We start from the raw sequence: 57,370 nt of genomic DNA on the forward strand, positions 1-57,370 counted from the left end.
GATCATGGCGCTGGTGGAGCGCTCCGCGCTCTCGATCAGCGGTTTAATCATCGAGGCCTCAGGCAGGTTCCTCCAGTATTTTCGCGGCATCTCGGTCTGCATCGCTTTCACCTTCAGCCGGGCCGGATTGAAGATCGAGGCGTAATAGCGCCGCCAGGTCTCCTCGAGCCGGTCCTCGCCCGGCGCTTCGGATTTTGCAACTCCAGGCGTGATCGTAATTTCGTGGCCATCCCAATGCGCGCAAACATCCGGGGTGAGAATCGACCACGGCATGTCGGCAAAGCGACTGGCGAAGAAGGGAGCCGCGAGCTCGACGATATGATGCTCCGGCTCGAACCAGGCCACGAAGTAGCTCTTCTGCTCGCGGCCGACTTCGCGGAAGCGGACGAAGGCATGCATCTTGTGCTCGTCGCGATGCACCGCACGGGCCATCGCGCTGACCGCGGCGACGTCGGGATCGGTTGCGGCATTGAGCAGCCCGTGATGGCTGCGCAGCCGCCACAACAGGCGATAGAGCAGGGCGAAGCGCTCGGGATTGCGGTGCAGGATCGCGGCCTTTGCCAGCTCGACGAATTTGGCTGACACGTTGAAGGTGCCCTCGGCCGCTTCAGGCAAATTGTCCTCCGCCGCGAATAATTCCGGCTCTCCGCCACGCACCGTCCACGTCACGTCAGCGGGCTTCACCTCGTTCTGTGCGAGCCGCCGCGCCGCTTTGCGCCAGCCATCGAAATCAGTCTCGCTGTCGAGGGTGATGGTGTGCATGTTGGTGTGCATGAGAGGTTAGTGTAATCAGAACCCGAACCCGAGCTGCGTCGCCTTCGGCTTGAAGCGTTCCACCAATCCAGCCTCGTCGAGCAGGCGCGCCGATGGGCGATGATCACTGAGAACGATAAACGGCAGCGCCTTGTTCCTGGGGATATGCAGCCGCGTCAGATCCGCGATGCGGATCGAACTGACACGGCGGGTTGCGATGATGCGCTCGATCGCCTTGCGACCGAAGCCAGGCACGCGCAAGAGCTCCTCGCGGCTCGCCCGGTTCACATCGAGCGGGAAGCGGTCGCGGTGGCGCAGCGCCCAGGCGAGCTTCGGGTCGATGTCGAGCGGCAGCATGCCGCTCCCATGTCCCTCGACGATCTCGCCGACGTCGAAACCGTAGAACCGCATCAGCCAGTCGGCCTGGTAGAGCCGGTGCTCGCGGACGAGCGGTGGCGCAATCAGCGGCAGGGCGCGGCTCGCGTCGGGGATCGGGCTGAAGGCGGAGTAGTAGACGCGCTTGAGCCTGTATGCGCCATAGAGATTGGCGCTGGTGGCAAGGATCGTCCTGTCGTTGGCACTATCGGCGCCGACGATCATTTGTGTGCTCTGGCCCGCCGGCGCGAAGCGTGGAGGCTTTGTCTTCGTTGCTGCCTTCTCTTGCGCCTCGTCCAGCTTCAGCCGCAACCGGCCCATGGTGCGGCGGATCGCGCGCGCGTCCTTCTCCGGCGCCAGTCTGGCGAGGCTGTTCTCCTCGGGCATCTCGATGTTGATGGAGAGGCGGTCGGCATATTTGCCGGCCTCCGCGATCAGCGCGTCGTCGGCCTCCGGAATGGTCTTGAGATGGATGTAGCCGCGGAAGTGATGCTCCTCGCGCAGCTTGCGGGCGACTGAAACCACCTGCTCCATGGTGTAATCCGCGCTGCGGATAATGCCGGAGGAGAGAAAGAGGCCTTCGATGTAATTGCGTCGGTAGAAATCGAGTGTCAGCTTCACCACCTCGTCGATGGTGAAACGGGCGCGCGGCACGTTCGAGGAGGCGCGGTTGACGCAATAGAGGCAATCGTAATTGCAGGCATTGGTCAGCAGCACCTTCAACAGCGAGATGCAGCGGCCGTCCGGCGCGTAGGAATGGCAGATGCCCATGCCGGGGGCGGTCGAGCCGAGGCCCTTGCCGTCGCGGGAATCCCGCTGCTCGGTGCCCGAGGAGGCGCAGGAGGCGTCGTATTTCGCGGCGTCCGCCAGGATCGCCAGCTTGCGTTGCACGTCCATCCCTGAATCTCCTTGATTCTGCTGATGAATCGGAAAAATCGTCAATCCGATTGACTCCTCCGGCCCGGTTAGCTTTATATTAGAACATATCATGAACAAATGAGCCAGTATCTGGTTCTCTGTTCAGCACCAGTGACGGCTTCAAATCTCTCTTGGAAGGAGCGGCGCATATGAACGGCGCACGCACGAATACGCTTGCGTCCTTGCGCGGCAGCATCGCGCGCATCGAGGCGCCATCCGAAGCGAACATGCCGAACCGCGTCGCGCTTGGACATGCGAGTGCGGATGCGATGCTGCGCGGCGGGCTTGCGGCGGCAGCCCTGCATGAGGTGTTTGCCGGCGGACATCAGGGCGGCGCGGCGACCGGCTTCATCGCCGGGCTCGCCGGGCTTCTGTCGCCGCGCCGGCCGCTGGTCTGGGTGCGGCAGGATTTTTCCGATCTCGAATCCGGTGCGCTGTCGATGAACGGGCTTGCCGAGCTTGGCCTCGATCCGCGCTTGCTCGTCACGGTGCGCGCTGCCGATGTCGAGGCCGCGTTGCGCACGACGGCGGATGCGCTCGCCTGCGATGCGCTGGGCGCGGTGGTGCTCGAGGTCTGGGGCAATGTGCGTCAGCTCGATCTCGTCGCCAGCCGCAAATTGACCCTGGCCGCGCAAGCCTCCGGCGTCACCGCATTGCTGCTGCGGATCGCGGCGACGCCGATCCCCTCGACCGCCGAGACGCGCTGGATCGTGCGCGCGGCGCATTCGCCGCCGGGCCCGGCCGCAGGCGGCTGGGGCGCGCCGCGGTTCGACGCCGAACTCGTGCGCAATCGTCATGGCCCGGTCGGGCGATGGATCATGGAATGGAAATCTGATGAGTGCCTTTTCTCTGAACCGTCGGCGTATCCTCAGCCTGTGGCTGCCGCGCCTGCCCATCGACCGCACCCAGCGCAGGGTGGCGCAGAGCGCCGTCTCGCCGGGTAGGAATGAAAAAGCGGCGCAAACGATGGCGGCGCAGGAAATCCCCAGCGTCGTCGTCGCAAAACAGCACAACGCCATCCTGCTTCACGCCATCGACGAGGCCGCCGTCGGCGCCGGGCTGTCGATCGGCCTGCCGCTCGCCAATGCCCGCGCCATCTGTCCGGAGCTCGTGGTCTACGACGCCGATCCCGCCGCCGACATCAAGACGCTGAACGACATCGCCGATTGGTGCGACCGCTTCACGCCGCTGGTGGCGCTCGATCCGCCTTACGGCCTGTTCCTCGACATCACCGGCTGCGCGCATCTGTTCGGCGGCGAACGGGCGCTGCTGCAAATCGTGACGAACGCGTTGAGCCGCCGCGGTTTTGCCGTCAGCGCCGCGATCGCCGGCACTTCGATCGCAGCGCGCACGCTGACACGCCACGCCTCGGGGAAGATCGTCGCCGATGGCGAGGAGGCGCATGCGATCGGTCCGCTGCCGGTCGCTGCTCTCGGCGCCGATGCCGCGATCACCAGCGGCCTGCGCCGCGCGGGCTTGAAAACCATCGGCGATGTCGCCGCACGCGCGCATCACGAGATCACGGCGCGGTTCGGCGCTGATTTCACGACGCTGCTCTCGCATGCGCTGGGGCAGGGCGATGCGCCGATCAGCCCGCGCAAGCCGCTGCCCGATTACATCGTGGAGAAGCGTTTCCCCGAACCGGTTTCAACCGACACCGTGATCGCGATGACGCTGCAGCATCTGGCCCGGATGCTGGTTGCGACGATGGACAGGCAGGGCAAGGGCGCGCGGCAGCTTGAAGCAAGCTTCTTCCGCACTGACGGTGCGGTGCGCAGCATCGCCGTCGACACCGGACGTCCAGTGACGAAGCCGGAAATGATCGACCGCCTGTTCCGCGAGCGGCTCGACAGCCTGAACGATCCGCTCGATCCCGGCTTCGGCTTCGATCTCATCCGCCTCGCCGCCGGCCGCACCGAGATCGTGGTGCAGCAGCAGCGCGATCTCGATGCCACCGTGCACGACAATGACGAATTGTCCGCGCTGATCGATCGCATCGCCGCCCGCATCGGTGGAAAGCGCGTCGTCGTGCATTTGCCGCTGGAGAGCCACATCCCCGAACGATCAGCGCTCGCAGTTCCGGCGCAGCATCATCTAGCCGCGGCGGCGCAGGCTTCCTGGCCGGAGCGTGTCGCGGGCGAGCCGCCGCTGCGCCCTTTGCGGCTGTTCGACCGGCCGGAGCCGATCAAGGTGCCGTTCGCAACCGTGCCCGACGGTGCACCGCATCAGTTCACCTGGCGGCGCGCTTTGCATGCCGTGGTGCGGGTCGAAGGCCCCGAGCGCATCGCCATGGAATGGTGGAAGCAGGACGGCAAATCGCTGACGCGCGACTACTTCCGCGTCGAGGACGCCGAGGGCCAGCGCTTCTGGATTTTTCGCGATGGCCTCTATGAAAACGAGCTGAGAGACGAGGCGGGCGAGCCAGTATCAGCCAATTGGTATGTGCACGGACTGTTCGCATGAGCGCATCGGGAGTTCGTCCAGCGCCTGACTATGCCGAGATCGGCATCACCAGCAATTTCTCGTTCCTGCGCGGCGGTTCCGATCCGCGCGCCTATGTGCATGAGGCGAGCGGCCTCAAAATCCCGGTGATCGGGATCGCCGATCACAACACGCTGGCCGGTGTGGTGCGCGCCTACAAGGAACTCGAAAACGACAAGGTCAAGCACAAGCCAAAACTCCTGATCGGAGCCCGCATCGTCTTCATCGACGGCACGCCCGACATTCTGGTCTATCCGCGCGATCGCGCCGCCTACGGCCGGCTGTGCCAGTTGCTCACCCGCGGCAAGCGCGGCGACGACATTGTGCGGATCGAGAAGGGCGAATGCCATCTGAGGCTTTCAGATCTGCTCGACTTCGCGGAGGGCCAGCTTCTGGTGCTGACGCTGCCGCATCGCTTCGACGCGGTGAAAGCGCTCGACCTGCTCGCAAGACTGCAGGCAAGCCGCGCTGATGGCGTCTGGCTCGCCGCAAGCCTGCTCTATCGCGGCGATGACAGGCGCCGCCTCGCGCGGCTCCACGCGCTTGCCGCCAAGGCCGGCGTGCCGCTGCTCGCCACCAATGAGGTGCTCTATCATCATCCAGCGCGCCGCCCGCTGCAGGACGTGCTGACTTGCATCCGCGAGAAAACCACGATCGAGGCGATCGGCCGGAAACTCGAGGCCAATGCCGAGCGTCACCTCAAGCCCGCCCACGAAATGGCGCGGCTGTTCCGCGATCTCCCTGCGGCGATCGCGGAAACCATGCGCTTCGCCGGCCGGATTTCCTTCTCGCTGGATCAATTGAAATACCAGTATCCCGATGAGCCGGTGCCGCCGGGCAAGACCGCGCAGCAGCATCTGGAGGACCTGACCTGGGCCGGGGTCGACAAATATTTCGGCGGCAGGATCGACGCAAAACTCCGCGCCACCCTGAAGAAGGAGCTCGCGCTGATCGCCGAGCTGAAATACGCGCATTACTTCCTCACCGTGCACGACATCGTCCATTTCGCTCGCAGCCAGAACATCCTGTGCCAGGGGCGGGGATCGGCGGCGAATTCGGCCGTCTGCTATGTGCTCGGCATCACCTCGGTCGATCCGACCAAGGTCGATCTGCTGTTCGAGCGCTTCATCTCCAAGGAGCGGCTGGAGCCGCCCGATATCGACGTCGATTTCGAGCATTCACGCCGCGAGGAGGTGATGCAATATGTCTACCGCCGTTACGGCCGCCACCGTGCCGCCATCATCGCGACCGTCATCCACTACCGCCCGCGCAGCGCGATCCGCGATGTCGGCAAGGCGCTGGGGCTGACGGAGGATGTCACGGCTGCGCTCGCCGACACCGTGTGGGGAAGCTGGGGCAAGGGCCTCAACGACATGCAGGTGCGGCAGGCCGGGCTCGACCCGAAGAATGCAATGATCACGCTCGCGGTCGAACTCGCCACCGAGCTGATCGAGTTTCCCCGCCATTTGTCGCAGCATGTCGGCGGCTATGTGCTGACCCAGGACCGGCTCGACACCTATGTGCCGATCGGCAATGCGGCGATGGACGACCGCACCTTCATCGAATGGGACAAGGACGACGTCGATGCGCTCAACATGATGAAGGTCGACGTGCTGGCGCTGGGCATGCTGACCTGCATCCGCAAATGCTTCGACCTGATCGACGGCCACAAGGGTAAGCGCTGGGAGCTTGCCACCGTCCCGCAGGACGACCTAGAAGTTTACGACATGCTGTGCCGCGGTGAATCGCTCGGCGTGTTCCAGGTCGAGAGCCGCGCGCAGATGAACATGCTGCCGCGGCTGAAACCGCGGGAATTTTACGATCTCGTCATCGAGGTCGCGATCGTGCGCCCCGGGCCGATCCAGGGCGATATGGTGCATCCCTATCTGCGGCGTCGAAACAAGCAGGAGCAGGTAACTTATCCATCACCATCACCCGATCACGGCCCCGCGGATGAATTATATCGTGTGCTGCACAAGACGCTCGGCGTGCCGCTGTTCCAGGAACAGGCGATGCGGATCGCGATCGAGGCGGCAAAATTCACCTCGGAGGAAGCCAACGGCCTGCGCCGCTCGATGGCCACCTTCCGCAATGTCGGCACCATCGGCCAATACGAGACCAAGCTGATCGGCAACATGGTCGATCGCGGCTACGATCCGGAATTCGCCAAAAGCTGCTTCGAGCAGATCAAGGGCTTCGGCAGTTACGGCTTCCCGGAAAGCCATGCCGCGAGTTTTGCGCAGCTTGTCTACATCTCCTCATGGCTGAAGCATCATCATCCCGACGCGTTCTGCTGCGGCCTGCTCAACTCTCAGCCGATGGGCTTTTATGCGCCGGCGCAGATCGTCGGCGACGCCCGCAAGAACGGCGTCACGGTTCGCGAGGTCGACGTCTCCTTCAGCTTCGCGCAGAACACTTTGGAGGAAAAGGACGGGGACTATTGCGCGGTGCGGCTCGGCTTCCGCCAGATCGACGGCTTTCACTGGCTCGATGAGGATGAGGAGAGATTAAAGGCGGATCAAGCCGTGCGAAGGCGCATGCCAGCACCTCAAGCTCGGTCCACCTCTCCTCATGGGAGAGGTGTGGCACTGGCGATGCCGCGACTTGATGCTGCAGAATCACAAGACTGGGCCGACCGCATCGTCGCCGCGCGCAACCGCAGGCCCTTCACCTCGCTGGAGGAGTTCGCGCGCGACACCGCCTTGCCCAAGCGTGCGCTGATCCTGCTCGCCGATGCCGATGCGTTCCGCTCGCTCGGGCTCGATCGCCGCGAGGCGTTGTGGGCGGTGCGGCGGCTGCCCGACGACGTGCCGCTGCCGCTGTTCGAGGCGGCCATCGCGCGCGAGCAGCCGGATGAAAATGCAAAGCCGTTGCCGCTGATGCCGCGCCCCGAACAGGTGGTCGCCGACTACCAGACCATCCGCCTGTCGCTGAAGGGCCATCCGATGGAATTCCTGCGCGAGACGTTCACCAAAGAGCGCGTTGTTGCCTGCCACAAGATCAACCAAGGCAACGATCGCCGCCGCGTGCGCTGCGCCGGCGTGGTGCTGGTGCGCCAGCGCCCGGGCAGCGCAAAGGGCGTCGTGTTCATGACGCTGGAGGACGAGACCGGCATCGCCAACATCGTGGTGTGGCCGAAGGTGATGGAGCAATACCGGAAAGAAGTGATGGGCGCGCGGCTGATCCTGGTCGAGGGTTATATCCAGAGCAGCCCGGAAGGTGTCACGCATCTGGTCGCGCAGCGCATGATCGACCGCTCCCACGACCTGATCGGCCTCGCCAACGAGTCTCTCGCCCGCAAGCATCCGCTGCCGGTTGCCCCGGCGCTGATCGAGCCGCTCAACGACGACCGCCGCGACCACGTCGATACGCCAGCCCAGAAAATCCGCCACCCCCGCGACGTCCGCATCCTGCCGCCCTCACGCGACTTTCATTGAGGAAATCCCAAGAATCGTAGGGCGGATTAGCGCAGCGTAATCCGCCGCTCCTTCCAACCACGTGAATCCCAATGCCCAACTACCGTCGCGCATTCGTCCCTGGCGGCTGCTGGTTCTTTACCGTCAATTTGCTGAACCGGCGGCAAACCCTGCTCGTGGACCACATCGCCGCCCTACGCGAAGCGATCGCAACGACGCGCCAGAACTATTCATTCGCGATCGACGCATTTGTTGTTCTACCGGATCATCTGCATGCGATCTGGACTCTGCCGCCCGGCGATTCTGATTTTTCCACGCGCTGGCGACTGATCAAGAGCCGCTTTGCAAAAGCACTTCCAAAACGGGAGGCGCTCAGCGCCGCTCGTGTCGCTCGCGGCGAACGTGGAATCTGGCAGCGTCGGTTCTGGGAGCATCTGATCCGCGATGAGGTCGATTACGCGCGTCACGTCGAGTATTGCTACGTCAACCCATTAAAGCATCGGCTCGTCACCCGAGTACGCGAGTGGCCGCACTCTTCCTTTCACCGCGACGTGCGCGCGGGCTTGTTCCCCGAAGACTGGGGAGGCGACAGCGCAATGAGCGGTGATTTCGGCGAACGACAATGATCCCAGGATAATGGCGGATTACGCCTTCGGCTAATCCACCCTACACGGGAATCACAAGAATCGTAGGGCGGATTAGCCGAAGGCGTAATCCGCCGCTCCCTCCAACCACGTGAATGCCAATGCCGAGCACCGCCCTCAGCCCGGTCCCTTCTCTCTCCGGTACCGAAAATCGCAGTGGCTGGCACCCTGCATGATGGTCTGCGTGCGCGTCAGCTTGATGTCGCCGCCAAATCCGTCGGCGGTTGCGAAGTCGGCGGTGCAGACCAGCAGGAAGCCGAGCTCGGGTTCACCCAGTTCCTTGTAGAACTCGGCATAGCGGCATCGCGTTACGTCGAACTCAAAGGCATCCTGCGATTGCGCGATCACCTTGTATTCGAGCGCATCGTCGCGGGCATAGGTCGCGAACGCCGACGCCACGGACGTTCCGACGCTGGTCTCGTTCTTTGCCCGCCAGAATGTCTCGCCGTGGCCGCGGTAGACGTCGCCGAGCGCCTTGCGCACCAATGCGTTGGCGCGCGCTTCGCCGAGTTCGGCTTGCAGCGCCTTCACCAGCGGAACCAGCACCTGCGCCTGGATCTTGGCTTGCTCAATCACGGAAACGCTCATCCGAGCTCTCCCTCGTGTCGATAGTCTTCAAGTATAGCGTCCACGATCGCGACACCCAAGAACAGCCCCGGCGCGGCCGGAAGGGCGACGAAGAGGAAGACGTCAGCCATGCAAGAACTGCCTGTCGGGCAAATCACTCGAAAACCTGTCGAGTCCTCCGCGCAAAAATAATTCTGTTTTTCAGAAATGCAAATTGGTGTAATGATCCGCCCGTCTCACCCGGATGAGGGGCGCTTCGCGGTCGTCACGAGTGTTGGGTTGAGATGCGGTGGACGCTGCGGCACACGAGGCGAACGTGCCGGGGCGGACGGCGAAGTCGTGTGGTTCTGACGCCCCGATGCAGGTGTTAAGTTCGCGAGCAGCACACACTGCTCGCTGATGACGGTGACAACAAGCTGGTCTCACCGGGAAGAGCACGAGATAAGCCGTAAACCATCGCGCAGGGAAAGCCGGGTTGTTTCCGGTTACACCTGTGGTCCTACCCCCGGTGCTTTTTGTTGCACCGGGCCCATGGGTGCGATCGGCACCCGGCTTTCCCTGCGCCCTCTGTTCTCAGCGAGGGCCAACGACGATGCAAACCTCGGGCAAAACATGTCGCGAGAACACCACCGCACATCCTCACGCTGTTTGAAATGAACTCCATCCGCGTCATTGCGAGCCATCGGGCGCGCATTCGCGCGGCCCGGTGGCTCGCAATGACGCCTAAAAAAACAAAACTACTCCGGCGCAGCGCCCACCGGGGGCCCACCGGGCGGCCGATGCAGGAACGTGATCGTTGCATAGGCGCCGACCCACGAGCCGATGGCGGCGAAGGCGACGTACAACCAGTTTTCGGTGTAGCTGATCACGGCAAAGGACGAGAGCAGGTACCAGATACTGCTCCAGGTCGCCGCCGGCACGCGCTTGCGTGCGACTACGGCCGCGGTGAACATGACATAGACCGCGTCCGTTGCGGCGGTGGCCGCAAGAACGGCTCCCGCGGTGAGGGGATCGATGGCAGCCATTGCAACTCCTGTTCCGCTCAGGCAGAGCTTTCGGACACCAAGCATGACATGATTGGAAATACCGGGCATCGCTTTTCCGTCATCATGCTCGGGCAGAATAAAAACGACCGGGAGAGGAACGTGCATGCAGGGCGTCAGTGAAATCCTTGCTGATATCTGGACCTCGGTTGGCGGCGCGCCGTCCGCGCTTGATGCCGTGGCGCTGACTGGCGCGGAGCCGCAACTGCCATCGTCGTTTCGCGTCGCCGTAGCGGCGCAAGCCTCGATCGCCGCGTCCGGCCTCGCCGCGGCGGAAATCTGGCGGGTGCGCAGCGGCGAGCCGCAAGAGGTCGCGGTCGGCATGCGCCACGCCGTCATCGAGTGCCGGAGCGAACGCTATTTGCGGGTCGACGACAAGCCGCCGCCCCCCGCCTGGGACAAGATCGCAGGCGTGTATCGGACTCGCGATCGACGTTTCGTTCGCCTGCACACCAACTTCCCGCATCATCGCGACGCCGTCTGCGCAGTCCTCAACTGCAGGGCGGAGCGCGACGACGTGCAGGCCGCGTTGATGCAATGGGACGGCGAGGCGTTCGAGACAGCAGCCTATGCGAGCGGCGGAGTCGTGGCGCTGATGCGCTCGTATGATGAATGGTCGGCGACGCCGCATGCCAAGGAGCTGGCGAAGTTGCCGCTGATCTCGATCGACAAGATCGGCGAGGCCCCGCCGAGACCCTGGCCCGCCGGAGACCGGCCACTCGCGGGATTGCGCGTGCTCGACCTGTCGCGCGTGATCGCCGGTCCCGTTGCGGGCCGCACGCTCGCAGTCCACGGCGCCGACGTGCTCCTGATCTCAGGCCCCGATCTCCCCGCGATCCCCTGGCTCACCATCGACACCGGTCGCGGCAAGCGGACCAGCTTGATCGAGCTCAAGAGCGAGCAGGGCCAGAGCGTGTTGCGCGGTCTGTTGGCTCAGGCTGACATCTTTTCCCAGGGCTATCGGCCGCGCGCGATCGCGGGTCTCGGTTTCTCGCCGGAGGAGGCGGCCCGTATTAGTCCGGGGATCGTCTACGTGACGCTCTCGGCCTATGGTCATGCCGGTCCGTGGGCGGAGCGCCGCGGCTTCGACTCCCTTGTGCAGACTGCGACCGGCTTCAATCATGCCGAAGGGCAGGCGGCCGGCGTCGACGGTCCGAAGGAATTGCCCGCGCAGATGCTCGACCATGCCACCGGCTACTTGATGGCGTTCGGCGCCATGATGGCGAAGCTGCGGCAGGCGCGCGAGGGCGGCAGTTGGCATGTCCGCGTCTCGCTCGCGCAGACCGGGCGCTGGCTGTGGAATCTCGGCCGAATGGTCGATGGGTTGAGCACCGAGGATCTGAAGGCGGATGCGCTGATGCCTGTCATCGAGGAGGTCCCGTCGGGCTTTGGCCGGCTGCGCGCGGTCAGGCACGCGGCCGTGCTGTCAAAGACCCCGGCCTTCTGGGCAAGGCCGGCGATGCCGCTCGGAACCCATCCCCCGCAATGGCCCGGATAAGACGTTCAGCCGCTGTTCAGGCTCGCCAAACTTTAACCTAAGGGCCAGCCGAATAGCGATTTTTTGGTTGTTTGAGACGCCAATTCAGCACTATTAGCGCACCGCTGGGGCAGTCCCTCCGGAAACCGCCACGGATAGACCCCGGACCGTATGTTCAAAGAGTTTACCAAACGAATGCAGAGCCTTACCCGCAGGAAATTCGCGGTAGGCATCGCATTGCTGGCGCTGGCCGGTGCCGGCGTCTACGGCTTCACGCATCTGAGTGCGGCCAAGCAGACCCATTCGGAGGTGTCCAGCCAGTCGCGCAAAGGATTATCGCGCTACACCCCGACGGCGGCCGAATGGGCCAGCCTGAGCCTTCAGCCGGTGACCGAGCGTGCCTTCCGCGCCGAACTGGTTACCGAAGGCAAGATCGGCATCGATGAGGATCGGGCGACGCCGGTGTTTTCGCCCTATACCGGCCGCGTCACGCGCCTCCTGGTGCGGCCGGGCGACAAGGTGGAGAAGGGGCAGGCGCTGTTCGTGATCGAGGCCGCCGACACCGTGCAGGCGCAAAACGATTACATTGCGGCGATGACCGGCCTGAACAAGGCGCAGTCGGCGCTCGAGCTTGCGCAAATCCAGGAGAAGCGCGCCAAGGACCTTTCCGAAGGCAAGGCGATCCCGCTAAAGGACTATCAGCAGGCATCCGCAACACTGATCCAGGCGCAGAACGACGCGCGCTCTGCGCAGACGCTGCTGGAAGCCGCGCAGAACAAGTTGCGCATCCTCGGCTTCGGCGATGACGACGTCGCGACGCTCCGACAGAAGGGGCGCCTCAATCCGGAAACGACGGTGTTCGCGCCGATCGGTGGCACCGTGGTCCAACGCAAGGCCGGGCCCGGCCAGTATGTCTCGACCGGCGCCAGCGATCCGGTCTATGTCATCGGCGATCTCTCGACCGTCTGGCTGATCGCCTATGTCCGCGAGTCCGATGCAGCCAATGTCGCGGTCGGGCAGGAGGTCAGCTTCAGCGTGATGGCGCTGCCCGGCAAGGTGCTGCCCGCGCGGATCAACTATGTCGCCGCCGCGATCGATCCCGCCACGCGCCGCCTCCAGGTCCGCGCCACCATCGACAACAAGGATTATCGGCTGAAGCCGGAGATGTTCACAAATGTCACGCTGTATTCGCCGAGCGATCACGCGGCGGTCGGCGTGCCGAAGCAGGCGCTGATCTACGAAGGCGACCAAGTTCGCGTCTGGGTCGCCCGCGACGACAAGACGATCGAGCTGCGCGTGATCAAGCCCGGCCTTACCAATGGCGATCTCGTCGAGGTCGTCGGCAATCTGAAGCCGGGCGAGCAGATCGTGACAAAGGGAAGCCTCTTCATCGACCGCGCTGCATCCGGCACCTAGAGCATGATCCGGAAAAGTGGAAAGCGGTTTTCCGAAGAGATCATGCTCGATCAAACAAGCCCCGTCAGCCTGAAAGCTCCGATCTGAAATGGATCGTCTCGTCGCCTTTGCCGTCAATCGGCGCTATTTGATGGTGGCCATGTTCGTCGCCGTCATCATCGGCGGCATGATCGCTTTCAGGCATCTCAACATCGAGGCCTATCCCGACCCGACGCCGCCGATGGTCGACATCGTGACGCAAAGCCCTGGCCTCTCGGCGGAGGAGATCGAGCGCTACATCACGATCCCGATCGAGACCCAGGTCGCCGGCATCAAGAACCTCCGGACCATCCGCACCATTTCGCTGTACGGTCTGTCCGACGTGAAGCTGCAGTTCTCCTTCGACTACACCTACGACGAGGCGCTGCAGCAGGTGTTGAACCGCCTGTCGCAGCTCGCGCCGCTGCCGGGCAACGTGCAGCCGGGCATCTCGCCGCTCAGCCCGATCGGCGAAATCTTCCGCTACCGCCTCAAGGGTCCGCCGAACTACAGCGTGCTCGACCTCAAGACGCTGCAGGACTGGGTGCTGCAGCGGCGCTTCCGCGCGGTGCCCGGCGTGATCGACGTCACCGGCTGGGGCGGCAAGACAAAGACCTACGAGCTGCAGGTCGACTTCAACAAGCTGGTGGCCAACGGACTGACGCTGCCCCAGGTGCTGCAGGCGGTTTCCAACGCCAACATCAATGTGGGCGGCAACACCGTGAATATCGGCGCGCAGTCCGCCGTGGTGCGCGGTGTCGGTCTGATCCGTTCGATCGAGGACCTCAACAACACCATGGTGTCGCAGTCCGGTGGCAATCCGGTGCTGGTCAAGGACATCGCCACCGTCACCGTCGGCGAGAAGCCGCGGCTCGGCATTGCCGGTATCGACGACGACGACGACATCGTGCAAGGCATCGTGCTGATGCGCCGCGGCGAGCAGAGCTCGCCAACCATCGCGCGGGTCGAGCAACTCGTGAACTCGATCAACAACTCCTCGATCCTGCCGCCGGGGGTCAAGATCGAGCGTATCTACGACCGCAAGGACCTGATCGACCTCACCACCCACACCGTGCTGCACAACATGGTGGTCGGCATCCTCCTGATCGTGCTGCTGCAGTGGATCTTCCTCGGCGACCTCCGCAGCGCGCTGATCGTCGGCGCGACCATTCCCTTCGCGCTGTTCTTCGCCGTGATCATCCTGGTGCTGCGCGGCGAATCCGCCAACCTGCTGTCGGTCGGCGCGATCGACTTCGGCCTGATCGTCGATGCCACCGTGATCATGGTGGAGGCGATCTTCCGACGGCTGTCGGAGACCACGGCGCTGTCCGAGGCGGAGCAGAGCCACATCTCCGAGGACACGATGATGGGGATCAAGAGCCACGCGATCCTGTCCGCGGCGGCCGACGTCTCGCGCTCGATCTTCTTTGCCGCCGCGATCATCATCGCCGCGTTCCTGCCGCTGTTCACGCTGAGCGGCGTCGAGGGCAACATCTTCGGGCCGATGGCGCGCACCTATGCCTATGCGCTCGCCGGCGGCCTGCTCGCGACATTCACGGTCACGCCTGCGTTGAGCGCGATCATCCTGCCGGCCCATATCCAGGAGACCGAGACCTGGATCGTGAAACAACTCTACAAGGTCTACCTGCCGATTCTGAGCTGGGGGATGGCGAACCGCAAGCTTGTGATGGCCGGTGCCGCCGGCCTCGTGGTCATGACCGTGATCTCCGTGCGTTTTCTCGGCCTCGAATTCCTGCCCAAGCTGGAAGAGGGTAATCTCTGGATCCGCGCAACGCTGCCGCCGACGATCTCGCTGCAGGAAGGCAATGCCTATGTCAACGAGATGCGGCGGATCATCCGAAGCCGACCCGAAGTGGTGTCGGTGGTGTCGCAGCAGGGCCGTCCCGATGACGGCACCGACGCCGCCGGGCTGTTCAATGCCGAGTTTTTTGCGCCGCTGAAGCCGGCCAGCGAATGGCCCGGTACCCATGACAAGGACGAGCTGACTGCGCAATTGCTGGCACAATTGCAGGACAAGTTCCCCGGCGTTGAATTCAACTTCTCCCAATATCTGCAAGACAACGTCTCGGAGGCGGTATCGGGCGTCAAGGGCGAGAATTCGATCAAGCTCTACGGCAGCGACCTGCAGGCGCTGACGGATACGGCCAACAAGATCAAGTCCGTGCTGTCATCGGTGCAAGGCGTAACCGACCTCGCGGTGTTCACCTCGCTCGGCCAGCCGACCATCCAGATCGACATCGACCGTGCGCGGGCGGCGCGTTACGGCCTGTCGCCAGGCGACATCAACGCCACCATCAAGGTCGCGGTCGGCGGCGACAGCGCCGGCGACCTCTATGAGCCCGGCAGCGACCGGCATTTCCCCATCATCGTTCGCCTCGCGCCCGAGTACCGCAAGAGTGCCGAAGCAATCCACAACCTGCGGATCGGGGTCGCCGGCGCCAACGGCATCACGCAGATTCCCTTGAGCGAGGTTGCCTCGATCAAGCTGATCTCGGGTGCAGCCTATATCTACCGCGAGCAGCAGGAGCGCTATCTGCCGATCAAGTTCTCGGTGCGCGAGCGCGATCTCGGCAGCGCGATCCAGGAGGCACAGCAGAAGGTCGCGGAGCAGGTGCCGCTGCCGCCCGGCTCGCGCGTCGAGTGGGTCGGCGAATTCGGCAACCTGCAGGACGCGATCAAGCGGTTGTCGATCGTGGTGCCGATCAGCCTCGCGCTGATCGCGGTGCTGCTGTTCCTCAATTTCGGTTCGATGGTCGACACGCTGCTCGCCATGAGCGTGATCCCCATGGCGATCTTCGGCGGCGTGCTTGGGCTTCTGATCTCGGGCATTCCCTTCAGCGTATCGGCGGCGATCGGCTTCATCGCGCTGTTCGGCATCGCGGTGATGGACGGCATCATCATCCTGTCGCAGTTCAACCAGCTGATCGACGAGGGTTATGAACGGATGCGGGCGGTGATCCGCACCGGCGAACTGCAGCTTCGTCCGGTGCTGATGACCTGCGTCGTCGCCGGCGTCGGATTGCTGCCGGCGGCGATATCGGAAGGCATCGGCTCGCAGGTGCAGAAGCCGCTCGCCATCGTTGTCGTCACCGGCATGATGCTGGCGCCGCTGGTGATCCTGATCACGCTGCCGGTGCTGATCTCCTATTTCTCGCGCCGGCCGCGCGAGCGCTAGTCAATTAGCTGAAGCCATAGAGCCGTGCGGGGTTGTCGACCAGGATCACCTTGCGGACCGCGGCATCCGGCGCCCAGACGGCAAGCTGGTTGAGGAGGCGGCCGTCGTCGATCTGGAACAACGGCGTCACGTCGCTGGCCTTCTTGCCGGGTGGCGTCACCGAATCCGGATGCGGCCAGTCGGTGCCCCAGACGATGCGCTCGGCGTTCGCCGCGATCAGCGCCCTGGCAAGCGGCGCGGCGTCGGGATAGTCGGGGGCGAGCTTGGAGGCGCGGTAGGCGCCGGAGATCTTGACATAGGCCTTGCCGGATTTCACCAGCGCGAGCAGATCCGCAAACCCCGGCTGATCGACGCCGAGCGCCGCCTCGGCGCCGCCGAAATGGTCGAACACGACGGGGATCGGGGAGGCTGCGACAAGCTCCTTGATCGCGGAGATCATCGGGAGGCTGGTGAAGAGCTGGACATGCCAGCCGCGTGCCTTCATCCGCTCGACCGCAGCCGAGAAGCGTTGCCGGCCGACGTTGGGATCGTTGATGCCGCCGGTCGCGAGGTTAAGGCGGATGCCGCGGAAACCGGCCTTGTGCATCGTGTCGAGGTCGCTTTCGCTGGTCTTGTCATCGATCACCGCCACCCCGCGCGCCGTCGCGCCGCGGGCCGTCATGCCGTACAGTGTCGAGGAATTGTCCGGACCGTAGACGCTCGGCGTCACGATCACCACGCGCTCGATATGGAGCGCCTTGTGGAGAGCGGACATCTCCTCCGGCGAGGCCAGTTCCGGCGTGTAGACGCGGCCGGCGAAGAACGGGAATTTCTGGGGATCGCCATGGATATGGGTGTGACAGTCGCACGCGCCGGCCGGCACGTCGAAATTGACCGCCGTCGAGGGCTGCGCGGCCTTTGCGAATGTGGTGTTGCTGTTCATGGTTACTCCCGCGGCGATGGAGGCAAGCATCATACTGCGTCGCGTCAGCATTGAACGTCTCCCTGCATGTGCTGTTATTTATGCGCCTTGTCGGCGCCTCCGGCGTTGTTCGTCGCCGGCGGGCGGGAGGTTATCGGGGGACGGCGCGGGCGGGAAGGGCCAGCCGTTCGCGGCGGATCCGGTTCGTCGTCGGTGCCTATCGTCCGGACGGCGTCCGCAGCCCGTGCCAGGCATCGCGCACCTGCTGGTAATGGACCTCGGGCAGGTAGTCCGGCGTATTCAGGTTGAGCGTCTTGACGTCAAGGCGTCCGATGGCGCTGAGCAGCGTGTAGGAGGCGACCACCCGGTCGCGCTGCGCACCGATCAGCCGCGCCTTGGCGAGGATCAAGTCCTGCTGCGAGTTCAGCACGTCGACCGTAGTGCGCTGGCCGCCGGAGGCTTCCTTCTGCACTCCCTGCAGCGCCACGGTTGCCGCACGGACCTCGGACTCGGAGGCCGCGACCGCGATCTTGGCGCCCTCATTGGCGACCCACGCGCTGACCGCCGCGGTCTTGGCCTGGTTGCGGACCTGATCGAGCACGAGGCGGCTTTGCGCCGCGACCTCCTTGGCCTGCCTGGTCTGCGACGCTGCGCTCCCGCCGTCATAGATCGGTTGCGTGACCTGGCCGATCACCGAGGCTTGATCGGTCGCGAACGTGCTCAGCGTCGGGTCGGAGTCGCGGTTGCGACTGACGCTGCCCTGCACCGACACGCTCGGCATCAGGCTGCTTTCGGCGACGCGGATCGAGGTCGAGGCGACGTCGACATCGAAGCCTGCGGCCATCACGGCCGGATGCTCGCGGAATGCGAATGCGATCGCATCCTCGCGGCTGCGCGGCAGCAGCCGGTCAACGGTCTCGGGGGCGCGGAGCTGCGATGGCGGATTGCCGATCACCTGCGCATAACTGGCCTGGCTGATCGCGAGGTTGACCTCCGCGGCATTGAGATCCGCGAGGCCGCGATTGAGCCGGGCCTCGGCCTGCGCGGTGTCGGTCGGGGTGACGTCGCCGGCATTGAGGCGACGTTGCGTGATCGCCTGGGTTTCCTTCAGGAAGGCGACATTGGCACGCTGTGCCTCCACCAGCGTCTGGTTGGCCAGTACGTTCATGTAAGCGGTGACCGCATCGAGCAACACGCTTTGGCCAACATTACGCAACGCCTCGCGGCCGGATTGCACCTGCAACTCGGCCACACGCACGCTGTTGGCGGTCTTGAAGCCGTTAAACAGGGTCTGTGTCACCGTCAGGCCGATCTGCCAGGGCTTCAAGGTCGCGGTTTGGATGACATTGCCGGGCAATTGGTCGCGGACCGCCTGCAGGCCGGCCGAGAGACTCGCGGCGACCTGCGGCCGGTAGCCTGCCAGCGCCTGCGGCACATTCTCGTCGGTCGCGCGCTGACGTGCCCGTTCGGCATTGAGCTGCGGATTGGTCTGATAGGCCTTGGCCAGCGCGTCCGGAAGGTTCTCCGCGCGGACCTCGAACGCGGCCAGAGGCACACATGCCACCGCGACAAGGCAGATGCCCGACAAAAGCACGCGCCTTCCAACGTTGCCTACCCTCGCGGCACGCTCAACCATGTGATCCCGCAGACCAAACTCCGGCAGTCCACCCCCGCCGACGCCTTCGACACATCTACCTGTTTAGGGGGCCGTGCCGCCACAAGCAAACCGCCGCGCGACATCTGCACATTATTTCAGTTCTTGTCTGTTGCCGGTTCGTCACAGGCGATCATGAACGCCGCTTGAAGTATAAATTCAGGTCACCGGCCGCCGATTCCAGCGCCGGTTATCCACACCTGCCGGTCCATCGCCGATGCCGAAGATTTTCTCCGATCCCAGGGCGCTCGCGGAAGACATCATCCGTAACGTCGGGAGCGATCTCGTGGTCGGGTTGCCGCTCGGCTTGGGCAAGGCCAATCACGTCATCAACGCGCTCTATGCGCGGGCCGCTGCCGACCGCTCCATCAACCTCACATTGCTGTCCGCGCTGACGCTGGAGAAGCCGAAGCCGAAGAACCTGCTGGAGCGGCGCTTCATAAGCCCGGTCATCGATCGCCTGTTTGGCGATTATCCCGATCTCGCTTATACGGACGCGCTGCGGGCCGAAGCCTTGCCGCCCAACATCAAGGTGATCGAGTTCTTCTTTTTGGCGGGACGATGGTTGCACTCCCCGTCCGCGCAACAGCATTACATCTCGGCCAACTATACTCACGCGGTGTCTTACCTGCTGTCGCGCGGGCTCAATGTCGTGACCCAGCTCGTTGCCAAGCGCGTGACCGATGGCGTAACGCGCTACAGCCTGAGCTGCAACACCGACACGACACTTGAGGTCCTACGCGCGCGCAGCGAGGGGCGCGCATCGTTTAGTCTGATCGCCCAGGTCAATTCCGAGCTGCCCTTTATGCCGGGGGCCGGCGATCTTCCGGCGGATGAATTTGCCGCCGTACTCGACAGCCCCGACACCGATTTTCCGCTGTTTGCGCCGCCCTCCGAGCCGATCAGCGACACCAAATACGCAATCGGGCTGCACGCCGCGGGGCTGGTGCGCGACGGCGGCACGCTGCAGATCGGTATCGGCCAGATCGGTGACGCGCTGGCGCAGGGACTCATCCTGCGTCATCGTGACAACGCGCAGTTTCGCGACATCGTGAAGCGGCTTTCGCCCGGGACCACTCAACTCGCCTCGGTGGAAACTGCACCGTTCGAGAAAGGCCTCTACGGCGTCAGCGAAATGCTGTTCGAGGCATTTCTCGGCCTGATCGATGCCGGTATCCTCAAGCGCGAGGTCGACGGTGCGATCCTGCACGGTGCGTTCTTCCTTGGTCCGAAGTCGTTCTATCGCGCGCTGCGAGAGATGCCGCCCGAGCAACTCGCGCGGATCCAGATGATGCCGGTGTCCTTCACCAATGAAATCTTCGCTGACGCAGATGCCAAGCGCCGCGGTCGCGTCGACGCTCGTTTCGTCAACAATGCGATGATGGCGACGCTGTTGGGAGCTGCGATATCGGACGGTCTCGAGAACGGCCAGGTCGTGAGCGGCGTCGGCGGCCAATACAATTTTGTGGCGCAGGCATTCGCGCTTCAAGATGCGCGCTCGGTGCTCGCGTTGGAAGCAATCCACGCGGCCGGCAGAGCCGCGCGTTCGAACATCCGATGGAGCTATGGTCACGAAACCATTCCGCGGCACCTGCGCGATGTCTTCGTCACCGAATATGGTGTGGCCGACGTGCGCGGGAAATCCGACGCCGACGTCATCGCGGCGATGCTGCAGGTCTCGGATTCCCGCTTCCAAGACGAATTGATGGGGCAGGCCAAGGAGGCCGGGAAGCTGCCTCGGACTTTCGAGATTCCAGCCGCCCACCGCGAAAACTATCCCGAGCGCATCCGCGATGCGCTCGGGCCGGCGCGCGAGGCGGGGCTGTTGCCGTCATTTCCGTTCGGCAGTGATTTCACCGAGGTCGAGCAGCGACTGATTCCAGCCCTGCAATTGTTGCGGGAGGCGCAGCGCGCGCCGCTGCAACTTCCCGGTCTGCTGTGGCAGGGAATGACCCATCCGCCCGATGCCGCCGACCGCGAATGCCTGGCGCGCCTCGGTCTCGACAAGCCCACGTTCGTCGCCGAGCGCGTCTATCGCGCGCTCGTTAGCGCAGCGCTGGCGCGCAGCCGAGCCGTGCGTTAGCGGTTCTTGTTGACCGGCTTGCGCTTCTCAATGAAGGCGGCCATGCCCTCGGCGCGATCTTCCAGCGCGAAGGTCGAGTGGAACAGGTTGCGCTCGACATTCATGCCTTCCGACAGCGGCGTCTCGAAGGCGCGGTTGATCGCCTCCTTGGCCATTGCCGCGGCCGGACGCGACATCGAGGCGATCTTCTCGGCCACGGCGAGGGCCTCTTCCATCAGCCTGTCGGCGGGAACGATGCGGGACACGAGGCCCGAGCGTTCAGCTTCGGCGGCGTCCATCGTGCGACCGGTGAGGCACAGATCCATCGCCTTGGATTTGCCGATCGCCCGCGTCAAGCGTTGCGTGCCGCCGATCCCCGGAATGGTTCCAAGCGTAATCTCCGGCTGACCGAACTTGGCGGTGTCGGCGGCGATGATGATGTCGCACATCATCGCGAGTTCGCAACCGCCGCCGAGCGCATAGCCTGCGACCGCTGCGATTGTCGGCTTGCGGCACTTGGCGATCCGGTCGCCGCCGATCGACGCGAAGTCGCTGTTGAACATGTCGATGAAGCCCTTGGGCTGCATCTCCTTGATGTCGGCGCCGGCCGCAAAGGCCTTCTCGCTTCCGGTGATCAGCAGGCAGCCGATCTGGTCGTCGGCATCGAGATCATCGACCGCGGCGGCGATCTCGCGGAACACGCCGAACGACAACGCGTTCAGCATTTTCGGCCGGTTGAGCGTGATGAGGCCGACCGGTCCCTTGCTTTCGACAATGATGAATTCGAACGTAGCCATTGACGCACACCCCGTGCCTGATTTGGCGGGCAATGTGCCCGCTGGCGGGATGGGCTTCAAGTGGCCGAAAGGAGGTGTTGGACCACCGCGGCGACGGGCGGTTAGCCGCGCCTTAGCCCGCGAAAAATTACCCGGCTACGCCATGAGCATGCGCGCGGCGGAGGCCACGGTGAGCAGTGCGCCGAAGCCGATAAAAATCTTCCCGATCAATGACGTCCGGTCCAAGCTCGTGCTATCGCCGCTCGCCAGAACCATCGCCACGGTCTGCTGCTCGGCCGCAGGGGTTTGCGACGCCTGTTGCTCCGCCGATTGTGTCTCCTGCACGGCGCGATCGAGATCGTTCAACTGGTCGGCGGCGACCACGTTGCCGTCGGAGGCCGCGTCCGCGGACATCGCTGCGGTGCCGCCCGCTGCCGCATCAGCGGAAGTCAGTTGTGCGTTGGCGTTGGCGACAGAGGCCGGAATGGCGGCAGACGGCTTCTTGTTCGCATTGTCCTTGCCGGCGTCCTTGACGGCGGCTTTTGTGCTTTCGGGGGACTTGCGATGCGCGTCGCGCTTGCCCTGCCGAGAATTCTGGTCGACGGATTTGCCGTCCGTCGCACCGTCGGATTTCGATGCGGTGGTGTCCGAACCTGCTGCGCTCGCGGGCAACGGCCCGGCGAAACAGACGAAGAGCCCGGTCGCAATCATCAAGGCCACGCGCCCGCTGGCTTTGATTTTCATTTGATAATCTCCCCGTTTTCTCCCCATTTGCCCCGTTCGGGCTCGAAATGAGACCCCGCTGCGTGTCTACACCGGGGCGGAAAAAGGGAATCTTCGAGTCGCGCGCGGCGAAAACTGGGCAAATCTGGCCGTGGACCTGGTTGGTGGCCGGATCACTGTGCGTGTTCGCCCGATCGATGTTATGAGCCAAAGCTGGCGGAACCGGCCAAGACGATTCTCTGAAAGCCGGTCGCCGATGCTGTCGCACTGGCGGTCGATATCACGATTTCGTGATCCTCCGGTCACCGTAACAAATTGAAATGCCGACCGAACTGAACTCAGGAGCGTGCGTGCGCGAACGTGAGGACGAGTGGACCGGCCTGATGCGGTCGGCCATTTCAGGCGACGGTGCGGCGTACCATCGTCTACTCAAAGCCGTCACGCCGGTGCTCCGTGCGGTCGCGCGCCGCGGTCTGGCGCGGGCCGGACAGCCGGTCGATCAATCCGAGGATATCGTGCAGGATATTTTGCTGGCGGTGCACTTGAAGCGGCACACCTGGGATACGAACGCTCCATTCGCGCCGTGGCTGTTTGCGATTGCGCGCAACAAGGTGATCGATGCGCTGCGCCGCCGCGGCAAACGGATTTTCGTCAATATCGATGATTTCGCCGAGACGTTGCCGGGCGAGGTCGCTGAACCGACCGCGTCGGCGAGTGAGGTCGCGACCCAACTGCAGACCTTGCCCGCGCGCCAGCGCGACGTGCTGCAGTCGATCGCGGTCGATAGCGTCTCGATCAGGGACACGGCGGCAAAGCTTTCGATGAGCGAAGGCGCTGTGCGGGTGGCGCTACATCGCGGTCTGGCAAACCTGACGGCGAAACTGCGGGACAGATGAGCATGGATACCGATCAACTCATTAGAACGATCGCGGCGGACAATGCGTATCGCGGGCGGCCGGTCGGCCTCGCGCTGATGCTGGCGCTGCTCGCGGCGGCTCCGATCTCGCTGCTGATGTTCTTCACCGAGCTCGGCGTTCGTCCCGACGTGATGACCGCGATGGGCAATCCGTTCTTCTGCCTGAAATTCGCGGTGACGCTGGCGCTTGCGATCTCTGCCGCCGCGGTGAGTCTGTATCTGTCGCGGCCCGAATCTTCGCTGAGCAGCTTTGGCTGGTGGTTGCTGGTCCCGGCCGGTATCCTCGCCGCCGGGATCAGCGGCGAGATGATGATGCCGCAGCGCGTGCCGATGATGGTACGCCTAGTCGGTCAGAATTCGCGGGTGTGCATGTCCGCGATTCCCGCGATGGCTATGCCGCTGCTCGCGGCTGCGCTGTACGGTCTGCGACAGGGTGCACCGGCCCGCCCTGCAGTGGCCGGCGCGATCGCCGGCATGATGTCGGCTGGGTTGGCGGCGACGCTCTATGCATCGCACTGCACGGATGATTCGCCGCTGTTTGTCGCGACCTGGTACACGATCGCAACCACGCTTGTCGCTGCGATCGGTGCGTTCGCGGGAGCGCGGGTTCTGAGATACTGAAACGCGACCAGGTTGATCCCATCATTGCGCTTTAGACTGCGCCTTGGAAAGCGATGAGGTGAGGATGAATCATCATTCCGCTCCCAGCTTTTTTGGGAGGATGATCTCCGCGCAAACGCTACGCGTTTGTCGGGGGAAAAACCGATCGCGTTTCTAGGCCGCGGGCGCGGATTGTTGCATGCGATGGAAGCGCAGCACCTGCTGTGCGGTCGAGGGCCGCAGCCGCTCATAGGTCTCCTTGCAAGCCAGCAGGTCGGTCGGCTGGCCGCCTGAAATCTCGTCGCGCAGATCGATAATCGCCCGCACGGTCGACCATGAGAGGCCCGACACCTTGGCGAGGATCATCACGCCCTCGGCGCGGGTCTCGATCATCATGTTTTCGGCGATCGTGACGGAGACATTGGCTAGCGCGGCGAGCGAGGCATTGGTCTCGTCGAACTTGCCGGCCTCAGCAAACGAGGCGAGCTGGAATTCGTCGAGCCGGCCGTCCTCGTAGAGCGATCTGACAAGCGCATGCGCGATGGTGGTGTCGCGAGTGACGGCGCCGGGCGCCGATTGCGCGCGCCGCGTCGCTTCCTTCACCGCCGTCGGGATATCCTTCGCCTGCTGTGGGTTGGCGGCCTCGAGCCGCTGCCGCACGGTGTCGGAGGCCTTCGCCACCAGCTTGAGATAGAGATGTCGCGGTATGCTCGGACGCAGGCCGACGCAGGTTGATAGATCGTCGTCACCTTCCGCGCGGCTGACCAGACGGGTGTAGCCGCGTTCGGTGAATTCCGCGCCGGGATTGTTGACCGTGCTCTGGATCACCTCGTCATTGCCGCGCAGCACCAGCACGTCGGTAACGGCGCCGCTCAGCGCCTTCCGGGTCGAAATCGCCAGGAGGTGCGCCTGGCTCTTGCTGCGCGCGGTCTCGATCAGGGTGTCATCATCGAGTCGGGGCGACTGCGCCAGCACGGGGCCTGCCACCTCGATCAGGTCGTCGAATGCGAGCGTCCGGATCGTCCGCGGGGGAGCGGTGTCGATCGGGGCGAGGCGGTTGGCAAGCAATGCCTTGGCCGAGCTTTCGATATGGTCGAGCAAGCACTGAAAGACGTCGTCGAACAGCCCGATCTGCTCGCCCGAGTAGTCAACCGAGCCGTTGATGAAGAGGTCGGTGACACGACGCAGCGTCTCGACGCGGCGTGCGACGGTGCCGTGGGCGAGCGTGGTCTGCAGCTCGTCGAGCAGGCTTTCGGGGGCAGACGTTGACTTCGAACTCATGACTCTGTCCTGGAGTATCAACATGCTGGCCGGCGGCGGCTTCTCCAGCGCCGGTTGTGAAGAATAGGTGGGTTTAGGCACTCGCGATGCGGTTGCGTCCCCGTGCTTTGGCTGTGTAAAGAGCGCGGTCGGCGCGCGCGAGCAATGTATCGGAGCTCTCACCGGGACAGAGCGTCGTGACGCCCGCGGAGATCGTGACCTTCATGCCCGGCGAAAACGCGCTCCAGTCGAGGTCGGCGACGATCGCGCGCAGCCGCTCGAGCACGCCCATCGCGCGGTCCTCCGACAGGCCGGGCAGCACCAGCAGAAATTCCTCGCCGCCATAGCGGCCGAAGCGGTCGATGCTGCGGATGTTGGCAAACACGCTGATCGCAAAGGTCCGCAACGCCTCGTCGCCGGTTGGGTGGCCATAGACGTCGTTGATGCGCTTGAAGTGATCGAGGTCGATCAGCGCGATCGCGCAGTCGCTCCCGTTGCGAGTGCAGCGGGCGATCTCCTCGCCGAGCATGCGCATGATGCTGCGGCGGTTGACGGCGCCGGTCAATTCATCGAGCTCGGCGAACTCCTCGATGCGCTTGTAGGCTTCCTTCAGCTTCAACCCACTCTGATAGAGCGATTGCTGCATGGCGCTCGAGAACATTCCGAGGAACATGCAGCGTCCGATGGTCAGCGCGAACACCAGCATGGTGGCAAGACGATCGAGCTTCGTGCCGGTCGGCATCCCGATCGGCCGGTCGGACCAAAGGAACAATGCCGCCAGGCCCAGCACCATGGCGACCCAGACGATGGCGGTCTGGCGTGCCGAGGTGCGCAATGCGCCGAAGCCGAATACCACGAAGAGATTGCAGAGGAACAGCACGCCGACCTCCGGCGCGATGTAGGTGAACACGAGCAGGTTCACCATGCTGATGGCCGATTGCGGCATGACCAGATAATGGTCGCGGAAGCGCTCGTGGAAGCCGCGCTCCGAGAGCAGCACGTAGACCGCGACCAGAGTGAGACCAACGAGTGCATAGCCGGTCGCGACTGAAACCGATGTCGTGCCGGCATAGGCGTAGGTCAGCAGCACGACGGCATCGAGCACGTAGCAGAGGCCGATCATCGACTGGATCTGGCGCCGCTGTTTGGCCCGGCGCGCCAGACGGTCCGCCGTGAGTCTGGAACGCTCGCTTTCGCCTTCCAGAGCGCCCATGATCGGGCCGAGAAACGACGACGCAGCGCTGCCCATGATTTCGCCATTAATGGAATTCGGCAAAAATCTACGTGGGAAAGCCTTTAGGTTTGGTATCTTTTGGCGTCGAATCTGCTGCGTTAGCACCCGGCCATTGTCCTTGTTTCGCAAGGGAAATCCGCTCGTACAGGGTGCCGGAATCGGATCCCCGAGGCTGGTCCAATGGCCTCCTTGGCAAGCGGTGGTGGCTTGCCTGTGCTGCGTTGGTATTGTTGCCCCACGGTGCGATATCAGAGAAAGTATTGCAGTATTATGATACCATTTTTTCAATTTCATCCGAATCTTTGCAGGTCGGGCCCCCGAATGTGGTCCAGATCACACATGCGGTTGGCACAATGCCGTAATGTGAAGAATCTTGTCTCGCGCGTCGAACCGCGCGCCATCCCCCTCCGACCAACCTTGCGAGACGGCCATTGAGCGCGACACAGGCGGCTTCAGACGACGTTCTGATCGCTCGGATCGCTCAAGGCGACCGGCTCGCCATGCAGGTGCTGTACGGACGGCACCATGTCAGGGTCTATCGTTTCGGCCTCCGGCTTGTGCGTGACGAACAGGTTGCGGAAGACCTCATCAGCGAGGTCTTCCTCGATGTGTGGCGTCAGGCGGGCAAGTTCGAGGGTCGATCCGCTGTTTCAACCTGGCTCTTGGCGATTACCCGGTTCAAGGCGTTGTCCGCGCTGCGGCGCAGGAAGGACGTCGAATTGGACGACGAGGCTGCGACCGCGATCGAGGATGAATCCGATGATCCGGAAACGGCGGTGCAGAAGAAGGATACTGGTGCCTCGTTGCGTAAGTGCCTGACGGCATTGTCGGCGGAACACCGGGAGATAGTCGATCTTGTCTACTATCACGAGAAATCTGTGGAAGAGGTGGCTGAGATTGTCGGCATTCCGGAGAACACGGTGAAGACTCGTCTGTTCTACGCGCGCAAGAAACTTGCCGAGCTGCTCAAGGCGGCCGGCATCGAGCGAGGTTGGCCATGATGGCGGCGAACAAGAAAATGCTGGATCAAGAGCCCAGCGAAATCGAGATGCTGTTGCCATGGCATGCGGCCGGCACGTTGAACGCGCGCGACGCGCGCCGTGTCGAGGAGGCGCTCGCCCGCGATCCCGAGTTGGCGAAGCAGTTCGAGGTCATTCGCGACGAATTCGCACAGACCATTCACCTCAACGAGAGCCTGGGAGCGCCCTCGGCGCGCGCGATGCAGAAGCTGTTCGCGGCGATCGATGCCGAACCGCAGCACAAGCCCACGATGTCGTCGCGCATATCGGCTGGTATTTCCGCGTTTTTTGCAAAATTGTCGCCACGCACGCTGGCCTGGTCGGCAAGCCTCGGCGCGATCGCGCTGTTGCTGCAGGCGGGCGTGATCGGCGCGGTGCTGATGAAGGGCGAGCCGGCTTCGTTCCAGACCGCCTCGCTCGAAATGACCGACCACGACGCGCCGATCACCCGTGACTTTGGCGGCGCCGTCGCCGCTCCTCCCCGTATGCTGGTGCGGTTTACCCCCAGTGCGAAGATCTCCGACATCACCGCGTTGCTCGACAGCTATCAGGCTTCGATCCTCGGCGCCAAAGGCGGTCTGTTTCGCGTCCAGCTCGGCAACAGCGTGATGGGCAAGAGCGACGTCGCAGCGCTGATCGCGAAGCTGCAGAAGGAAAAGATCGTCAGCTTCGCGGCGGAAACGCCCTAGCGCTTCGCGTGGTGCTGAAGGCACCTCGGCGGCATCGCCGGAACGCAACCCGGCAGTGAAGCCGAACAACGTTCCGCAGGACCCTGACAGTACGCTCGTGATCTCGCGCGCCGGGCCGCGATGATCGGTTCGGGACGGGCAGGGCGGATGCATTTACCGCCGTCACTGCCGCGAGCGGCGCCTCCGCAGTTCCAGTGACTGCGGCTTTGCAACGGACGCCGCAGCCGCAGACGATAGCCGGCAATAACACTTCCGTGAGCACGACGCCGAACGACTTCACACTATCGATGTCCGTGGACAAATCCGCCACAAACGACGCAAATCACCCCGCTGCGCAGTGATTTTCGGCGCGAAAAGCCTCAAGTTGCGAGAGCGGAACCCGCGCGGGCAGGTCAAAAAAATCACCGCGGGCTTGAACGTCCGGAAGGCTGTCGCGACTTAATTGGTGTGGGAGCGGTTATCCCTCCCCATAGGCTATATCAGGCGCGAGCGCCCATCCACCCCAAGCGCCCATATGGCTTTGACCCGTCCGGTTGTCCCCCCGGACGGGTCTTTCATTTTGGGGGTCGCTTATCGGTGACAACCGAGGAGGGCATGCCCAATTGCGAGAACGACACAAGTCCTTCGCGCGCCGCGCAAGGGGATGGCCTCGTCTGTGCAAAGGCCCGAAACCCGTAGTGCTGCGGACTTCCCTCTTCGCCGGCGGCCAATTAAGAATTTAGTTAGACTTTGTTGATCTTTTCCACAGAATATCTCCGCTATGTGCGGTGATTCGGTTCGGTTGCGTCAGCGTCCATCTCTCTCCTTCGGGGCTGGTTGAATGACACATCGGACCGACGCGGCCAGAGGCCGCGAGATTGTTGCGCGCTGGTGCAGCCTGGCGGAGCAACGGCTGGAATATCTCACCGAACTGTTCGAAACCGGCCGCTGGCGCCGCTATCATAGCGAACAGGCTTTCCTCGAGAACGTCAGGGAAGCCAGGGCCGCGGTCGAAACCTGGCGTCAACTCCTGTCTCGCGAGGCCTCGCTGGACAACTCGCCGATCGATCTGTCTTGGCTCGGACGCGGGCGGTCGTCGTTGCCGCGGCGGGGCGCTTTGCCTGCACGGATGCCAGTACGCCAGCCGGATCCGGTTGTTCTGGCTCAATCCACCATGACCGCCGTCGCGGCCGCGCTGGAGACGGCATCCGCGCTGCTGGAAGAAACCCCGCAGCGCGTCGATACACGACCCCCGGAAATCCCCACGCTGCCGGTACTCGACCTTGCTTCAATCCAGGCGCGTTATCCGCTGTTGCGCAACACGCTCTGAGCGGATGAGTTCTGCTGTGGCGTTTTCGAGCGAAGTGGGAGTCCGGTTCGCGTGAAGAAAGCGTCAAAGCAAAAAATCCAGAGTTTCGGTTTAGATTCGATCAGAACCGATAATGCTCTACCGCCGTACGGCGTTGGAGCCGACCATCAATTGCGCGTAACGTTGAGCGCCGCCGGCCGACAGATCGGTGGTGATTGCGCGGGCGTGATCGAGCCCAACGACAGCACCGCGCGGGGTTTCCGAGATCATGTTGTTGTTGATCAGCGCCGTGCCCGCGCCCGGCACGACCGAGACGCCGACGCCGACAAAGGCATTGCGGATCACGTTCCCGGTAATCGCGACGTCGCGCAGATACTTGCCCCAGCCGGCGACAATGCCGAATGACGGCGCGTTCTCGATCACGTTGCCGGTGACGGCGGTGTCAGCCTCGACATAGACGCCGACTCCGGCATCGTCATCGGGTGCGGTGCCGGTTGGCCTTTTCGGGATCAGGTTGCGGATGATGTTGCCCTGGACCACCGCGATGCGACCGCCTTCATTGAAATTGCAGACCGAGACGCCAACCGCGGCGCCGTCGACCGTATTGTTGGCGATGACGGCGGCCTCGAACGAGAATTCCGAGTAGAGCGCGACCTCGCGGACGTCGCTGACGCTGTTGTCGGTGATATGGATGTTGGAAGCCGAATTGCCGCGCACGGCCGAATAGTCGCAGTTCCTGATGCGGTTCCCGCGCACGATCACATTGCCGGCGCGGAAGGCGTTGATGGCGTTGCCGTACTGTCCGGAGCCGCCGGGACCGGCCTTGATGTCCTCGATGCGGTTGTCGGCGACGATCGTGCCGTCGTCGCCGATCGCGGTGCGCAGGATTTCGATGCCGTTGTCGTTGGTGCCCTTGATGGTGTTGCGCGAGACCATCAGCCCGAGCGCATCGAACGACACCAGCGCCGTGGTCGCGATATTGGTGAAGATGTTGTTGCTGACATCGCCCGACACCTGCTCGAACCAGATGCCGTTGCCGCCACTGCCGGCGAATTCGCAATCGGTGATACGAATGTCGCGGCCGGACAGGCAATGCACGAGGCCGCGCCGCGTCGGCAGCGGCGCGCCGCCGCCGTCGAGAGTCAGGCCAATGAGGCCGATACCGCCGGCGCCTTCGCCAAGCAGCATCGACTGGCCGCCGTTGAAGACGAGCCTGGTCGCGCCGCGCACGCCGATCAACTGGCTGCCGCCTGCGAGGCGCAGCAGGCCGGTGCGGTATACGCCGGGCGGGAACACCAGGGGCACTTGCGCGCGGGCGGCTTCATCGATCGCGCGCTGCAGGTTCCGGGTCTGATCGTCGGGGCTTCCGGGGCGAACGCCGTATTGCGTGACATCGCGGCCGAGCGAGGCAACGGATGGGGCCGCGCGCGCAGGGTCAGGCGAGATGGCAAGCGCGCCGGCAACGCCGGCTGCAGACGCTCCGATAAGATGGCGGCGGTTGACGTCCATGATACTTGGCCCTGAGGTGCGAACCGCGACGTTCACGCCTGATACGTAGCGCGGAATGCGGCGTGGCATGGTGAATGCGCGGGCAGAACACGGCGATTGTTGGCGGTAGGGTTAATCGCGGGTGCAGCGTTCAGCGCGCATCGGTCAAGCAAGTGTGGCTTGCCGCGTCAGTTTCACTATCTCCAGCAGCATCGCCTCTCCGGCATCGACAAGCTGCTCGAGCGTGATGCGCGACGTGCCTCGCGCCGCCTTGCCGTCATGGGCGAGCGGCGGAACGTGGACGAACTGCGCCAGACGAAGGCCATCGTCTTTGCTTACCGCCTCGATCGCGCGCCAGCTCAGGTAGTTGCAGAGATAACTGCCGGCGTCGCGCGACAGCCGAGCATCGATTGCGGTGGCGCGCGCGGCGCGCAGCAGCTTTTCGCTATGCGGGCCGAAGACCCGAGCATCGGCGCCACCCACGATCGATCCTTTTCGCGCGTGCTGGCGGCCGGCATCGGGAAAGCGCGTGGTCACGGCATTGCGCGCACGGGTCTCGATCCGCAGATGCGCGGTGCGCCCGGCGAGGCCGAACATCAAGAGCGCTTGCGGCCGATGTCTGGCAACGAGCGCCGGCAATTCGCGATCGACGGTTGCGTAAGTAACGTCGAAGATGTGGTTCGTCAGCGTGACACCATCGAAGGCGGGACGCCGCAACTCCGTCAGCCGCTGCACCAGCGGCATGGTCGGGTTGAATGGCGCCCCGGGGAACGGACCGAATCCGGTGACGAGGATGCGCAGCCCGCCGCTCACTTCAGCATCTCCGCGATCTGTTCGGCGGCGACGGCCGGCGAGACGCGGCCATCGGCAACCTCGGCTTCCATCTTCTTGACCTTGGCGCGGATTGCGGCGTCGGCCCGCAGCCGCGCCATCATCCGTTGCTCCAGCATCGACCACATCCACTTCACCTGTTGCTCGCGGCGCCGCGCAGCGAACTCGCCGGAAGCGTTCATCGCCGCGCGGTGGTCGAGGATTTTCTGCCAGAGCCGGTCGAGCCCCGTGCCGGACAGCGCCGAATAGATCTCGACCGGCGGATGCCAATGCTCGGAGCGTGGCGTCAAAATGTGCAGCGCGCTACGATACTCGGCCGCCGCGAGATTGGCGCGCTTGACGTTGTCGCCGTCGGCCTTGTTGATCGCGATCATGTCGGCAAGCTCGACCAGGCCCTTCTTGATGCCCTGCAACTCGTCGCCGGCGCCAGGCAGCATCAGGGCAAGAAAGAAATCCGTCATATCGCACACCGCGGTCTCCGACTGGCCGATGCCGACAGTCTCGACCAGGACCACGTCGAAACCGGCGGACTCACACAACAGCATTGCCTCGCGCGTCTTCGCGGCGACGCCGCCGAGCGTGCCGGAGGATGGCGAAGGTCGAATATAGGCGTGATCCGAGGCGGCGAGGTGCGCCATCCGCGTCTTGTCGCCAAGGATCGAGCCGCCGGAGCGTGCCGAGGACGGATCGACCGCCAGCACCGCGACCTTATGGCCGCGCTCGATCAGGAACATGCCGAGCGCGTCGATGGTGGTCGACTTGCCGACGCCGGGCGAGCCGGTGATGCCGACCCGTACCGCCTTGCCGGTGTCGGGCAGCAGCGCCTGCACCAGATCCCGCGCTGCCGCCTGGTGATCGCTCCGCCTGCTCTCGATCAGCGTAATCGCCCGCGCCAGCGCGGCGCGGTGGCCGGCACGGAGATCCTTGGCGAGCGCGTGGATGTCGGGAGCGGCGGTCTTCGGCGAGGTCATGGCCTTGGTTTACAACGGGTGCCGGGCGCAGGCGAGGGGGCTGCAGGCCGCCATCCCGTTCCGAATGCGGGATCGGGTGCGCGTCAGACGGGATCGGGTCACGTGCTGCCGATGCTAGCGCGGATCATCCTTGTCGTAATTCCCCGCAACATCCGGAGGCATGTCGTTCGAAAAGCGGATACGCGGCGCGTTGATTCGTAGACGGATGGTTGTCAATGCAGGTGTACGGGCGGCACGCCGTGTCAAGCAACTCTAGCGCGTCTCGGTCGAGTCCGGTCGTCGCTCACGCATATCAGCCCTACTAGAAGTCAGGCTATTCCTCCGAAAAGAATTGAGCCACTTCAACGCCGGGGGCCAGGAGAATGAAAGATCATGAACTACAAGAAAAAACTGCTCGCGGTATTACTTACACTTGCTGCGGTATCTTCAGCGTCCATAGTATCGACGTCTCACGCGTTTGCGCAGTGTGCGGAATGCGCAATATATCCGAATCGCGATCCCTTCACCGAGGGTTTGAAGTTGCCGGATACGAAGCCGAATGTTGCATCTTCGCCTCATGCCGGGACCAATGCACACAATGCGCGTGCCGAAGTGCGCGGTCATCGCCGTCATCACATAAGCTCGAATCGCCGGTCTCGATAGCGCTGCTGAATTCTGCCTCGATGGTGGATGACGATCCGGTGGTCCACCGAGTTCGCGGGACTAGAGTCCGCAACTCGCCTAACAGAGCGGACGCCGGGCCACTCCGAACGTGTCCTCACGCCCTTCCTCATTCCGCATAATCCGCCGAACCTCTTTGTAGAGGTATTTGGCTTCGTGGCCTGGAGGCCGGGCGATGGTGCATGTCCGGGCACCGATAATCTGGGCGACCTTCCGCTGGTCACGCATGCAGTAGGTCGCCCAGCCGTCACCCCTGAGCTTCTCGAAGTGAGCTTGCTTATGCTTCCGCAACTCCGACCGCCGAACGTTGAGCGGCGCCGTCAACTATGGTGACATTTCTTTTCGGCAGAAGCGTCGGAATCACTCTGCCGCCTGGCTATGGCCGAGCCGCGCGTTGAGCTTGCGGATCAGCTCTTCGGCGGCATCAGAGATCACCGTGCCCGGCGGAAAGATCGCCTCGGCGCCTGCGGCGTAGAGCGCGTCGTAATCCTGCGGCGGCACCACGCCGCCGATGATGATCATGATGTCTTCGCGGCCATGCTTCTTCAGCGCAGCCTTCAGTTCGGGCACGGCGGTGAGATGCGCGGCGGCGAGCGAAGAAACGCCGAGGATGTGCACGTCGTTCTCGACGGCCTGTCGCGCAGCCTCCTCCGGTGTCGCGAACAGCGGCCCGATATCGACGTCGAAGCCAACATCGGCGAATGCGGATGCGATCACCTTCTGCCCCCGGTCGTGGCCGTCCTGGCCGATTTTTGCCACCAGGATGCGGGGACGGCGGCCCTCGGCCTCTTCGAACGCATCAATCAGGGCCTGCACTTTGTCGACCCGGTTGGACATGGCCGCTGCCTCTCGCTTGTAGACGCCGGTGATGGACTTGATCTCGGCACGATGGCGGCCGAACACTTTTTCCATCGCGTCCGAAATCTCGCCGACGGTGGCCTTGGCGCGCGCGGCGTCGATCGCCAACGCCAGCAAATTGCCGTTGCCTTCGCCGGCCGAGCGGGTCAGCGCCGTCAGCGCGTCGTCGACGTCCTTCTGGTTGCGCTCGGCCTTGAGCCGCGCCAGCTTGTCGATCTGCAACCGCCGGACGGTGGAATTCTCCACCTTCAGCACGTCGATCGGCTTCTCGTTCTCCGGCTTGTACTTGTTGACGCCGATCACCGCCTGGCGACCCGCATCGATGCGCGCTTGCGTCTTGGCCGAAGCCTCCTCGATCCGCAGTTTCGGCACGCCGGCCTCGATCGCCTTCGCCATGCCGCCGAGCGCCTCGACCTCCTGGATATGTCCCCAGGCCTTCGCCGCGAGATCGCGGGTCAGCCGCTCGACATAGTAGGAGCCGCCCCAGGGGTCGATGATCCGGTTGGTGCCGCTTTCCTGTTGCAGGAACAATTGCGTGTTGCGGGCGATGCGCGCGGAGAAATCGGTCGGCAGCGCCAGCGCCTCGTCGAGCGCGTTGGTGTGCAGCGACTGGGTGTGGCCTTGCGTTGCCGCCATCGCCTCGATGGTGGTGCGCATCACATTGTTGAAAACGTCCTGAGCGGTCAGCGACCAGCCCGAGGTCTGGCAATGCGTTCTCAGCGACAGCGAGCGCGGATCCTTCGGGTTGAACGGCTTCAGCAGCTTGGCCCAGAGCAGCCGCGCGGCGCGCATCTTGGCGACTTCCATGAAGAAGTTCATGCCGATCGCCCAGAAGAACGACAGCCGCGGCGCGAAGCGGTCGACGTCGAGGCCGGCCGCGAGACCGGCGCGCAGATACTCGACACCGTCGGCCAGCGTATAGGCGAGTTCGAGGTCCTGCGTCGCGCCGGCCTCCTGCATGTGGTAGCCGGAGATCGAGATCGAATTGTACTTCGGCATCTTCTGCGAGGTGTAGGCGAAGATGTCCGAGATGATCCGCATCGATGGCGCGGGCGGATAGATATAGGTGTTGCGCACCATGAACTCTTTCAGAATGTCGTTCTGAATGGTGCCCGACAGCTTCTCCGGCGGCACGCCCTGTTCCTCGGCGGCCGCGACGAACAGCGCGAGGATCGGCAGCACCGCGCCGTTCATCGTCATCGAGACGCTCATCTGGTCGAGCGGGATGCCCGCAAACAGCGTGCGCATGTCGTAGATGGAATCGATCGCCACGCCCGCCATGCCGACATCGCCGGAGACGCGCGGATGGTCGGAGTCATAACCGCGATGGGTGGCGAGATCGAAGGCGACCGACAGGCCCTTCTGTCCGGCCGCGAGGTTGCGGCGATAGAAGGCGTTGGAATCCTCCGCCGTGGAGAAGCCGGCATATTGCCTGATCGTCCAGGGCTGGTTGACATACATGGTCGGGTAGGGCCCGCGCAGATAGGGCGCAATCCCCGGCCACGTTTCGAGGAAGTCGATGCCATCGAGGTCGGCTTCGCTGTAGACGGGTTTGACCGGAATGCCCTCAGGCGTCAGCCACGGCTCGGCGTCTGCGGCCGGCGCGCCGCTACTGACTCTCTCAAAAGCGATATCGGCGAAATTCGGTATACGGCTCATGGTAATCCATCATATTACGGGCGGCTCTACACGGGCGCCATTCAATCATGATCCGGATGCTGATGGCTGACGATGGTCGCCATCTTTTCCGGGCCGTAGTTCTGCAGCGTGGTCTGGCTCGGCAGATTGGCAATCCCGACCACCCAGCCGAGGCGGGACTCGGTTCCATATTGTCGGGTGGGCACCACCCGGTCAGGCCGGTCGAACGCGCCGGTCATGATCTCGATCCGCGGGCCGTCGATGCGGCGGAAGCTCAAGGGCGTGCCGCAGGAGGCGCAAAAGTCGCGTTCGGCGATCGAGGAGGATTTGAAAGCGGCGGGCGTGCCGCGGGTCCAGGCGAAATCGGCACGCTCGATATCGGCGAACGAGGCGAACGGCGCGCCCGAGGCCTTCTGGCACATCCGGCAATGACAGACGCTGATCCGTGTCGGTGCCGCCGACACGGCAAAGCGGACGGCGCCGCATTGGCAGCCTCCGGTCAATACGGGCTTGGCAGGTGTCTCAGCCGTCATGCTTGCTCCATCCGCCGATAGGCGTCGCGCAGTGCCGCCAGCGCATCGCCGCCGGCGAAGACGAATTCACCGATGCCGGCGGCGCGCAACGCGCCTTCCTGGCCGCCGGGCCGGCCTGCCAGATAGATATGCCTTGCCCCGGCGCCGTGAAGGGCCTTCGCCGCCTCAGCCGCACGGTCGGCGTAGACCTTGTCCGAGGAACAGATACATGCCATCGCCGCGCCCGAGGCCTTGAAGGCCGCGCCAAGCGCCGCCGCATCGGCAAAGCCCTCGCTGTCCACGGCCTCGATGCCGCCGGTCTCGAAAAAGCTCTTTGCGAACGTGGCGCGTGCGGTGAAATCCGCGGGCTTGCCGAGATTGGCGAAGAAGATCCTTGGCCGTGCGCCGCTCGTCTTCAATATTGCGTCCGACTTGTCGCGCAGCGCCTCGAACGGCTCCGCCAGCCGCATCGGCGACAACGCGTCGAACTTGATCGTCGCATCGACGAGGGAGACTGGTGCTGCCGTTGCCACATCCAGCACCGCGATATCGGCTTCGTGAAGGTTGGGAAATTCGCTGGCGCCGGTCAATACGTCGCGCCGCTTTGCCACGTTGGCCTCGCGCAGCGTACGGGTCGCGACAACCTTTTTCTGGATCAGCCCCTCTTCGAGAGCGGCGAAGATGCCGCCGGCCTTCTCGATCTCCTGGAAGAGTGCCCACGCCGCTTCACAAAGCTGCGAGGTCAGCGTCTCGATGCCGCCCGAGCCCGCCGCGGGATCCGAGACTTTTGCAAGATTGGATTCTTCGAGCAGGACCAGTTGCGTGTTGCGTGCCACGCGCCGGGCGAAGTCGTCGGGAAAGCCGAGCGCGAGCGTGTGCGGCAGCACGGTGATCGCATTGGCGCCGCCGAGGCCGGCCGCGAACGTCGCCATCGTCGCGCGCAACATGTTCACGTAGGGGTCGCGCTGGGTCAGCATGCGCCAGGCGGTTTGCGCGCTGACGAAGACCGGCTTCGGTGCAAGCCCGCAGGCCTGCTCGACGCGCGCCCACAGCCGCCGCAGGGCGCGGAATTTCGCCAGCGTCAGGAACTGGTCGGCGTCGGCGCTCAAGCGGAACGAGATGGCCGCGCGCGCGGCGTCGAGGTCGACGCCGGCCGCTTCGATCGTGCGCAGATAAGCGAGCGCCACCGCAAGCGCGAACGCGAGTTCCTGAATTTCCGAGCCGCCCGCGTCGTGGATCGGACGGCCGTCAGCGAGCGCAAACGGCCCCTTGAAACCACGCTTGATCAATCCGCTCACCACCTTGCCGAACGGCTGTTCGTACTCGGCCCAGGGCACGGTCGCAGCACCCCGAACCGCCACCGTGCTGAGCGCCTGATAGTTGAAATGAAGATCGAGCTTGGCGGGATCGATCTTGCGGGCTTCGATCAGGTCGGCAAAAGTCTCGCCGGCGTTCCCGCGCCCGAGCACGGGATTGAGCGCGACCATGATGCCGGCTTCGAGATGGACGCCGTCGCAGACCCGCGCCAGGGTCTCATTGCTGGCATCGGCCAGGCCGAAGCCACGTGCCCCCGGTCCACCGGAAAACTCGAATTCGAGGCCGGTCGCCCCGTTCTCGAGATCGTGCAGCGCCTGCGAGTTGGCTTGCGCCGCGTCGGGATGGTCGACCCGCTGCAGGATCTGCCATGGCGCGGCTGCGGCACGGCCGGCGATCGGGCCGGCGTTGGTGGCGCGCCGGTAGATCGGATCGATTTTCAGGCCATCATAGGTCTTGCCGACCAGCTTCTCGAACGGGGCGCCTTTCAGGACGCCGTCGACCAGCTTGCGCCAGTCATCATAGGTCGCCGGCGTAAAATCCGCCGCCAGCCGCAAATCGTCACTCGTGGTCGTCATCCGCCCAGAACATCCTTCGTCGGCCGCGTGAGAGCCCGCCTCGCTAGGCCGGAAATTGCCACGGGCGGGCGGCCAAGCCAAACGGTTGTTTCGGCTCGTCCTGGCCTCAATCGAGGTCCGGCAGCCGCAAAATACCCTCGGTCGAAAGCCCGGCGAGCGCGTCGGCGACGCGGCGTCCGGCGATGACGCGGTCGGGAACGATCTCGGCGAGCGGCACCAGCACGAATGCGCGCTCGAAAAGGCGCGGATGCGGAAGTGTCAGGTCCGCTTTCGCAAGCGTGACGTCGTCATAGGCGATCAGGTCGAGATCGAGGGTTCGGGGACCCCAACGCGGCTCGCTGGCACGGTCGCGGCCGAACTTTGTCTCGATCTTGTGAAGCGTGAACAGCAGCGCATGCGGATCAAGCCTGGTCTCGATCTCGATGCAGGCATTGATGAAGCTAGCCTGATCTTCCTCGCCCCAAGGCGGCGTCGAATAGTCGGAGGAACGCGCGAGCAGGGCGGCCTGTGCCATGCCGCAAATATTGGCAATGGCCTTCCTGAACGTCGTGCGGACGTCGCCGACATTGCCGCCGAGCGCGATCAGGACGTTAGTCATGGGTCGGCGGATGGCGAGAGCGCGTCAAGACAACGCCGACGTCATGAAAGATCGCAGCGATCGGCGCGTGCGGCTTGTGAACCGTCACCTTGACGGCCCGGATGCGCGGGAACGCGCCGAGGATGTCGTCGGCGACTGCGCCGGCGGCACGCTCCAGGAGTTTGTAGTTGGTGTTCTTGAACGCCGCCGTCGCGGTTGCCACCACGTTGGAGTAGGACACGGTGTCGGAGAGGCGATCAGTGCGCGAGGATTCCGAGAGATCCGCAAACAGTTCGAGATCGATGACGAACCGCTGCCCGACTTCGGTCTCGTGTTCCATCACGCCATGACGGGCATGGATGACGATCCCGGTGATGAAGATCGTGTCGGTCATTGCTGGCCTCTGATTGCCGTTGCCACTCGCAGTGCTTGAACGGTTTCCGCCACATCATGGGTGCGGATGATCCGTGCGCCGTTCTGCACAGCGATCAAATGTGCCGCGATCGAGCCACCGAGGCGTTGCTGCGGCTCCGAAGGCACCACCGTGCTGATGAAGCGCTTGCGCGAGGCACCGACCAGCATGGACAGGCCGAAGACGCTCAGTTCGGCAAGCCGCGCGAGCACCATCATGCTCTGCTCCGGCGTCTTGCCGAAGCCGATGCCGGGATCGAGCACGATCCTGTCGAAGGAAATGCCGGCCTTGGCCGCGATGTCGAGTGAACGTGAAAAGAAAGCTGCGACATCCTGCATGATGTCGATCGCGGGATCGGCGCGCTCGCGATTGTGCATGATGATCACGGGCACGCCGCGTCCGGCGACGAGCTTCGCCATGCCGGCATCGCGCTGCAGACCCCAAACGTCATTGGCGATTGTCGCGCCCTGGTCGAGTGCCCAGGCTACCACCTCGGATTTCATGCTGTCGATCGAGACCGGAATGCCGAGCGCGACCACATCTGCCAGCACCGGCGCCAGCCGCTTCAACTCGTCTTCCGCCGAAATGGGCTGCGAGCCGTAGGGGCGGGTGGATTCGGCGCCAATGTCGATGATGTCAGCGCCTTCGGCCACCAGTGTGCGGGCCCTCGCCAGCGCCTGCTCCGGGGCGATGAACTGACCGCCGTCGGAAAATGAATCGGGCGTCACATTGAGCACGCCCATCACGGCCGGACAGGCCCCGCACGGCAACGCCGGAAGCATCGCATTTCCGGCCTTGCCGGACAGCTTTGACGATATGGGCTTGGTCGCCATCATGCGGCCGCTTTGCGCGGTCCGCGCCGGCAAGTCAAGGCGGGGAGGATGCGGTTTGGGCGGCCTCCGGGTCAGAGCGGCTCCGGCAGCCTAGTAACTGATCTTTGGCGGCAGCTTGCGCGCCCGCTCGATGATCAATTCGACCGACCTCTCGGACGGCAGGACGCGGACGAGCTTCCGCTTCACATTGGCGTCCTTCATGCTCTGCGCGAGCCGCGACGGGTTGCGATGCGCGAGTTCTCGGACCGTGGCGACGCCGGCAGCGCGCATCAGGCCAACCTTGGCCCTGCCCATGCCGGGAATCCGCATGTAATCGGAGAAATTGGCCCATTCGAGCAACTGTTGCTCGCCGATGCCGGTTTTGGACGCGAGCGCCTTGCGTCCTTTGACGGTACGGGCAGCTTCAAGCAGCGCGTCGGTGGTGCGGATACCTTGCGACTTCAGCTTTGCTGCGTAGTAGGCGGACAGGCCTTCGATCTCGGAGAGGGAATATGTCATGATGGTCGCGCGCAAAGAGGAGAGCGTAGGCCCAGGAGAGCCCAAGGGTGCTTCAGGAGTTACTCAGGCAAATTGGCCGAGCCCCGGCGTCCCCGAGATGATTTCGCCCATTTGATCCGCTCCGATTTTGTCGCGGCCGAATACGAAAAGTTCACGCGCGACTTTCTGAATCTCGCTCACGCCCAAGCCAAGCGCCATGAGCCGGCTGCCGACAGCCATCAGGCCGCCACCCATCAGACGCGACATACTCCCGCGGTTCTGGGATGCGGCGATGGCGGCCTCGGCGCCGGGAATCTGGTCGATCAAAGCCTGGACCTTCTCGGTAGGCCCTTCATTGCGGAGGAAGCCCAGCACGATGCCGATGGTTGTCTCAGCGACAGCACTATCGATGCCGGCCTTTACGGCCAGCCGTCCGATCAGTTCGTCCATAAATACCCCCGCCTCAACCGGGTTTCGTGCCGGTCGTTCTTTGAGGGCTGATCTTGAGCGCCTGCGAAGTGAAATACAAGCGATCAGCGCGCCTCAACTCCATTTTCTGTCTCGATCGCATCGCGACTGTTGCAGCGATGCAAGAGTGGGCGCGGGATTCACGTTATCTTGTCGCAGCGCGCAATCCTTTTCTTCCGCCTGGCTTGGATGAAAGTATAGGAAACACGGGCCCGCAGTCGCGAGATGCATCGACGCGAATGGTTTCAATCAGCCGGGAAGATGCAATATGATGCTGCGGATCCCCCGGGTTCGGCGATCGAACCAATCTAAAGTGGGCGAAGAGGCGAAGCGATGGCGACCTCGGACAACAAGCTGGCTGATACGGACGAGAAGATCTTCATTGGCAAGGGGGAGCAGACGGCGTGGCTGACGCTTGCGCTGGCCAATCGGCACGGACTTGTGACTGGCGCGACTGGAACCGGCAAGACGGTGACGCTGCAGGTGATGGCTGAAGGTTTTGCGCGCGCCGGCGTTCCGGTCTTTGCCGGAGACATCAAGGGCGATCTTTCCGGCATTTCCGAAGTCGGTGAGCCCAAGGATTTTATTGTCAAGCGAGCCCAACAAATGGGGCTGAACTTCCAGCCCGACCAGTTCTCGACCGTGTTCTGGGATGTGTTCGGCGAGCAAGGCCATCCAGTGCGCGCCACTGTCACTGAAATGGGTCCGCTATTGCTGTCACGGATGCTTGACTTGAACGACGTGCAGGAAGGCGTGCTCAATGTCGCCTTCCGCGTCGCCGACGAGAGCGGCCTGACGCTGATCGATATGAAGGATCTGCGCGCGTTACTGGATGCAATCGCGCCCGATGGCAGCAAGAAATCCGCCGATAACGAGGAAGATCCACTGGCGCCGATCCGCAAGGTTGCCCAAAGCTACGGCAACGTGTCGAAGGCGACGATTGGAACGATCCAACGGCAACTTTTGGTGCTCGAGAACCAGGGTGGCGCGAAGTTCTTCGGCGAGCCGGCACTTTCCCTGAAGGATTTCATGAAGACCGACCGCGACGGTCGCGGCATGGTCAACATCCTCGTTGCCGACAAGCTGATGCAAAGCCCGCGGCTTTACGCGACGTTCTTGCTCTGGATGCTGTCGGAGCTGTTCGAGGAATTGCCAGAGGCCGGCGACCTGCCGAAGCCGAAACTCGTGTTCTTCTTCGACGAGGCGCATCTCCTGTTCAACGACGCACCCAAAGCTCTGATGGACAAGATCGAACAGGTGGTGCGGCTGATCCGGTCGAAGGGCGTGGGCGTCTATTTCGTGACACAGAACCCGATCGACGTGCCGGACAAGGTTCTGGCGCAGCTCGGCAACCGAGTGCAGCACGCGTTGCGTGCCTTCACCCCGCGCGACCAGAAGGCGGTCGCCGCTGCCGCGCAGACTTTCCGGCCCAATCCGAAGCTCGACACGGCGCGGGTGATCATGGAACTCGGCAAGGGCGAGGCACTGGTGTCGTTTCTCGAGGGCGGAGGCACGCCGTCGATGGTCGAACGCATCATGGTGCGACCGCCGTCGGCGCGGATCGGTGCCATCACGCCCGAAGAGCGCAGAAAAATCATGGAAGCGAGCCCGCTGAAGGGCAAATATGACACCGCCATTGACGCCGAATCCGCCTACGAGATCATCCAGAAGCGTATCGCGGGAAAGGCGGCGCCGGCTGATGGCGGCGGCGAGGGTGGCGGTATCCTCGGCCAGATCGGCGCCATTGCCGCCACGATCTTCGGCACCAATGTCAAGCGCGGGCGGCTGTCGACCGGCCAGGTAGTCGCGCGCAGCGTGACGCGCTCGGTCACCGACAAGGTGGTCGGCGGTGTCGTCGCCGATCTCGGCAAGTCGGTCGGCGGCTCGGTCGGCGGCTCGATCGGCCGCGCGCTGGTGCGCGGCGCGCTTGGCGGATTGCTGCGAAGATAGCTGTCCCTTGATCTCCGGAACGGAGCTTGTGCTGAGATATCCATCGCTGAGAGCACCGCTCGACCTGTTGTTCTTTGTCTGCTGTATCGCGTTGACCGCCTACGTTCTCGTTCCCGAGATCTGGGGCCACGGCAAGAGCAAGGACTATCCGCTGTGGTTCTGGGCGGGGCAGCAGGTACTGCAGGGCAAGAACCTCTATCCCGACGACTCCGCAAGCTATTTCGAGTTCATCTATCCGCCGCTACCGGCGGTACTGCTCGCGGTGCCGGCCTTCTTCGGCAAGATTCCGCTCTATCTCTGCCTGTCGCTGCTCAACGCTATCGCCTGGTGGATGACGGCGCAATTCTCGCACGCGATGGCGGGTTCGGGCCGCAAGCCGGGCGTCTGGCTCGAAGCGCTGCCGGGCTTCGTCACCGTGACCTTCGTGTTCGACATGTTCGATCTCGGTCAGCCGAACCTGATGCTGCTCGCGATGCTGCTGTATGGCTTCTGGCTGCTGCGGCGGGAGCGTCCCTGGCTCGCCGGAAGCATGTTTGCGCTGGCCACGGCGATCAAGGTGTTCCCGATCGCCGTGCTGCCCTATCTGGTGTGGCGCAGGCGCTGGCGTGCGGTCGCCAGCATGATGGTCTTCCTCGGTGTTTTCCTGTTCGTGCTGCCGGCGCCCTTCCGCGGCTTCCAGCACAACGTCAGCGAGTTGAAGACCTGGTACCAGGGCATGGTCGGAACGAGTTCGGAAAAGGGCTTTGGTCAGCGTGATGAGCAGAACTGGTCCTGGGTCAACCAGTCCATCATCGCCATGACGCATCGCCTGACGCGTCCGGTGAACTACAACCAGGACAATCCGCGCAAACCCCCGCGCTACATGAACATCGCCGATCTCGACTTCAGGACGGCGAACTTGATCGTGATTGCGGTCTCGCTCCTGATCGGGCTCGGCTATGTCGCGGTGATGCCGCCCGCGTCGCGTCGAACGGAGAAGTCCGACGCCGAGGAGATTGGCATCCTGTTCTGCCTGATGACCGTGGCCTCGCCGCTCGCGCGGCAATATTACTTCATGTGGCTGTTCTTCCCGATGACAGTGCTGATGCATCGCGCCGTCTACGATGCGCGGCCCGCGGTGCGGGCCGGCACCTGGATTCTGCTCGCGGTGGCCGGGTGCCTGATGATGCTCTCGCTGCCGCTGTTTCCGCTTGACCTGCAGGCCTATGGCAACAATCTCGCTGCGACCGCTGTGCTGACCGCGGGGTTGGTCTGGCACATCCTTGATCCCGCGGCCCAAAAGGCAGCAGGCGCTTTGCCTGCGCGGGCCGGCGCGCTACAACCTACGGCAGAACCCGACAGCTAGGGAACAGCGATGTCCAACGCCAAGCTTCAGCCGGTCCTCGATCGTATCGACGCTGATTTTGACAACAGCCTCGAGCGCCTGTTTGCATTGCTCAGGATCAAGTCGATTTCATCCGAAGCGGCCTTTGCCAATGACTGCAAGGCGGCGGCCGATCATCTGGCCAAGGACATTGCGACGCTCGGCTTCACCGCCGAGGTGCGGCCGACCGCTGGTCACCCCGCCATCGTCGCCAAAACCAATGGCGACACCGATGGCCGCCCGCATGTGCTGTTCTACGGACACTATGATGTGCAGCCGGTCGATCCAATCAACCTCTGGCACCGCGCGCCGTTCGAGCCTGTCGTGACCGACCATGCCGATGGCCGCAAGATCATCGTTGCGCGCGGCGCCGAGGACGATAAGGGCCAGCTCATGACCTTCATCGAGGCGTGCCGCGCCTGGAAGAAGGTGACGGGCTCGCTGCCGGTCGACATCACAATCGTTATCGAGGGCGAGGAGGAGATCGGCTCGAAGAACTTCGTACCGTTCCTTGAAGCGAACAAAGCCGATCTCAGGGCCGATTTCGCACTGGTCTGCGATACCAGCATGTGGGACCGGGACACGCCGGCGATCACGACGTCGTTGCGAGGGCTCGTCTATGACGAGGTCAAGATCAAGGCCGCCAATCGCGACCTGCATTCCGGCATTTTCGGCGGCGGGGCGCGCAACCCGATCCGGGTGCTGACCAATATCCTCGGTGGCCTGCAGGACGAGAACGGCCGTGTCACGATTCCCGGCTTCTATGATGGCGTGAAGGACCTGCCGCCGGATATTCTGGCGCAGTGGAAGAACCTTAATCTCACGCCCGACACCTTCCTCAAGCCGATCGGTCTGTCGCTGCCCGCCGGTGAGAAGGATCGTCTCCTGATCGAGCAGGTCTCGTCGCGTCCGACCTGCGACGTCAACGGCATCATCGGCGGCTATACCGGCGAGGGGTCGAAGACAGTGATCCCGTCCGAGGCGTCGGCGAAGATCTCGTTCCGCCTGGTCGAAGGGCAGGACCCCGACAAGATCCGGCAGGCGTTTCGTGACTACGTGAAGTCGCGGGTACCGGCGGATTGCAAGGCCGAGTTCACCGACCATTCCAACGCCCCGGCGATCGCGCTCGCCTGGGACATGAAGCCGCTCGCGGCCGCCAAGCGCGCGCTGACGGACGAATGGGGCAAGGAAGCGCTCCTGATCGGATCCGGCGCCTCGATCCCGATCGTGGCTGACTTCAAGCGCACGTTGGGTCTCGACACAGTGCTGGTCGGTTTCGGCCTCGACGACGACAACATCCATTCGCCGAACGAGAAGTACGACCTCAAGAGTTTCCACAAGGGCATCCGCTCCTGGGCGCGGATCCTCGCGGCATTCGCCGACGCCAAATAGGCGGGCCGGTTGCGCACCTGCCGAATGCAAAAACGCCGCCCGGGATTGGGCGGCGTTTGATTTGGTAGTGCAGAGGTAGTTGCCCGATAGTTTAGCCGAAAATTTTGAAAGTTCAATTCCGATAGCCGGGATTGACCCGATCGAGCTTGCGCAGCAACGGCGGCCACACGAGCTGTGTGGATCGCAATTCCGCGCGGTCCGGATTGGAGAACAGCTCGGCGTTCTTGTCGATTGCGTGCTGGTCGACCGGATAGGCGGCGGGGCCGAGCGAGCGGGTGCGCACCTGCATCGAACAGGCCCGCTCCAGGTGGTACATGCGCTCGAAGGCCGAGGCGACCGAGCGGCCGACAGTCAGTGTGCCGTGATTGCGCAGCAGCATGTGGTTCTTGCTGCCGAGATCGCGCTGCAGGCGCGGGCGCTCATCGTGATCGAGCGCGATGCCTTCATAATCATGATAGGCGAGATCATGGGTGACGAGCTGCGCGGTCTGGTTCAGCGGCAGCAGCCCCTCGGGACTGCTCGACACCGCTGTGCCGTCGAGTGTGTGCAGATGGAGAACGCAGCCGGCGTCCTCGCGCACCTCGTGGATCGCCGAATGGATGGTGAAGCCCGCCGGGTTGATGCTGTAGTCGCTCTTCGAAAGCTGGTTGCCGTCGAGATCGACCATGACGAGACTCGACGCGGTGATCTCGTCGAACATCAGCCCGTAAGGGTTGATCAGGAAGTGATGATCCGGTCCCGGCACGCGTGCCGAGATATGGGTGTCCACCAGATCGTCCCAGCCATAGAGCGCGACGAGGCGGTAGCACGCGGCGAGATTGACTCGCTGCTCCCATTCCGCCGCGCTCATGTCCGCTGGAATTCCTTTCAGGCGCGCTTCTGCTGGCGACATCGTTGCTCTCTCCCGCGATGACTGATGGTTGGCGCCAAGCCTAGTCCCACCGCCGGTCCGCGGCAAGGCGGCACCGGCGCAACCCTCATGCCATCCGGTAACGGCTTACGGTGCCGGGATCGCGAGCAGGCTCGAGATGCTGCGGCCGCGGATGTCGTAGACGCGGGCGAAAACGACATCGTCGCGCTTGATCTCGACCATCACGGGCGCGGCCAGCCCCTTGCAGTAGAATTCGCCGAGCGTCATCGCGAAGTCGGCGGCATGGCTATCCCAGCCGATCGTGAAATCGGAGCCGAGCGCGACCTGGGCGGGACGCTGTGGGCCGCAGACCGCGACCTTCCATTTGCGGTTATGCGGCGGGACTTCCTGCCGCTCGGCCAATTGGTCGCGCAAGCCGTCGGAGGCCTGCTTCAGCGCCAGCCCCCAGTAGTCCAGCATGAAATAATTGTCGGCCGTCCGCACGGTGCCGGCGATGTGGTTGAAGTGCGTGTATTGATAGGGATGCAGGCGGATCATTTCGCTGAGCGGCAGTAACAGGCCGAATGCGAACATCGCAAGCGCCGCCGGCTGCCAGGCCCGGCGATTCTCGCCGAGCCAGTCCATGCCGCGCGCGAACCCGACACCGGCAAGTACGGCCATCGGCGGAATCACGAAAATGAAATGGCGGATGCCGTTATAGAGGGCCGGCCGCTTCACCATTGCGACGACGAGCGGCAGCGTCGCCGCGAGCGTCAACATGAGCATAATGGCCTTGCGTCTTGCCGATACGTCCTCGCGCGACAATGACGTCAGGGTCATCACGACAGCCGCAACCAGCAGGACCAGCAACACCTCGGGAAGCTGCAGCGCAAACAGCGTCGGCAGGTAAGACCAGGGCATGTCCGGCACCGACACCAGCGCGCCATCGAACATCTCCTTCCACGGCTTCTCGAAGAAGTGCGAGAAATAGGTCACGGCCTCCAGAGGATGGCCCACCTCCATGATCGACCAGGGCCAGATCAGGCCCATCACCAGGTAACCGAAGACGAGGCCCGGCAGCAGCATGTAGGCCACATGCGCAAAACGGCGCGCCGCCTCACGCGTGCCTTGCTCTCGGAATTCCTCGAGCAGCAGCGGTATGAAGCCCACTGCCGCGTAGATCAGGGCGAGGCCGCCAAGCACGCGGCTGCCAATAGACAGGCCGGCGCCGAAGCCGACGATCAGGATCGTGCGTGGCGAGGGAACTGGATATTCCTCCGCAAGCCGGACGAGACCCATGATCAGGATCATCATCGCCACGGCAAACGGCGCATCCTTCGGATTCATGAACATGTGACCGTAGAAGGTCGGGCACAATGCAAGCAGCAGCAGCGCTGCAAGCCCGGCCAACGGGCCGCCGACGCGGCGCGCCATCCGCCAGGTGACGGCCAATCCGATGACGCCGACAACGGCACCCAGGAGCCGGCGCGTCTCGAACAGTTCCAGCGGGATGACCTTGTGCAGGAGTGCAGCCGCCATGTCGAAACCGCCGCCGTACATGTAGAGGTTGGCGAACGACAGCGCGCCGGTGTCCTTGAAACCGGAACCGTACATGCGCAAAAGCAGGTCGGCGTATTCAGCGTGGGTATAGTCGTCCCAACCCAATCCATAGTCGCGGAACGTCAGACCCGCGACCAATGCGACGACGCCGAGAACGAGAATGGCGAGATCGTCGCAGGTCTTCTCCCACGAGCGCCGCGCAGGCGTATCGATGGCAGACGTGGTAATGGATGACATGGCTAGTAGTACCGGCGTCCCTCTGGCCCAGCTTCGCGCTTTAGGGCCTCATTCCCCGGCGTCCATATAGCGCAGTTCCCTTTCGAAGTAATTCGCAATTGTGGCGTAATTTCCTGATGCATCGCAATAAATCGGCAGCAATTCGTTGGCGGTAGAACTACGGGACCACTTCCGCCGTTATCCCGCGTCAGTCCGGACCAGCCGGATTTAAGTAAACTCTGACCGCAATTGTCGATTGGCGATGCGGACAATATGACGGTATCGTGGCGTCGGCTGCCTTGCGGATTTTCTAGCGGGCCTTCCGGGGGTTAGTTCGATGGTGGTTGCTCTGTTGGTCGTCGGTGCTGGCCTGGTCCTGGCAGGCCTGGCGGCGATCGGCTTTGGCATTCCCTACAAGGAATTCAGCGTCGGCAGCACGTTGATCGTGACTGGTGTGACCGGCGTTTGCACCGGGACGATCGTGCTTGCGATTGCCGTGACGGTCCGGGAACTTCAGAACATCGCGCGTCGGCTCGGCCCGGGTATGGCGGCAGGCTTGCGGCCCGAGTTCCCACTGCCGCCGCCGGCCGCTGCGCCTTCCCCGCGCAACCCACCGCCTGCCGGGAGCGGTTTCCCGTTCCAGAGAGACCACAGTCCCGCCGAGGCCTCGCCCGTGGCGTCACCGCCATCCTGGTTCGAGGAGGCTTCCCAACGTGGCGCCCATGGCGAGCCGGTGCCGCCATCGTCATCAGCCGAAGCACCGTCAGAGGAATCGACTCCGTTCAAGCGGCGGAACCTGCTATTTTCGTCGACCTCGCGGAAGGAGCGCGAACGTACCCGGACGCGCGCGGCCGAGCCCGTGAAGCCGGATCTGCTGTCACCGGAGCTGCGTCTGGACACGCCCGCCCCAGCCGAATCGCAGCCCGGGGGGTTCGAAGACGCGTGGCCGAAACCGGAGCGGTCGCGGTCCGTCGACGTCGCGCCACGCCGGAGCGCGCGGGCGCCATCAACTTTCAGCGATACCGATTCAGGCGCGCCATCGCCTATTCATTCGCCGCCATCGCAGGAGCACCCGCCGGTGACCGTGCTAAAATCGGGTGTCGTCGATGGCATGGCCTATTCGCTCTATTCGGACGGTTCGATCGAGGCGCAGATGCCCGAGGGCATGATGCGGTTCGCCTCCATCGACGAACTCAGGTCGCATCTCGAACAGCGTCCGTAAATTCCTCAATACTTGCCTCGATCCTTCCTTGAAAATAAAGCGCGGCCGTTCTTGTCAGATTTCCGCCGATCCGCTCATATTCGGGAAGTAGTACGGGATTCTGCCGATGTATACATGCGGCTGGATACTGCCCGGCCAGCGGGGCGCTCCGGCCGTTCAAGATCACCCAGGGAAGGTTCAGCCATGTCCGACACGTCTGGCAAAAGCCCGGTCGAACTGACCGCCAGCATCGTGTCGGCCTATCTCGCCAACAACCCGATCCCGGCCTCGGACATCCCGAACCTGATCAGCCAGGTGCATGCCGCGCTGCTGCGTATCGCAAGCGGACGCGCCGATGCGCCGCTCGAGCCGGTCAAGCCGGCGGTCTCCGTCAAGAAGTCGGTCACGCCGGAATATCTGGTGTGTCTGGAGGACGGCAAGCGCTTCAAGTCGCTGAAGCGGCACCTGCGCACGCAGTACAGCATGACGCCCGAGCAGTATCGCGACAAATGGGGCCTGCCGGCCGACTATCCGATGGTGGCGCCGAACTATGCGGTGGCGCGGTCGCAACTCGCCAAGAAAATGGGCCTCGGCCAGCAGGCGCGGAAGAGGAAATAAGGTGCTTCGAAGCGAAGCGGAGATCGCCGCCCCAACCTCATGAAGCGGTTGCGAGCGCATCGCGCGCGTCGTTGCGGATGCGCTCGACCATCGAGCGCAGGCCGTTGGAGCGCTGCGGCGTCAGGTGGTCGCGGAAGCCGAACTCATCGAACAGCGCGATTGCATCCGCCGAGAGAATCTCCTTCGGTGTGCGGCCCGAATAGAGCGCGAACACGATCGCGACCAGCCCACGAACGATATGGGCGTCGCTGTCGCCGAGATAGGTCAGCCGCGGCTCGCCATTGGCATTGCGATCGATCCGCTTCGACAACCAGACCTGACTGACGCAGCCCTGCACCTTGTTCTCGGCGGAGTGCTCTTCCTCCGGCAAGGGCGCCAGCGTGCGGCCGAGTTCGATGACATAGCGGTAGCGGTCGTCCCACTCGTCAAGCAGCGAAAAATTGTCCCTGATTTCGTCGATCGTCGTCATCGTGGCCCGCGTCCCGTGTGTGACGGCTTATATAGGAAGGCGGACGGGGAAAGCGACGAAAATGGAACCGGTTCCGCGCCTAATTTGCGGTCACGGTACCGGTGGCAAGTGGAATTCGATGGTCTGGTCGTCCGTCGTCAGCGTATCGCCGGACGCGGCGCCGGCGATCGATGCGTCCGGATCGTTCCGGCCGAGCGAACTGGTATGGTCGGGGGCCTTCTTGTCGGTGATGATCTGGTAGAGCTTGCGCGCGCCGTCGGTAGCCCGCTGGCCGATCGCCGTCGCGGCCTGTCCGCCGACCTCGCATGCGGCGGGCTGTCGCTTGCAGAACTGGCCGACATCGCTGACCGCCGCGGTCGCGGCCGACACCGCATCGGACGCGTTGATCTGCGGCATTCTTTCCGATTCAGGAGTTTTTTCCCTCGGCAGCAGCACGAGCACAAGCCCGAGCCAGAATGCCAAACGCAGCAGGAAAAACATCACGCGACCCCGGTCGTCTGTTTGATCTTTTGCTTCAAGCGGTCGATGCCGCAGTTGGCTCAGCCGTAGCAGCCGTGGATAAATTGGAAGTGTTTGCATTGAGGTAAATTCGCCGAAAAGTCGCCCGATTTGATTCGGCGTAAATTTTCGATTGATGCCCGTGGCGAAGGAGCGGGCGCATCCACCATTTCGAAACCATGGATCGCGCGGAAACCCTCCGTTCACCATCCCCGACAAATGCGCGTCAAATAGCGCGGCAAATCTTCGCGAATGCACGGTGACTGGTGGCCGGCTGCCGCGCCTTAGCGTTCGCTTAAGTTCACTCTGACACTTTGGCCCGCAATGACCAAGGAGGCGTTCCGGCGCGTCCGCGTGACGATCAAGCCGAAGCGCTAGTGATGTGAGTGTATTGAGTCTCATCCGCGACTGCCTCGATGCGCTGCTGCATCCGTCGGCCAGATACGATGCGCTGACGCGCGCGCGCCATCGCGCCTTCATGGCGCCCCGGCTGCTCGGCAGCCTGGCGGCGTTCGCTGCCTTCCCGGGCTATCTCGCCATGCGCGGCGCGCCTTCGGCAGTCGAGGTTGCGGCTTTTGCCTGGCCGATCGCACCGATCCTGCTCTCGTGGTTTCTGTCGCGGACCGCACGTTACGAAGGCGCGCATATCCTGTCCTCGTTGGCGCTCGCCGGCCTCGTGATGATGATCGCGGCGACGACCGGCGGCATCGCTTCTTTCGCGGCAGTCTGGCTCGTCGTCATTCCGATCGAGGCGGCGCTGTCCGCCTCGCGGCGTGTGGTCGCGTTTGCGTTTGCCCTGGCGATGACATGTGCCGCGCTGCTTGCCATGCTTGGGCATTTTCATTTGCTGCAGACGCCTGATGCCGGCATGGCGGCGAACGGCGTGCTCGCCGGCTTCGGTGTGGTGTCGGCGACGTTCTATGCGGCAGGGCTCGCCTTTGGCGCCGAATCGCTGGCGCGCACCAGCGTGGCGCTGCTCTATGTGGAGGAGGACCGCTACCGCCTGCTGGCGCACAATATGAGCGACGTGCTGTCGCGGCACCGCCGTAACGGCGCGGTGGAGTTCATTTCACCGGCGGTCGAAACCATGCTTGGCGTGCCGGCAGCTCGGCTGCAAGGCCACGGCCTGTTCGATCGTGTCCACGTCGCCGACCGCCCGGCCTATCTCACTGCTTTGTCGGATGCCGCCCGCGGCGGCGAGTCGCGCAGCGTCGAATTCCGTCTGCGGCGTGACGGCGCGCCCAACCAGGGCCTCTCCGCGGATTTCATCTGGGCCGAGATGCGCTGCCGTCCGCTCGATCCGGACTCCGGCGATGGCGAAGTCGTCGCCGTCATGCGCGACGTCACCGATCGCAAGCTGCAGGAGCAGGCGCTCGAACTGGCGCGCAGCGCCGCCGAGCAGGCGGATGCGTCGAAGACCCGCTTCCTGGCCACCATGAGCCACGAACTGCGGACGCCGCTCAATGCCATCATCGGCTTTTCCGAGATGATCGCGCAGGAAGACGTCCTGATGCTCGATGCCGCCCGCCGCAAGGAATATGCGCAGCTCATCAACGATTCCGGCCAGCATTTGCTCTCGGTCGTCAACGGCATCCTCGACATGTCGAAGATGGAATCGGGTAATTTCGAGATTTCGCCGGAACCGTTCGCACCGCGGCCGGCTCTGGTCAATTGCTGTGACCTGCTCGCGCTCAAGGCACGCGAGAGCGGCGTCGATCTGGTCACGCGTGCGCCCGACGATCTGCCGGTCGTGACCGGCGACCCGCGCGCGTTCAAGCAGATCGTGCTCAACCTCATCTCCAACGCCATCAAGTTTACCGAGCGCGGCGGCAAGGTCACCGTATCCGCCTCGGTCGAGGACACGCGGCTGATCCTGCGCGTTTCCGACACGGGCGTCGGTATCGCCGCCGACGACCTCAAACGGATCGGCGACCCGTTCTTCCAGGCCGGCAAGACCTATCAGCGCCGGCACGAAGGCACCGGCCTGGGTCTCTCGATCGTGAAGGGACTGGTCAGCCTGCATCACGGCGAACTCAGCGTGCAGAGCAAGGTCGGCGAGGGCACGACCGTGATGGTCGCGCTGCCGCTCGCGTTCACGACGGTGGACACAGAACCGCCCAGCAAGATCGCGACGCTGAAGCCCGCGCTGCGGTCCGCATTGCAAGAGCCAGCTCAGCAGGTGAAGAGAAGTGCCTAGACAGACTTTGGATGATGACGAGATGCCGCGTCGCCGCCGTGGTGCCAAGGCGGTAGCGATCGACGCCGAGGAGGAGCGCGGCCTCGTCATGCGCCTGCTGCTGCACAGCCCGAAGGACATGCTCGCGGGAATCCTGGCGGCGGCCGTCATTGTCGCCATCCTGATCAATGCACTGTTCCTGCAGGCCGGCCACCATCCGTCGCCGATGTTCGGCGGCTCCGTCGTGACGCTGCAGCCGCCGGCCCCCATAGCAGCCGTTGCCGGCCCCCTGCCGCGTCCACGCCCGGTCGAAGCGATCACACGGGTGGCCGAGCCGGCGCCCGTCGAGCACCCGAAGCCGGTCGAGGTGAAATCCGCCGAGGCGAAGCCGGCCGAAGCAAAGCCGGTCGAGGCGAGGCCGTCCGATCCGATGACCAATCTCGTCGTCAAATCGACCGGCGCGGTTCCCGCGGCATCGGCTGCCGTCGTGCGGCCGCCGGCGCCTATTCCGTGGTCCAACCAAACCGCGGCGGGGAAGCGGATCGCCGCAGTCCAGCGAGCACTTACCGAATACGGCTACGGTCAGCTCAAGCCGACCGGTCTGATCGGTGCGGACACTCAGACTGCGATCGCGAAATTCGAGCGCGACCGCAAGCTGCCGGTTACCGGGCAGATGTCAGACCGGATGGTGCGCGAGCTCGCGGCCATGATCGGGCATCCCATCGAATAGTGCCGGCCGGTGTGCTCATGGTTCGCCGAGCAGCACGTCGCTGACCTCGTTGGAGAACATTTTTCTGCGGCCTCCGATCAAAACCCATTCCGGGTCGTCGGGATCCGGGATGGCATGGGGCATTCCGTGGTCGAGCAGGGCCCGTGCGCAGCCGGTCCAGTCGCCGCTCTCGATCGGCTCGTTGCGGGACGCCCAGGACAACGTGCCGCAGGCATTGTCGCCGAAGCCATGCTGCTCGGTCCAGGCGGCACCATGTTCGAGCAGGAATCGCCTTAGCCTGGCGTTGCCGCGGAACACCGCGTGATTGAGCGCTGACGCATCCCAGTCGCCGCCGCGCACCGTGATCGGCCAGCCGAGCCGCACCATCAGCCGCACGCCAGCATCGTCCCCTGCGGCGGCCATCTCGGGAAGCAATCGCAGTTGCCGCGCAGAGAGCAGGCCGGGAAGGTCGGGCCGCTTCGCCTGGATGCGACGCGCCTCGCTCTCGTCGCCGCTCGCGCACGCCGCAATGAATCGTTCCTCGTCGGCGAGCAGTTCGGGACCGGTCCGCTCGCGCAAGAGATCGGCGACGTCGGTCAGCCCATATTGCAGCGCCAGTCTGTAGGGGCTGACGCCGCCAGGCGTTGTGACCTGCGGATTTGCTCCAGCGTCCAGCAATGCCGCGATGCACCGGCGCGATCGCCGGCGCCGGATCGCCCACATCAGGGGCGAACCGAAATCGGTCAGTGGCGGATTGGGCGCGGGCTCGTTCGGATCGCCACCGTGCCGAAGCAGCAATTCGAGTGCGGCGACATTCTCGGAATCGAGAACCTTATACATTGCATTGGTGCTCGCGATGCGCGCGCCATGGTCGAGCAGCAGGCTGGTGGTCACGAAGGCTTCCAGCGAATGATACAGCGACTCATTGTCGTTCGGATCGGCGCCGGCCGCGAGCAGCAGCTTTGTAAGTTCGAGATCATGGTTGCGCCCGGCTGCGCCGTAGAGCGCCGACAAGGGATAGCGATCGTCGGGTTCGCTCAACGAGGCCGGCGGCCATCTGCTGCCGATGCGCTGATTGGGATCGGCGCCCGCCTGCAGCAAGAAGCGCGCGCAGCGGTGCAGGCGAGGACGGAATTCAGTGATCTGCAGCAGGCTCGAATGCGTCACGGCAACGAGCGGCGGTAGTCTGAGTGGCCCGCCCGGACGGTTCACCCACGCCGGATCGCTCGCTGTTGCGCTGCGCAACGTATCTTCGTCGCCTATGGTGCAGGCGAGGTAGGGATCGCCGGCGGCGAGATCGGAATCTTCAGCGAGCATCCTCGCGGCGACGCGCGGGTTGGCGCGGTTCGCCGTCCCGTCGACATCGCCAGCATAGGCGAGCTCGAGCCAGCGCAGCACGCGATCGGGCTTGCTTTTGCCGGCAGACGATTGCGCCTCGACATGACGCCGCAGTTCCTGCCACGAGGCGAAACCGATGTCGCGCGCCACACAGGATTGCGCGTCGTGCAGCCGAAGGTCGAGCGCAGCGATCTCGGAATCACTAAGCCCCGCCGCTGCTGGAAGCGAATGTCGAAAGCGGGCGAGAGCCTCCGGCACCTGCCGCCGGTACAGACGTATCAGCTCCTTGGCCTGCTTCTTCAGATGTTCGAGATTCAATCGCGCAAGCGATCGTGCCATGGAAGACCTCCGTGCATGGATCGCCGATGGTCCACAAAACCGGCTGCACAAAGGCTCAATTTGCCGCTCGATCGCTGCAAGTGGGTTCAACCCTTACCGTGGACCCGGACGCGGCTTGCACCGCGACCTCCAGGTTATGGGCGGGAGGCGTGATGGTCAACCTGCGCCGCGATAGCTCGCGACGATTGGACGGGCTTGCGCGGCTGGCCTATAGGATCGGCGCATGCGACTGAAATCAAGCATATGGGTGGCCGCATATCTGCGCCGCTGCCAGACCGAAGGCGTCTTCGGCGCCGTCCGCAAGAAGGGCGCGGAGGAGGCCGGTGCCGTGTTCGTCAAAGTGGCGCTCATGGATGGCAACGCGATGTTGTACACGCCGGCGCCGCAGACCTTCTATGATGACAGCCGGCCCTTCGAGCGGCTGTTTGTGCCGATCGCGCCTGCGCCGTTGTCGGAGCAATCCATCGAGGAGCGACTGGCCAAGGAGGTCCGCTTCGATCCCGACTCCTGGATTGTCGAGACCGAGGATCGCGCCGGGCGACATTTTCTCGATCTGGCGAGAGGCTAGCTTCCGGATTTCTGGCCGCGAATGGCCGGTGCGCTGCCGGGCTGCACGGCCCCGCGCGTTTGCGACGGAGCCATGCGCACGCGATGCCGCTCATCGTCAAAAAGCGCGGCGCGGTACTTGGTACGCGCCACCGCCATGGTCGAGCCGCGCCATGCCGCGAGCACCACCAGCGCGGAGCGCTCACTCAGGCGGTCGTAGAGCCGTGACAGCCGATAGACATAGTTGACCGACGAGCCCGCTTCCGGATTGAGAAACATCAGGACTCGTTGAAACGCGGCGCTCGACATGTCGAGCGCCTTCATCGCGCAGGCGAGCGGCTCGCCGCCGGGATCGTTCACAACCTGCGCCGCGATTCGCGTGGGCAGGATCAGCGCCTCGCCAACCTCGAGCGTGAAGTTCTCGATGTCCTCCGCGAATGCCGCCATCTCCAGGATATGGATCGCGCGCGCGGCGCGGGCGGCCGGAATCCGTGCGGAAGCCTTCAGGGGCGTGTTCTGCAGATTGTGCAGGATGAGCGCGCGCTCGCTGGCGCTCGCAGCAAAAAACATGTCCGAGATTTCGGCGGCATCGTTCGGCCGCATCGACAGGCTCGCCGCCATGCGCAGCTCCGCCTCGGTCGGGATCCTGGCCGGCGCAGCTGGTGGCGCGGGGGTGGGGATCGTTGATGCAGCCGGCATCGCCTGGTCGGGATGGGATCGCCGCAGCCCGAGCTTGTCCATGATCGCGTCAGGCGTTGCCGGATAGATTGAAAGCCGGGCCCGCACCGCAGCGCGTGTCGCATCGTCGACCTCGTCGAAGAGGCGGGAGGTAAGCTCGACGAACTGCCGTTCCTCGTCGTCGGAATGGGCGCTCGCCTGCACGTAGAGGTCGGTCAGCACCCGCAGCAGCGTTGGGCGGATATCGACGCCCTCGCGGCGGGAGAGCGACATCAGCCCGTCGAAACCGGGAAATAGTGGAGCTGCGCTCATCGTGGGGCGTGTACGCGACTTGGAATGCGAGTTCGGGGTGCCTGTGGAAGCGAGCCTAACGCGGGCTGCTTTAAGAGCCGGTTAAGGAAAACAAGCTGTGAAGGCGAGCCGT

Annotated in this window: 48 protein-coding genes (1 of these 48 cut by a window edge); 21 read left to right on the plus strand and 27 right to left on the minus strand. The window is 63.9% G+C overall.

The genetic code is table 11. From position 1 onward, the window contains the following. Positions 1 to 762 carry the 5' portion of a UdgX family uracil-DNA binding protein gene (locus JQ553_RS15635; protein ID WP_212500848.1) on the minus strand. Its footprint begins 672 nt before the window's first position, so 762 of the gene's 1,434 nt are visible here — the first part of the coding sequence; the start codon lies at positions 760 to 762; its stop codon lies off the left edge, out of view. A gap of 27 nt (positions 763 to 789) precedes the next feature. Then, the gene (locus JQ553_RS15640) at positions 790 to 2,025 is read right to left on the minus strand and encodes a putative DNA modification/repair radical SAM protein (protein ID WP_212500849.1); all 1,236 of its coding nucleotides are present in this window, start codon (positions 2,023 to 2,025) and stop codon (positions 790 to 792) included. Between the two features lie 170 nt (positions 2,026 to 2,195). Between JQ553_RS15640 and JQ553_RS15645 the strand changes: the two genes are divergently transcribed. From JQ553_RS15645 to JQ553_RS15660, 4 genes are all read left to right on the plus strand, one after another. After that, positions 2,196 to 2,990 (plus strand): ImuA family protein, encoded by a 795-nt coding sequence (locus tag JQ553_RS15645; RefSeq protein WP_212500850.1) that lies wholly within the window; start codon positions 2,196 to 2,198, stop codon positions 2,988 to 2,990. Continuing rightward, positions 2,881 to 4,509, plus strand: a complete 1,629-nt coding sequence (locus JQ553_RS15650) for a DNA polymerase Y family protein (RefSeq protein ID WP_212500851.1) — start codon at positions 2,881 to 2,883, stop codon at positions 4,507 to 4,509. The genes JQ553_RS15645 and JQ553_RS15650 overlap by 110 nt, the downstream gene beginning before the upstream one ends. Continuing rightward, positions 4,506 to 7,964, plus strand: a complete 3,459-nt coding sequence (locus tag JQ553_RS15655; RefSeq protein ID WP_212500852.1) for an error-prone DNA polymerase — start codon at positions 4,506 to 4,508, stop codon at positions 7,962 to 7,964. Before JQ553_RS15650 ends, JQ553_RS15655 begins: the two co-directional genes overlap by 4 nt. A 71-nt stretch (positions 7,965 to 8,035) precedes the next feature. Then, the gene (locus JQ553_RS15660; protein WP_212500853.1) at positions 8,036 to 8,569 is read left to right on the plus strand and encodes an REP-associated tyrosine transposase; all 534 of its coding nucleotides are present in this window, start codon (positions 8,036 to 8,038) and stop codon (positions 8,567 to 8,569) included. Between the two features lie 135 nt (positions 8,570 to 8,704). Here JQ553_RS15660 and JQ553_RS15665 read toward each other — a convergent pair whose 3' ends face one another. Both JQ553_RS15665 and JQ553_RS15670 read right to left on the minus strand, forming a co-directional pair. Next, entirely contained in the window at positions 8,705 to 9,175 is a 471-nt protein-coding gene (locus JQ553_RS15665; protein WP_212500854.1) for an L-2-amino-thiazoline-4-carboxylic acid hydrolase, read from the minus strand. Positions 9,176 to 9,891: 716 nt separating this feature from the next. Further along, positions 9,892 to 10,179: a hypothetical protein gene (locus JQ553_RS15670; protein WP_212500855.1), complete on the minus strand. Its 288-nt coding sequence runs from the start codon at positions 10,177 to 10,179 to the stop codon at positions 9,892 to 9,894. Between the two features lie 124 nt (positions 10,180 to 10,303). On the opposite strand from JQ553_RS15670, the gene JQ553_RS15675 reads away from it, so the two are divergent. The 3 genes from JQ553_RS15675 (at position 10,304) to JQ553_RS15685 (ending at position 16,304) form a co-directional block, all read left to right on the plus strand. Further along, entirely contained in the window at positions 10,304 to 11,695 is a 1,392-nt protein-coding gene (locus tag JQ553_RS15675) for a CoA transferase (protein WP_212500856.1), read from the plus strand. 150 nt (positions 11,696 to 11,845) lie between these two features. Continuing rightward, positions 11,846 to 13,090, plus strand: a complete 1,245-nt coding sequence (locus JQ553_RS15680) for an efflux RND transporter periplasmic adaptor subunit (protein ID WP_212500857.1) — start codon at positions 11,846 to 11,848, stop codon at positions 13,088 to 13,090. 88 nt (positions 13,091 to 13,178) lie between these two features. Next, positions 13,179 to 16,304, plus strand: a complete 3,126-nt coding sequence (locus tag JQ553_RS15685) for an efflux RND transporter permease subunit (protein WP_212500858.1) — start codon at positions 13,179 to 13,181, stop codon at positions 16,302 to 16,304. Positions 16,305 to 16,308: 4 nt separating this feature from the next. Here the strand turns inward: JQ553_RS15685 and JQ553_RS15690 are convergent, their stop codons facing one another. After that, positions 16,309 to 17,277 carry an amidohydrolase family protein gene (locus JQ553_RS15690; RefSeq protein WP_212500859.1) on the minus strand — a complete coding sequence of 323 codons (969 nt, stop codon included), beginning with the start codon at positions 17,275 to 17,277 and terminating at the stop codon, positions 16,309 to 16,311. Between the two features lie 145 nt (positions 17,278 to 17,422). Further along, the gene (locus tag JQ553_RS15695) at positions 17,423 to 18,841 is read right to left on the minus strand and encodes a TolC family outer membrane protein (protein ID WP_212500860.1); all 1,419 of its coding nucleotides are present in this window, start codon (positions 18,839 to 18,841) and stop codon (positions 17,423 to 17,425) included. A gap of 235 nt (positions 18,842 to 19,076) precedes the next feature. On the opposite strand from JQ553_RS15695, the gene JQ553_RS15700 reads away from it, so the two are divergent. Continuing rightward, positions 19,077 to 20,942 carry an acetyl-CoA hydrolase/transferase C-terminal domain-containing protein gene (locus JQ553_RS15700; protein WP_212500861.1) on the plus strand — a complete coding sequence of 622 codons (1,866 nt, stop codon included), beginning with the start codon at positions 19,077 to 19,079 and terminating at the stop codon, positions 20,940 to 20,942. On the opposite strand, the gene JQ553_RS15705 is transcribed toward JQ553_RS15700, so the two are convergent. Beyond that, complete coding sequence (locus tag JQ553_RS15705; protein ID WP_212500862.1) at positions 20,939 to 21,718, minus strand: enoyl-CoA hydratase; 780 nt, start codon at positions 21,716 to 21,718, stop codon at positions 20,939 to 20,941. The genes JQ553_RS15700 and JQ553_RS15705 overlap by 4 nt on opposite strands. Before the next feature lie 135 nt (positions 21,719 to 21,853). After that, on the minus strand, positions 21,854 to 22,441 hold the full coding sequence (locus JQ553_RS15710) for a hypothetical protein (RefSeq protein ID WP_212500863.1): 588 nt from the start codon (positions 22,439 to 22,441) through the stop codon (positions 21,854 to 21,856). A gap of 329 nt (positions 22,442 to 22,770) precedes the next feature. On the opposite strand from JQ553_RS15710, the gene JQ553_RS15715 reads away from it, so the two are divergent. Next, positions 22,771 to 23,316 (plus strand): sigma-70 family RNA polymerase sigma factor, encoded by a 546-nt coding sequence (locus tag JQ553_RS15715; protein ID WP_212500864.1) that lies wholly within the window; start codon positions 22,771 to 22,773, stop codon positions 23,314 to 23,316. Positions 23,317 to 23,318: 2 nt separating this feature from the next. Beyond that, on the plus strand, positions 23,319 to 23,957 hold the full coding sequence (locus JQ553_RS15720; protein ID WP_212500865.1) for an NrsF family protein: 639 nt from the start codon (positions 23,319 to 23,321) through the stop codon (positions 23,955 to 23,957). A 153-nt stretch (positions 23,958 to 24,110) separates the two neighbouring features. On the opposite strand, the gene JQ553_RS15725 is transcribed toward JQ553_RS15720, so the two are convergent. Together JQ553_RS15725 and JQ553_RS15730 are read right to left on the minus strand one after the other, a co-directional pair. Next, a complete protein-coding gene (locus tag JQ553_RS15725; RefSeq protein WP_212500866.1) occupies positions 24,111 to 25,217 on the minus strand; it encodes a DUF2336 domain-containing protein in 1,107 nt (368 codons plus the stop codon). Positions 25,218 to 25,290: 73 nt separating this feature from the next. Continuing rightward, a complete protein-coding gene (locus JQ553_RS15730) occupies positions 25,291 to 26,445 on the minus strand; it encodes a GGDEF domain-containing protein (RefSeq protein ID WP_212500867.1) in 1,155 nt (384 codons plus the stop codon). Between the two features lie 416 nt (positions 26,446 to 26,861). Between JQ553_RS15730 and JQ553_RS15735 the strand changes: the two genes are divergently transcribed. The 3 genes from JQ553_RS15735 to JQ553_RS15745 all read left to right on the plus strand — a co-directional run bounded on the left by JQ553_RS15735 (position 26,862) and on the right by JQ553_RS15745 (position 29,447). Further along, the gene (locus tag JQ553_RS15735) at positions 26,862 to 27,431 is read left to right on the plus strand and encodes a sigma-70 family RNA polymerase sigma factor (RefSeq protein WP_212500868.1); all 570 of its coding nucleotides are present in this window, start codon (positions 26,862 to 26,864) and stop codon (positions 27,429 to 27,431) included. After that, a complete protein-coding gene (locus JQ553_RS15740; RefSeq protein WP_212500869.1) occupies positions 27,428 to 28,138 on the plus strand; it encodes a hypothetical protein in 711 nt (236 codons plus the stop codon). The genes JQ553_RS15735 and JQ553_RS15740 overlap by 4 nt, the downstream gene beginning before the upstream one ends. An 820-nt stretch (positions 28,139 to 28,958) precedes the next feature. After that, the gene (locus tag JQ553_RS15745) at positions 28,959 to 29,447 is read left to right on the plus strand and encodes a TIGR03809 family protein (RefSeq protein ID WP_212500870.1); all 489 of its coding nucleotides are present in this window, start codon (positions 28,959 to 28,961) and stop codon (positions 29,445 to 29,447) included. Positions 29,448 to 29,564: 117 nt separating this feature from the next. Here the strand turns inward: JQ553_RS15745 and JQ553_RS15750 are convergent, their stop codons facing one another. The 11 genes from JQ553_RS15750 to JQ553_RS15800 all read right to left on the minus strand — a co-directional run bounded on the left by JQ553_RS15750 (position 29,565) and on the right by JQ553_RS15800 (position 41,025). Then, positions 29,565 to 30,935, minus strand: coding sequence for a TIGR03808 family TAT-translocated repetitive protein (locus JQ553_RS15750; protein WP_212500938.1), 1,371 nt, complete (start codon positions 30,933 to 30,935; stop codon positions 29,565 to 29,567). 144 nt (positions 30,936 to 31,079) lie between these two features. Then, positions 31,080 to 31,727 carry a pyroglutamyl-peptidase I gene (locus JQ553_RS15755; RefSeq protein WP_212500871.1) on the minus strand — a complete coding sequence of 216 codons (648 nt, stop codon included), beginning with the start codon at positions 31,725 to 31,727 and terminating at the stop codon, positions 31,080 to 31,082. Beyond that, on the minus strand, positions 31,724 to 32,716 hold the full coding sequence (gene meaB, locus JQ553_RS15760) for a methylmalonyl Co-A mutase-associated GTPase MeaB (protein WP_212500872.1): 993 nt from the start codon (positions 32,714 to 32,716) through the stop codon (positions 31,724 to 31,726). The genes JQ553_RS15755 and meaB overlap by 4 nt, the downstream gene beginning before the upstream one ends. A 1,020-nt stretch (positions 32,717 to 33,736) precedes the next feature. Continuing rightward, positions 33,737 to 35,893 carry a methylmalonyl-CoA mutase gene (scpA, locus tag JQ553_RS15765; RefSeq protein ID WP_212500873.1) on the minus strand — a complete coding sequence of 719 codons (2,157 nt, stop codon included), beginning with the start codon at positions 35,891 to 35,893 and terminating at the stop codon, positions 33,737 to 33,739. A 41-nt stretch (positions 35,894 to 35,934) separates the two neighbouring features. Then, positions 35,935 to 36,405, minus strand: coding sequence for a GFA family protein (locus JQ553_RS15770; RefSeq protein ID WP_212500874.1), 471 nt, complete (start codon positions 36,403 to 36,405; stop codon positions 35,935 to 35,937). Further along, positions 36,402 to 38,276 (minus strand): methylmalonyl-CoA mutase subunit beta, encoded by a 1,875-nt coding sequence (locus JQ553_RS15775; RefSeq protein WP_212500875.1) that lies wholly within the window; start codon positions 38,274 to 38,276, stop codon positions 36,402 to 36,404. The genes JQ553_RS15770 and JQ553_RS15775 overlap by 4 nt, the downstream gene beginning before the upstream one ends. A 106-nt stretch (positions 38,277 to 38,382) precedes the next feature. Beyond that, entirely contained in the window at positions 38,383 to 38,874 is a 492-nt protein-coding gene (gene folK, locus JQ553_RS15780; protein WP_212500876.1) for a 2-amino-4-hydroxy-6-hydroxymethyldihydropteridine diphosphokinase, read from the minus strand. Then, positions 38,867 to 39,247 carry a dihydroneopterin aldolase gene (gene folB / locus JQ553_RS15785; RefSeq protein ID WP_212500877.1) on the minus strand — a complete coding sequence of 127 codons (381 nt, stop codon included), beginning with the start codon at positions 39,245 to 39,247 and terminating at the stop codon, positions 38,867 to 38,869. The genes folK and folB overlap by 8 nt, the downstream gene beginning before the upstream one ends. Further along, entirely contained in the window at positions 39,244 to 40,047 is an 804-nt protein-coding gene (folP, locus tag JQ553_RS15790) for a dihydropteroate synthase (RefSeq protein ID WP_249144325.1), read from the minus strand. The genes folB and folP overlap by 4 nt, the downstream gene beginning before the upstream one ends. Positions 40,048 to 40,188: 141 nt before the next feature. Beyond that, positions 40,189 to 40,596, minus strand: coding sequence for a DUF4332 domain-containing protein (locus JQ553_RS15795; RefSeq protein WP_212500879.1), 408 nt, complete (start codon positions 40,594 to 40,596; stop codon positions 40,189 to 40,191). Positions 40,597 to 40,659: 63 nt separating this feature from the next. Then, positions 40,660 to 41,025, minus strand: coding sequence for a DUF2267 domain-containing protein (locus JQ553_RS15800; RefSeq protein ID WP_212500880.1), 366 nt, complete (start codon positions 41,023 to 41,025; stop codon positions 40,660 to 40,662). 351 nt (positions 41,026 to 41,376) lie between these two features. Between JQ553_RS15800 and JQ553_RS15805 the strand changes: the two genes are divergently transcribed. Genes JQ553_RS15805 through JQ553_RS15815 form a run of 3 tightly spaced genes read left to right on the plus strand, consistent with a single transcriptional unit; the run spans position 41,377 to position 45,748 of the window. Next, a complete protein-coding gene (locus tag JQ553_RS15805) occupies positions 41,377 to 42,993 on the plus strand; it encodes a helicase HerA-like domain-containing protein (protein WP_212500881.1) in 1,617 nt (538 codons plus the stop codon). A gap of 28 nt (positions 42,994 to 43,021) precedes the next feature. Next, positions 43,022 to 44,338, plus strand: coding sequence for a glycosyltransferase family 87 protein (locus tag JQ553_RS15810; protein WP_312015149.1), 1,317 nt, complete (start codon positions 43,022 to 43,024; stop codon positions 44,336 to 44,338). Positions 44,339 to 44,347: 9 nt separating this feature from the next. Beyond that, on the plus strand, positions 44,348 to 45,748 hold the full coding sequence (locus tag JQ553_RS15815) for a M20/M25/M40 family metallo-hydrolase (RefSeq protein ID WP_212500882.1): 1,401 nt from the start codon (positions 44,348 to 44,350) through the stop codon (positions 45,746 to 45,748). 112 nt (positions 45,749 to 45,860) lie between these two features. Here JQ553_RS15815 and JQ553_RS15820 read toward each other — a convergent pair whose 3' ends face one another. Further along, positions 45,861 to 46,640, minus strand: coding sequence for a class II aldolase/adducin family protein (locus tag JQ553_RS15820; protein WP_212500883.1), 780 nt, complete (start codon positions 46,638 to 46,640; stop codon positions 45,861 to 45,863). Positions 46,641 to 46,745: 105 nt separating this feature from the next. Continuing rightward, on the minus strand, positions 46,746 to 48,395 hold the full coding sequence (locus JQ553_RS15825) for a glycosyltransferase family 39 protein (protein ID WP_212500884.1): 1,650 nt from the start codon (positions 48,393 to 48,395) through the stop codon (positions 46,746 to 46,748). Positions 48,396 to 48,711: 316 nt separating this feature from the next. Between JQ553_RS15825 and JQ553_RS15830 the strand changes: the two genes are divergently transcribed. Together JQ553_RS15830 and JQ553_RS15835 are read left to right on the plus strand one after the other, a co-directional pair. Then, complete coding sequence (locus JQ553_RS15830; protein WP_212500885.1) at positions 48,712 to 49,596, plus strand: DUF308 domain-containing protein; 885 nt, start codon at positions 48,712 to 48,714, stop codon at positions 49,594 to 49,596. 183 nt (positions 49,597 to 49,779) lie between these two features. After that, entirely contained in the window at positions 49,780 to 50,193 is a 414-nt protein-coding gene (locus JQ553_RS15835) for a MucR family transcriptional regulator (protein ID WP_212500886.1), read from the plus strand. A 37-nt stretch (positions 50,194 to 50,230) separates the two neighbouring features. On the opposite strand, the gene JQ553_RS15840 is transcribed toward JQ553_RS15835, so the two are convergent. Further along, positions 50,231 to 50,662, minus strand: coding sequence for a SufE family protein (locus JQ553_RS15840; protein ID WP_212500887.1), 432 nt, complete (start codon positions 50,660 to 50,662; stop codon positions 50,231 to 50,233). 90 nt (positions 50,663 to 50,752) lie between these two features. After that, entirely contained in the window at positions 50,753 to 51,142 is a 390-nt protein-coding gene (locus tag JQ553_RS15845; RefSeq protein WP_212500940.1) for a DUF5330 domain-containing protein, read from the minus strand. 400 nt (positions 51,143 to 51,542) lie between these two features. On the opposite strand from JQ553_RS15845, the gene JQ553_RS15850 reads away from it, so the two are divergent. After that, a complete protein-coding gene (locus tag JQ553_RS15850; RefSeq protein ID WP_212500888.1) occupies positions 51,543 to 53,357 on the plus strand; it encodes a PAS domain-containing sensor histidine kinase in 1,815 nt (604 codons plus the stop codon). Positions 53,358 to 53,379: 22 nt separating this feature from the next. Beyond that, on the plus strand, positions 53,380 to 54,066 hold the full coding sequence (locus JQ553_RS15855; protein ID WP_249144285.1) for a peptidoglycan-binding protein: 687 nt from the start codon (positions 53,380 to 53,382) through the stop codon (positions 54,064 to 54,066). 15 nt (positions 54,067 to 54,081) lie between these two features. Here the strand turns inward: JQ553_RS15855 and JQ553_RS15860 are convergent, their stop codons facing one another. Next, positions 54,082 to 55,722 carry a hypothetical protein gene (locus tag JQ553_RS15860; protein ID WP_212500890.1) on the minus strand — a complete coding sequence of 547 codons (1,641 nt, stop codon included), beginning with the start codon at positions 55,720 to 55,722 and terminating at the stop codon, positions 54,082 to 54,084. A 223-nt stretch (positions 55,723 to 55,945) separates the two neighbouring features. Here JQ553_RS15860 and JQ553_RS15865 point away from each other — a divergent pair, with 223 nt between their 5' ends. Next, positions 55,946 to 56,290, plus strand: coding sequence for a DUF1491 family protein (locus tag JQ553_RS15865; protein ID WP_212500891.1), 345 nt, complete (start codon positions 55,946 to 55,948; stop codon positions 56,288 to 56,290). Here JQ553_RS15865 and JQ553_RS15870 read toward each other — a convergent pair. Continuing rightward, positions 56,287 to 57,258, minus strand: a complete 972-nt coding sequence (locus tag JQ553_RS15870; protein ID WP_212500892.1) for a DUF2336 domain-containing protein — start codon at positions 57,256 to 57,258, stop codon at positions 56,287 to 56,289. The two genes, JQ553_RS15865 and JQ553_RS15870, sit on opposite strands and share 4 nt — an antisense overlap. Positions 57,259 to 57,370 lie beyond the last annotated feature (112 nt).

Source organism: Bradyrhizobium lablabi, from assembly GCF_018131005.1.
GTDB classification, from domain to species: domain Bacteria; phylum Pseudomonadota; class Alphaproteobacteria; order Rhizobiales; family Xanthobacteraceae; genus Bradyrhizobium; species Bradyrhizobium lablabi_D.

Excerpts from the sequence above, each read along its gene's own strand:
- JQ553_RS15865 (WP_212500891.1), top strand. The coding sequence starts at position 55,946 with ATGCGACTGAAATCAAGCATATGGGTGGCCGCATATCTGCGCCGCTGC.
- JQ553_RS15640 (WP_212500849.1), bottom strand. The coding sequence starts at position 2,025 with ATGGACGTGCAACGCAAGCTGGCGATCCTGGCGGACGCCGCGAAATAC.
- JQ553_RS15725 (WP_212500866.1), bottom strand. The coding sequence starts at position 25,217 with ATGAGTTCGAAGTCAACGTCTGCCCCCGAAAGCCTGCTCGACGAGCTG.
- JQ553_RS15795 (WP_212500879.1), bottom strand. The coding sequence starts at position 40,596 with ATGACATATTCCCTCTCCGAGATCGAAGGCCTGTCCGCCTACTACGCA.
- JQ553_RS15645 (WP_212500850.1), top strand. The coding sequence starts at position 2,196 with ATGAACGGCGCACGCACGAATACGCTTGCGTCCTTGCGCGGCAGCATC.
- JQ553_RS15840 (WP_212500887.1), bottom strand. The coding sequence starts at position 50,662 with ATGACGACGATCGACGAAATCAGGGACAATTTTTCGCTGCTTGACGAG.
- JQ553_RS15770 (WP_212500874.1), bottom strand. The coding sequence starts at position 36,405 with ATGACGGCTGAGACACCTGCCAAGCCCGTATTGACCGGAGGCTGCCAA.
- JQ553_RS15655 (WP_212500852.1), top strand. The coding sequence starts at position 4,506 with ATGAGCGCATCGGGAGTTCGTCCAGCGCCTGACTATGCCGAGATCGGC.
- JQ553_RS15665 (WP_212500854.1), bottom strand. The coding sequence starts at position 9,175 with ATGAGCGTTTCCGTGATTGAGCAAGCCAAGATCCAGGCGCAGGTGCTG.
- JQ553_RS15695 (WP_212500860.1), bottom strand. The coding sequence starts at position 18,841 with ATGGTTGAGCGTGCCGCGAGGGTAGGCAACGTTGGAAGGCGCGTGCTT.
- scpA (WP_212500873.1), bottom strand. The coding sequence starts at position 35,893 with ATGAGCCGTATACCGAATTTCGCCGATATCGCTTTTGAGAGAGTCAGT.
- JQ553_RS15680 (WP_212500857.1), top strand. The coding sequence starts at position 11,846 with ATGTTCAAAGAGTTTACCAAACGAATGCAGAGCCTTACCCGCAGGAAA.
- JQ553_RS15650 (WP_212500851.1), top strand. The coding sequence starts at position 2,881 with ATGAGTGCCTTTTCTCTGAACCGTCGGCGTATCCTCAGCCTGTGGCTG.
- JQ553_RS15815 (WP_212500882.1), top strand. The coding sequence starts at position 44,348 with ATGTCCAACGCCAAGCTTCAGCCGGTCCTCGATCGTATCGACGCTGAT.
- JQ553_RS15775 (WP_212500875.1), bottom strand. The coding sequence starts at position 38,276 with ATGACGACCACGAGTGACGATTTGCGGCTGGCGGCGGATTTTACGCCG.
- JQ553_RS15800 (WP_212500880.1), bottom strand. The coding sequence starts at position 41,025 with ATGGACGAACTGATCGGACGGCTGGCCGTAAAGGCCGGCATCGATAGT.
- JQ553_RS15690 (WP_212500859.1), bottom strand. The coding sequence starts at position 17,277 with ATGCTGACGCGACGCAGTATGATGCTTGCCTCCATCGCCGCGGGAGTA.
- JQ553_RS15700 (WP_212500861.1), top strand. The coding sequence starts at position 19,077 with ATGCCGAAGATTTTCTCCGATCCCAGGGCGCTCGCGGAAGACATCATC.
- meaB (WP_212500872.1), bottom strand. The coding sequence starts at position 32,716 with ATGACCTCGCCGAAGACCGCCGCTCCCGACATCCACGCGCTCGCCAAG.
- JQ553_RS15670 (WP_212500855.1), bottom strand. The coding sequence starts at position 10,179 with ATGGCTGCCATCGATCCCCTCACCGCGGGAGCCGTTCTTGCGGCCACC.
- JQ553_RS15740 (WP_212500869.1), top strand. The coding sequence starts at position 27,428 with ATGATGGCGGCGAACAAGAAAATGCTGGATCAAGAGCCCAGCGAAATC.
- JQ553_RS15830 (WP_212500885.1), top strand. The coding sequence starts at position 48,712 with ATGGTGGTTGCTCTGTTGGTCGTCGGTGCTGGCCTGGTCCTGGCAGGC.
- JQ553_RS15750 (WP_212500938.1), bottom strand. The coding sequence starts at position 30,935 with ATGGACGTCAACCGCCGCCATCTTATCGGAGCGTCTGCAGCCGGCGTT.
- JQ553_RS15745 (WP_212500870.1), top strand. The coding sequence starts at position 28,959 with ATGACACATCGGACCGACGCGGCCAGAGGCCGCGAGATTGTTGCGCGC.
- JQ553_RS15720 (WP_212500865.1), top strand. The coding sequence starts at position 23,319 with ATGGATACCGATCAACTCATTAGAACGATCGCGGCGGACAATGCGTAT.
- JQ553_RS15860 (WP_212500890.1), bottom strand. The coding sequence starts at position 55,722 with ATGGCACGATCGCTTGCGCGATTGAATCTCGAACATCTGAAGAAGCAG.
- folK (WP_212500876.1), bottom strand. The coding sequence starts at position 38,874 with ATGACTAACGTCCTGATCGCGCTCGGCGGCAATGTCGGCGACGTCCGC.
- JQ553_RS15660 (WP_212500853.1), top strand. The coding sequence starts at position 8,036 with ATGCCCAACTACCGTCGCGCATTCGTCCCTGGCGGCTGCTGGTTCTTT.
- JQ553_RS15820 (WP_212500883.1), bottom strand. The coding sequence starts at position 46,640 with ATGTCGCCAGCAGAAGCGCGCCTGAAAGGAATTCCAGCGGACATGAGC.
- JQ553_RS15845 (WP_212500940.1), bottom strand. The coding sequence starts at position 51,142 with ATGTTTTTCCTGCTGCGTTTGGCATTCTGGCTCGGGCTTGTGCTCGTG.
- JQ553_RS15825 (WP_212500884.1), bottom strand. The coding sequence starts at position 48,395 with ATGTCATCCATTACCACGTCTGCCATCGATACGCCTGCGCGGCGCTCG.
- folP (WP_249144325.1), bottom strand. The coding sequence starts at position 40,047 with ATGCTTCCGGCGTTGCCGTGCGGGGCCTGTCCGGCCGTGATGGGCGTG.
- JQ553_RS15870 (WP_212500892.1), bottom strand. The coding sequence starts at position 57,258 with ATGAGCGCAGCTCCACTATTTCCCGGTTTCGACGGGCTGATGTCGCTC.
- folB (WP_212500877.1), bottom strand. The coding sequence starts at position 39,247 with ATGACCGACACGATCTTCATCACCGGGATCGTCATCCATGCCCGTCAT.
- JQ553_RS15835 (WP_212500886.1), top strand. The coding sequence starts at position 49,780 with ATGTCCGACACGTCTGGCAAAAGCCCGGTCGAACTGACCGCCAGCATC.
- JQ553_RS15675 (WP_212500856.1), top strand. The coding sequence starts at position 10,304 with ATGCAGGGCGTCAGTGAAATCCTTGCTGATATCTGGACCTCGGTTGGC.
- JQ553_RS15730 (WP_212500867.1), bottom strand. The coding sequence starts at position 26,445 with ATGGGCAGCGCTGCGTCGTCGTTTCTCGGCCCGATCATGGGCGCTCTG.
- JQ553_RS15710 (WP_212500863.1), bottom strand. The coding sequence starts at position 22,441 with ATGAAAATCAAAGCCAGCGGGCGCGTGGCCTTGATGATTGCGACCGGG.
- JQ553_RS15705 (WP_212500862.1), bottom strand. The coding sequence starts at position 21,718 with ATGGCTACGTTCGAATTCATCATTGTCGAAAGCAAGGGACCGGTCGGC.
- JQ553_RS15685 (WP_212500858.1), top strand. The coding sequence starts at position 13,179 with ATGGATCGTCTCGTCGCCTTTGCCGTCAATCGGCGCTATTTGATGGTG.
- JQ553_RS15805 (WP_212500881.1), top strand. The coding sequence starts at position 41,377 with ATGGCGACCTCGGACAACAAGCTGGCTGATACGGACGAGAAGATCTTC.
- JQ553_RS15855 (WP_249144285.1), top strand. The coding sequence starts at position 53,380 with ATGCCGCGTCGCCGCCGTGGTGCCAAGGCGGTAGCGATCGACGCCGAG.